At 68.8% G+C, this 57,671-nt stretch carries 47 protein-coding genes and 2 pseudogenes (2 of these 49 cut by a window edge); 21 read left to right on the top strand and 28 right to left on the bottom strand.

Going from position 1 to position 57,671, the window contains the following annotated elements; all coding sequences use genetic code 11:
• The 4 genes from VJT49_RS06700 to VJT49_RS06685 all read left to right on the top strand — a co-directional run.
• A protein-coding gene (locus VJT49_RS06700; protein WP_324163815.1) for an ABC transporter ATP-binding protein crosses the window boundary here: on the top strand, nucleotides 1-39 show its end. 1,014 nt of this gene lie to the left of the window's left edge; 39 of the gene's 1,053 nt are visible here — the last part of the coding sequence; the start codon falls outside the window, past its left edge; its stop codon occupies nucleotides 37-39.
• A complete protein-coding gene (locus VJT49_RS06695; RefSeq protein WP_324163813.1) occupies nucleotides 39-920 on the top strand; it encodes an ABC transporter permease in 882 nt (293 codons plus the stop codon). The genes VJT49_RS06700 and VJT49_RS06695 overlap by 1 nt, the downstream gene beginning before the upstream one ends.
• Nucleotides 921-1,133: 213 nt before the next feature.
• Nucleotides 1,134-4,856, top strand: coding sequence for an ABC transporter ATP-binding protein (locus tag VJT49_RS06690; RefSeq protein ID WP_324163812.1), 3,723 nt, complete (start codon nucleotides 1,134-1,136; stop codon nucleotides 4,854-4,856).
• A gap of 148 nt (nucleotides 4,857-5,004) precedes the next feature.
• Nucleotides 5,005-5,724 carry a cellulose binding domain-containing protein gene (locus VJT49_RS06685; RefSeq protein ID WP_324163811.1) on the top strand — a complete coding sequence of 240 codons (720 nt, stop codon included), beginning with the start codon at nucleotides 5,005-5,007 and terminating at the stop codon, nucleotides 5,722-5,724.
• Here VJT49_RS06685 and VJT49_RS06680 read toward each other — a convergent pair.
• The 5 genes from VJT49_RS06680 to VJT49_RS06660 all read right to left on the bottom strand — a co-directional run bounded on the left by VJT49_RS06680 (nucleotide 5,721) and on the right by VJT49_RS06660 (nucleotide 12,935).
• Complete coding sequence (locus VJT49_RS06680; protein ID WP_324163810.1) at nucleotides 5,721-7,082, bottom strand: FAD-binding oxidoreductase; 1,362 nt, start codon at nucleotides 7,080-7,082, stop codon at nucleotides 5,721-5,723. The genes VJT49_RS06685 and VJT49_RS06680 overlap by 4 nt on opposite strands.
• Before the next feature lie 86 nt (nucleotides 7,083-7,168).
• On the bottom strand, nucleotides 7,169-7,552 hold the full coding sequence (locus VJT49_RS06675) for an Imm32 family immunity protein (protein WP_324163809.1): 384 nt from the start codon (nucleotides 7,550-7,552) through the stop codon (nucleotides 7,169-7,171).
• Nucleotides 7,553-7,561: 9 nt separating this feature from the next.
• Nucleotides 7,562-12,076: a DUF6531 domain-containing protein gene (locus tag VJT49_RS06670; protein ID WP_324163808.1), complete on the bottom strand. Its 4,515-nt coding sequence runs from the start codon at nucleotides 12,074-12,076 to the stop codon at nucleotides 7,562-7,564.
• A complete protein-coding gene (locus tag VJT49_RS06665; protein ID WP_324163807.1) occupies nucleotides 12,073-12,396 on the bottom strand; it encodes an ESX-1 secretion-associated protein in 324 nt (107 codons plus the stop codon). The genes VJT49_RS06670 and VJT49_RS06665 overlap by 4 nt, the downstream gene beginning before the upstream one ends.
• Nucleotides 12,396-12,935 (bottom strand): YbaB/EbfC family nucleoid-associated protein, encoded by a 540-nt coding sequence (locus tag VJT49_RS06660; protein WP_324163806.1) that lies wholly within the window; start codon nucleotides 12,933-12,935, stop codon nucleotides 12,396-12,398. Before VJT49_RS06660 ends, VJT49_RS06665 begins: the two co-directional genes overlap by 1 nt.
• Nucleotides 12,936-13,186: 251 nt before the next feature.
• Between VJT49_RS06660 and VJT49_RS06655 the strand changes: the two genes are divergently transcribed.
• Nucleotides 13,187-16,876, top strand: coding sequence for a multifunctional oxoglutarate decarboxylase/oxoglutarate dehydrogenase thiamine pyrophosphate-binding subunit/dihydrolipoyllysine-residue succinyltransferase subunit (locus VJT49_RS06655; RefSeq protein WP_324163805.1), 3,690 nt, complete (start codon nucleotides 13,187-13,189; stop codon nucleotides 16,874-16,876).
• A gap of 317 nt (nucleotides 16,877-17,193) precedes the next feature.
• The gene (locus tag VJT49_RS06650; RefSeq protein ID WP_324163804.1) at nucleotides 17,194-17,856 is read left to right on the top strand and encodes a DUF262 domain-containing protein; all 663 of its coding nucleotides are present in this window, start codon (nucleotides 17,194-17,196) and stop codon (nucleotides 17,854-17,856) included.
• A 233-nt stretch (nucleotides 17,857-18,089) separates the two neighbouring features.
• Here the strand turns inward: VJT49_RS06650 and VJT49_RS06645 are convergent.
• The 3 genes and pseudogenes from VJT49_RS06645 to VJT49_RS06635 all read right to left on the bottom strand — a co-directional run.
• Nucleotides 18,090-19,286 (bottom strand): annotated as a pseudogene (locus VJT49_RS06645) (S8 family peptidase); the annotation flags it as partial.
• A 205-nt stretch (nucleotides 19,287-19,491) separates the two neighbouring features.
• Nucleotides 19,492-20,571, bottom strand: a complete 1,080-nt coding sequence (locus tag VJT49_RS06640; protein ID WP_324163803.1) for an ABC transporter ATP-binding protein — start codon at nucleotides 20,569-20,571, stop codon at nucleotides 19,492-19,494.
• Between the two features lie 171 nt (nucleotides 20,572-20,742).
• Entirely contained in the window at nucleotides 20,743-21,927 is a 1,185-nt protein-coding gene (locus VJT49_RS06635) for an NADP-dependent malic enzyme (protein ID WP_324163802.1), read from the bottom strand.
• A gap of 519 nt (nucleotides 21,928-22,446) precedes the next feature.
• On the opposite strand from VJT49_RS06635, the gene VJT49_RS06630 reads away from it, so the two are divergent.
• Nucleotides 22,447-23,049, top strand: a complete 603-nt coding sequence (locus VJT49_RS06630; RefSeq protein WP_324163801.1) for a dTDP-4-dehydrorhamnose 3,5-epimerase — start codon at nucleotides 22,447-22,449, stop codon at nucleotides 23,047-23,049.
• 28 nt (nucleotides 23,050-23,077) lie between these two features.
• On the opposite strand, the pseudogene VJT49_RS06625 reads toward VJT49_RS06630, so the two are convergent.
• Nucleotides 23,078-24,685: pseudogene (locus VJT49_RS06625) on the bottom strand (GMC oxidoreductase).
• A 144-nt stretch (nucleotides 24,686-24,829) separates the two neighbouring features.
• Between VJT49_RS06625 and VJT49_RS06620 the strand changes: the two are divergent.
• Together VJT49_RS06620 and VJT49_RS06615 are read left to right on the top strand one after the other, a co-directional pair.
• A complete protein-coding gene (locus VJT49_RS06620; protein ID WP_324163800.1) occupies nucleotides 24,830-25,411 on the top strand; it encodes an acid phosphatase in 582 nt (193 codons plus the stop codon).
• Between the two features lie 38 nt (nucleotides 25,412-25,449).
• Entirely contained in the window at nucleotides 25,450-25,938 is a 489-nt protein-coding gene (locus VJT49_RS06615; RefSeq protein WP_414635847.1) for a GNAT family N-acetyltransferase, read from the top strand.
• On the opposite strand, the gene VJT49_RS06610 is transcribed toward VJT49_RS06615, so the two are convergent.
• Both VJT49_RS06610 and VJT49_RS06605 read right to left on the bottom strand, forming a co-directional pair.
• Nucleotides 25,935-26,090, bottom strand: a complete 156-nt coding sequence (locus VJT49_RS06610; protein ID WP_324163798.1) for a hypothetical protein — start codon at nucleotides 26,088-26,090, stop codon at nucleotides 25,935-25,937. The genes VJT49_RS06615 and VJT49_RS06610 overlap by 4 nt on opposite strands.
• Nucleotides 26,087-26,557, bottom strand: coding sequence for a hypothetical protein (locus VJT49_RS06605; RefSeq protein WP_414635846.1), 471 nt, complete (start codon nucleotides 26,555-26,557; stop codon nucleotides 26,087-26,089). Before VJT49_RS06605 ends, VJT49_RS06610 begins: the two co-directional genes overlap by 4 nt.
• Before the next feature lie 300 nt (nucleotides 26,558-26,857).
• Between VJT49_RS06605 and VJT49_RS06600 the strand changes: the two genes are divergently transcribed.
• Together VJT49_RS06600 and VJT49_RS06595 are read left to right on the top strand one after the other, a co-directional pair.
• Nucleotides 26,858-27,769, top strand: a complete 912-nt coding sequence (locus VJT49_RS06600) for a diacylglycerol kinase family protein (RefSeq protein WP_324163797.1) — start codon at nucleotides 26,858-26,860, stop codon at nucleotides 27,767-27,769.
• Between the two features lie 291 nt (nucleotides 27,770-28,060).
• Nucleotides 28,061-28,315: a WhiB family transcriptional regulator gene (locus VJT49_RS06595; protein WP_027942935.1), complete on the top strand. Its 255-nt coding sequence runs from the start codon at nucleotides 28,061-28,063 to the stop codon at nucleotides 28,313-28,315.
• Between the two features lie 116 nt (nucleotides 28,316-28,431).
• Here VJT49_RS06595 and VJT49_RS06590 read toward each other — a convergent pair whose 3' ends face one another.
• On the bottom strand, nucleotides 28,432-29,979 hold the full coding sequence (locus VJT49_RS06590) for a sensor histidine kinase (protein ID WP_324163796.1): 1,548 nt from the start codon (nucleotides 29,977-29,979) through the stop codon (nucleotides 28,432-28,434).
• Nucleotides 29,980-30,211: 232 nt separating this feature from the next.
• Here VJT49_RS06590 and VJT49_RS35095 point away from each other — a divergent pair, with 232 nt between their 5' ends.
• On the top strand, nucleotides 30,212-30,286 hold the full coding sequence (locus VJT49_RS35095; protein WP_098515123.1) for a 50S ribosomal protein bL37: 75 nt from the start codon (nucleotides 30,212-30,214) through the stop codon (nucleotides 30,284-30,286).
• A gap of 143 nt (nucleotides 30,287-30,429) precedes the next feature.
• On the opposite strand, the gene rsrA is transcribed toward VJT49_RS35095, so the two are convergent.
• A complete protein-coding gene (gene rsrA, locus VJT49_RS06585) occupies nucleotides 30,430-30,771 on the bottom strand; it encodes a mycothiol system anti-sigma-R factor (RefSeq protein WP_324163795.1) in 342 nt (113 codons plus the stop codon).
• On the bottom strand, nucleotides 30,768-31,391 hold the full coding sequence (locus VJT49_RS06580; RefSeq protein ID WP_324163852.1) for a sigma-70 family RNA polymerase sigma factor: 624 nt from the start codon (nucleotides 31,389-31,391) through the stop codon (nucleotides 30,768-30,770). The genes rsrA and VJT49_RS06580 overlap by 4 nt, the downstream gene beginning before the upstream one ends.
• 220 nt (nucleotides 31,392-31,611) lie before the next feature.
• On the opposite strand from VJT49_RS06580, the gene ybaK reads away from it, so the two are divergent.
• Complete coding sequence (ybaK, locus tag VJT49_RS06575) at nucleotides 31,612-32,088, top strand: Cys-tRNA(Pro) deacylase (RefSeq protein ID WP_324163794.1); 477 nt, start codon at nucleotides 31,612-31,614, stop codon at nucleotides 32,086-32,088.
• A 109-nt stretch (nucleotides 32,089-32,197) separates the two neighbouring features.
• Here the strand turns inward: ybaK and VJT49_RS06570 are convergent, their stop codons facing one another.
• Nucleotides 32,198-32,806 carry an alpha/beta family hydrolase gene (locus VJT49_RS06570; protein ID WP_324163793.1) on the bottom strand — a complete coding sequence of 203 codons (609 nt, stop codon included), beginning with the start codon at nucleotides 32,804-32,806 and terminating at the stop codon, nucleotides 32,198-32,200.
• A gap of 13 nt (nucleotides 32,807-32,819) precedes the next feature.
• Nucleotides 32,820-33,587: an SOS response-associated peptidase gene (locus tag VJT49_RS06565; protein ID WP_324163792.1), complete on the bottom strand. Its 768-nt coding sequence runs from the start codon at nucleotides 33,585-33,587 to the stop codon at nucleotides 32,820-32,822.
• A 96-nt stretch (nucleotides 33,588-33,683) separates the two neighbouring features.
• Between VJT49_RS06565 and rsgA the strand changes: the two genes are divergently transcribed.
• The 3 genes from rsgA to VJT49_RS06550 are packed head-to-tail and all read left to right on the top strand — an operon-like array spanning nucleotide 33,684 to nucleotide 36,429.
• On the top strand, nucleotides 33,684-34,673 hold the full coding sequence (gene rsgA, locus VJT49_RS06560; RefSeq protein ID WP_324163791.1) for a ribosome small subunit-dependent GTPase A: 990 nt from the start codon (nucleotides 33,684-33,686) through the stop codon (nucleotides 34,671-34,673).
• Nucleotides 34,674-34,709: 36 nt separating this feature from the next.
• Nucleotides 34,710-35,552, top strand: a complete 843-nt coding sequence (locus tag VJT49_RS06555) for a hypothetical protein (protein WP_324163790.1) — start codon at nucleotides 34,710-34,712, stop codon at nucleotides 35,550-35,552.
• A 34-nt stretch (nucleotides 35,553-35,586) separates the two neighbouring features.
• A complete protein-coding gene (locus tag VJT49_RS06550) occupies nucleotides 35,587-36,429 on the top strand; it encodes a hypothetical protein (RefSeq protein WP_324163789.1) in 843 nt (280 codons plus the stop codon).
• Between the two features lie 49 nt (nucleotides 36,430-36,478).
• On the opposite strand, the gene pruA is transcribed toward VJT49_RS06550, so the two are convergent.
• Genes pruA through VJT49_RS06535 form a run of 3 tightly spaced genes read right to left on the bottom strand, consistent with a single transcriptional unit; the run spans nucleotide 36,479 to nucleotide 40,074 of the window.
• Nucleotides 36,479-38,107 (bottom strand): L-glutamate gamma-semialdehyde dehydrogenase, encoded by a 1,629-nt coding sequence (gene pruA, locus VJT49_RS06545; protein ID WP_324163788.1) that lies wholly within the window; start codon nucleotides 38,105-38,107, stop codon nucleotides 36,479-36,481.
• Between the two features lie 43 nt (nucleotides 38,108-38,150).
• Entirely contained in the window at nucleotides 38,151-38,642 is a 492-nt protein-coding gene (locus VJT49_RS06540) for a DUF6912 family protein (RefSeq protein ID WP_324163787.1), read from the bottom strand.
• Between the two features lie 25 nt (nucleotides 38,643-38,667).
• On the bottom strand, nucleotides 38,668-40,074 hold the full coding sequence (locus VJT49_RS06535) for a wax ester/triacylglycerol synthase family O-acyltransferase (RefSeq protein WP_324163786.1): 1,407 nt from the start codon (nucleotides 40,072-40,074) through the stop codon (nucleotides 38,668-38,670).
• A gap of 90 nt (nucleotides 40,075-40,164) precedes the next feature.
• On the opposite strand from VJT49_RS06535, the gene VJT49_RS06530 reads away from it, so the two are divergent.
• Nucleotides 40,165-40,965 (top strand): RNA methyltransferase, encoded by an 801-nt coding sequence (locus tag VJT49_RS06530; protein ID WP_324163785.1) that lies wholly within the window; start codon nucleotides 40,165-40,167, stop codon nucleotides 40,963-40,965.
• A 9-nt stretch (nucleotides 40,966-40,974) separates the two neighbouring features.
• On the opposite strand, the gene VJT49_RS06525 is transcribed toward VJT49_RS06530, so the two are convergent.
• On the bottom strand, nucleotides 40,975-41,355 hold the full coding sequence (locus VJT49_RS06525; protein WP_324163784.1) for an HAD-IA family hydrolase: 381 nt from the start codon (nucleotides 41,353-41,355) through the stop codon (nucleotides 40,975-40,977).
• A 116-nt stretch (nucleotides 41,356-41,471) separates the two neighbouring features.
• On the opposite strand from VJT49_RS06525, the gene VJT49_RS06520 reads away from it, so the two are divergent.
• Entirely contained in the window at nucleotides 41,472-41,936 is a 465-nt protein-coding gene (locus VJT49_RS06520) for an Rv3235 family protein (RefSeq protein WP_324163783.1), read from the top strand.
• Here the strand turns inward: VJT49_RS06520 and secA are convergent.
• From secA to VJT49_RS06480, 8 genes are all read right to left on the bottom strand, one after another.
• Nucleotides 41,933-44,737 (bottom strand): preprotein translocase subunit SecA, encoded by a 2,805-nt coding sequence (secA, locus tag VJT49_RS06515; protein ID WP_324163782.1) that lies wholly within the window; start codon nucleotides 44,735-44,737, stop codon nucleotides 41,933-41,935. The genes VJT49_RS06520 and secA overlap by 4 nt on opposite strands.
• A 258-nt stretch (nucleotides 44,738-44,995) precedes the next feature.
• On the bottom strand, nucleotides 44,996-45,682 hold the full coding sequence (gene hpf / locus VJT49_RS06510; RefSeq protein ID WP_324163781.1) for a ribosome hibernation-promoting factor, HPF/YfiA family: 687 nt from the start codon (nucleotides 45,680-45,682) through the stop codon (nucleotides 44,996-44,998).
• A 450-nt stretch (nucleotides 45,683-46,132) separates the two neighbouring features.
• A complete protein-coding gene (locus tag VJT49_RS06505; RefSeq protein ID WP_324163780.1) occupies nucleotides 46,133-46,789 on the bottom strand; it encodes a ComF family protein in 657 nt (218 codons plus the stop codon).
• A gap of 101 nt (nucleotides 46,790-46,890) precedes the next feature.
• Nucleotides 46,891-48,663, bottom strand: coding sequence for an LpqB family beta-propeller domain-containing protein (locus VJT49_RS06500; protein ID WP_324163779.1), 1,773 nt, complete (start codon nucleotides 48,661-48,663; stop codon nucleotides 46,891-46,893).
• Nucleotides 48,660-50,279, bottom strand: a complete 1,620-nt coding sequence (gene mtrB, locus VJT49_RS06495; RefSeq protein WP_324163851.1) for an MtrAB system histidine kinase MtrB — start codon at nucleotides 50,277-50,279, stop codon at nucleotides 48,660-48,662. Before mtrB ends, VJT49_RS06500 begins: the two co-directional genes overlap by 4 nt.
• A gap of 208 nt (nucleotides 50,280-50,487) precedes the next feature.
• Nucleotides 50,488-51,165 carry an MtrAB system response regulator MtrA gene (gene mtrA / locus VJT49_RS06490; RefSeq protein WP_324163778.1) on the bottom strand — a complete coding sequence of 226 codons (678 nt, stop codon included), beginning with the start codon at nucleotides 51,163-51,165 and terminating at the stop codon, nucleotides 50,488-50,490.
• Between the two features lie 94 nt (nucleotides 51,166-51,259).
• Nucleotides 51,260-51,907: a dTMP kinase gene (locus VJT49_RS06485; protein WP_324163777.1), complete on the bottom strand. Its 648-nt coding sequence runs from the start codon at nucleotides 51,905-51,907 to the stop codon at nucleotides 51,260-51,262.
• Nucleotides 51,908-52,139: 232 nt separating this feature from the next.
• Nucleotides 52,140-53,291: a hypothetical protein gene (locus VJT49_RS06480; RefSeq protein WP_324163776.1), complete on the bottom strand. Its 1,152-nt coding sequence runs from the start codon at nucleotides 53,289-53,291 to the stop codon at nucleotides 52,140-52,142.
• Nucleotides 53,292-53,476: 185 nt separating this feature from the next.
• On the opposite strand from VJT49_RS06480, the gene VJT49_RS06475 reads away from it, so the two are divergent.
• From VJT49_RS06475 to VJT49_RS06465, 3 genes are all read left to right on the top strand, one after another.
• The gene (locus VJT49_RS06475; RefSeq protein WP_324163775.1) at nucleotides 53,477-53,755 is read left to right on the top strand and encodes a hypothetical protein; all 279 of its coding nucleotides are present in this window, start codon (nucleotides 53,477-53,479) and stop codon (nucleotides 53,753-53,755) included.
• Between the two features lie 1,217 nt (nucleotides 53,756-54,972).
• Nucleotides 54,973-55,776, top strand: a complete 804-nt coding sequence (locus VJT49_RS06470) for a LysM peptidoglycan-binding domain-containing protein (protein WP_324163774.1) — start codon at nucleotides 54,973-54,975, stop codon at nucleotides 55,774-55,776.
• Nucleotides 55,777-55,806: 30 nt separating this feature from the next.
• Nucleotides 55,807-57,671, top strand: the 5' portion of a protein-coding gene (locus VJT49_RS06465) for a hypothetical protein (RefSeq protein WP_324163773.1). It continues 121 nt past the right edge of the window; only the first 1,865 of its 1,986 coding nucleotides appear in the window; it begins with the start codon at nucleotides 55,807-55,809; the stop codon falls past the right edge of the window.

Raw genomic sequence — 57,671 nt, 5'->3', positions numbered from 1 at the left:
CAGCAGGGTCCGTACGGCGGTTGGGGAGGGCAGCGCTGATGGGCCGGTTGATCAAGGCCGAGTTCCGCAAGACGCTCAGCCTGAACGCCTGGTGGGTCCTGATCATCCCGCTGGTGGTGGTCGGGTTCTGGATGTCCTACGGCTGGGGCAGCGCGCTCAACGACTTCGCCGACTTCATCGGCGAGGGCACGGCGGCGATCATCGCGGCGCAGGTCGGGCTGTCCGCGGACCAGCTTCCGGTGGGGCTGATGGCCATCGCGCACGGCGTGAACATCGCGCAGCTGATCCCGGCCATCTTCGGGGTGTTCGCGCTGGCCGGCGAGTACAACAGCAAGACCATCACCACGACGTTCCTGACCGCGCCGAACCGGGTGTCCGCGCTGAGCGCGAAGATGATCACCTACGTCGTCTGGGGCGCGCTGTACGGCCTGCTCAGCTTCGGCGTGGCGGCGGTCGCGACGTTGATCACAGTCAGCTCGGAACGGCTGCCGAGCACGGGCGAGTGGCTCGCCGCGCTCGGCGCGACGGTGCTCGGCTACGTCCTGGTGACACTGTTCGGGATCGGCTTCGGCGCGGTGCTGAACAAGATCGTGCTGGCGGTGCTCCTGCTCGTCGGCTACTTCCTGATCGTGGAGAACGTGCTGGTGTTCCTCCTGGCGGGGAAGACCGACGTGCTGGGCGCGATCCTCCCCAACGGGACCGCGAACGGGATCGTCGGTGGGGTCGCGGCGAGCGCGATGGGCGTCAACTCCCTGAACGTCCCCGCCTCGCTCGACGTGGGCGACAAGTTCGGGCTCCAACTGGCCGCGGGCGCGCCGGGCGTCATCTCGTGGTGGGTGTCGGCGCTGGTGTTCCTGGCCTGGACGCTGATCTTCTTCGTCGCCGGGTGGGCGAGCAACCAGAACCGCGACATCACCTGACGGGTCGGCACGGAACGAAACGGCTGGAACGCCCGCGAAGCTGTCGGGCGGGGAGGCAGGCCGCCGACATGCTCTCCCGGTGGCCCGGACGCCTGCCACGACCTCGCTACCTCCCCCTGTGGGCGTGTCGGGGAAAGAAAACGGCCTGTCCACCCGCCGCTGTGGGCGCGTCACGGAAAGAAAACCGTCAGTGGGCACGCTTAACCTGGCATGGTGAGCGTGTCCAAGGGGTGGATCTCCCGACTGGCCGCCGCCTCGTGGCGGCACCCGTCGGTCGTCGTGCTGACCTTCACCGCGGCGGTGTTCAGCGTCGGCCTGCAGGCCGTGAGCCCGCTGCTGGTGAGGGTCGCGGTGGATGACGCCGTCGGCGGGCGCACGGCGGGGCTCGGCTGGCTGGTGGCCGGGTTGATCGGCGTGCAGGCGCTGATGTTCGGCACCGCGTTCCTGCGGCGCTACTACGGCGGGCGGCTCGCCCTGGACGTGCAGCACGACCTGCGGCGCGCGGTGTTCGGCGCGGTGTCGCGGCTGGACGGTGGCAAGCAGGACTCGCTGCGCACCGGCCAGGTGGTCTCGCGCGCCATCACCGACCTCCAACTGGTCGTGTCGCTGCTGATGATCGTGCCGATCTCGGCGGGTTCGGTGTTCTTCGCGCTGTTCTCCCTGGGCGCCATGCTCTGGATGTCGCCGCTGCTGACGTTGATCGCGTTGATCGTCCTGCCGGCCGTGGCGGTCGTCGCCGTGGCGGCGCGCAAGCGGCTGTTCCCGGCCACCTGGGTCGCCCAGCAGCGGGCCGCCGACGTGGCCCAGCATGTCGAGGAGACGGTGACCGGAGTCCGTGTGGTGAAGGGCTTCGGGCAGGAAGCGCGCGAAGTGGCACGGTTGGAGAAGACGGCGCGGAAGCTGTTCGCCGACCGGTTGCGTGCCGCACGCCTTTCGGCCGTGCCCGCGGCCACCACCTCCGCGCTGCCCGCCTTCGGGCAGGTCGCGGTGCTCGCCCTCGGCGGCGTTCTGGCGCTGCACGGCGAGGTGAGCATCGGCACCTTCCTCGCCTTCGCCAGCTACGTCTCCGGCCTGATCGGACCGGCGCGGATGTTGTCCGCGATGGTGGTGCAGGCGCAGCTGACCCGCGCCGGCGCGGACCGCGTGTACGAGCTGATCGACGCCCAGCCGGAGGTCAAGGACGCACCGGACGCCGGGCCTTTGCCGGCAGGCCCGCTGGCGATCCGCCTCGACGACGTGCGTTTCGGCTACACGCGGTCGGACCCGGTGCTGGACGGGTTGACCCTGGAGGTCCGGCCCGGTGAGACGCTCGCGCTGGTGGGCACGGCGGGATCCGGCAAGTCCACGATCTCCCTGCTCCTGCCCAGGTTCTACGACGTGCACTCGGGGTCCGTCCGGCTGGGTGGGCGGGATGTCCGCGACGTGCGGACGGCCGACCTGCGCAAGGCGATCGGCGTGGTGTTCGAGGAAGCCTTCCTGTTCTCCACCTCGGTCCGGGACAACATCGCCTACGGCAGACCGGACGCGAGCGACGAGGAGGTCGTCGCCGCGGCGAAGGCGGCCGAGGCGCACGAGTTCATCACCCAGCTTCCGCAGGGATACGACACGCTGGTCGGCGAGCGCGGGCTGACCCTGTCCGGCGGCCAACGGCAACGTCTTGGCCTGGCACGTGCCCTCCTCACCGATCCCCTGGTGCTGATCCTCGACGACGCCACCTCCGCCGTGGACACGGTGACCGAGGCCGCGATCCACGAAACACTGCGCTCGGTGACGGCGAAACGCACGACCTTGCTCATCGCACACCGGCGGTCGAGCCTGGCGCTGGCGCACCGGATCGCGGTGCTCGACGCCGGCAAGGTGGTCGACGTGGGCACTGAGGCCGAGCTCGAGGAGCGCTGCGAACTGTTCCGTAAGCTCGTCTCCGGCCCCGGCGAGGGGGTCGAGAACGTGCACCCGCATCTCGACTGCGCGAAACCGCCCGAAAGCGGCGTCACGACGGAACTGTGGCCGGAACCCCAACAGCAGGACACCGCGGCGGAGCTGGCCGACGCGGCCCTGCAACGCACCGGCTCCGCCGCTCCGGCCGGTGGGATGGGTGGCATGCGCGGAGCCCTCGACGTTCCGCCCACGGAGGAACTCCTGGAGGGCGTACGTCGCCTGCCACCGGCTACGGAGGTGCCAGAACTCAAGGCCGAAGACGTTTCCGCGCCCGATCCCGGTTTCCGGCTGGGCCGGATGCTGCGCCCGGTGCGGGGACTGCTCGCCGCGGTGATCGTCCTGGTCGGACTGGACGCGGCGGCCTCGATCGCGGTGCCCGCGCTGTACCAGCAGGGGGTGGACCACGGCGTGCGGCCAGGGGTCGTCTCGGCGATCTGGCTCACCGCGGGGATCGGCGCCCTGGTGATCGCGGCGGACTGGCTGGTGGTCGCCGCGCAGACCCGGCTCACCGCGCGGGCCGGGGAAACCGTGCTGTACTCACTGCGCGTCCGCAGCTACGCGCACCTGCAACGGCTCGGGCTCGACTTCTACGAGCGCGAGCTGTCCGGCCGGATCATGACCAGGATGACCACCGACGTGGACGCGCTGTCCACGTTCCTGCAGACCGGGCTGGCCCAGGCGGTGATCAGCGCGCTCACCCTGGCAGGCATCTCCGCGGCCCTGCTGTTCACCGATGTTTCCCTGGCCCTGTATGCGCTTTCGGTGCTGCCGGTGCTCGCCGTCGCCACCGTGATCTTCCGCAGGCTCTCCGGCGCCGCGTACACCGAAGCGCGCGAGCGGGTGAGCGTGGTCAACGCGGACATGCAGGAAAACGTTTCCGGGCTGCGGGTCGCCCAGGCCTACGGCCGGGAGGAGCGCTCGGCCGAGGTGTTCGCCTCCCGCAGCGACGCCTACCGCCGGTCCCGGCTGCGGGCCCAATTGTATGTCGCCACCTATTTCCCCTTCGTGACCATGCTTTCCGGGGTCGCCGAGGCGGTCGTGCTGCTCGCCGGGGCCAACCGCGTGGCGCAGGGCAGCCTCCCGGTGGGGGTACTGCTGGCGTTCCTGCTGTACCTCAACCTCTTCTTCTCGCCGATCCAACAGCTTTCCAGCGTGTTCGACGGGTACCAGCAGGCGAAGGTCGGCCTGCACCGGATCGCCGACCTGCTGCGCACGCCCACCTCGGTGCCGCCGGCCACGAATCCGGTCGCCGTACCGGAACGGCTCGACGGCGAGGTGACCTTCGACGCGGTCGATTTCGCCTATCCCGAAACCAATTCCCTCGCGCTGGCAGACATCACGCTGAAGGTGACGCCCGGCGAAACCGTCGCGCTGGTCGGCGCCACCGGCGCGGGCAAGTCCACGGCCGTGAAGCTGGTCGCCCGGTTCTACGACGCGACCGGCGGGAAGGTCGGCATCGACGGCGTCGACGTGCGGAACTACGACCTGGCGGCGTTGCGCCAACGGATGGGCGTGGTCCCGCAGGAGGCTCACCTGTTCTCCGGCACGGTGGCGGACAACGTGCGCTACGGCCGGCCCTCGGCCGGGGACGCGGAAGTGGAAGCGGCCGTCCGGTCGGTGGGAGCGCTTGACGGGGTTGCCGCGCTGCCGTCGGGATTCCGGCAGCCGGTGGGCGAGCGGGGGCGATCGCTGTCGGCGGGACAGCGCCAGCTCATCGCGCTCGCCAGGGCCGAACTGGTGGACCCGGACGTGCTGCTGCTCGACGAGGCGACCGCGGCACTGGACCCGGCGACCGAATCCGTGGTGCTGCGGGCCACCGAGAACCTGGCCCGCCGGCGCACCACATTCGTGGTGGCCCACCGGCTGGCGACCGCGGCCCGTGCCGACCGGATCGTGGTGCTCGACCACGGCCGGGTGATCGAGCAGGGTACCCACGACGAACTGCTCGCCGCCGACGGCCTCTACGCCCGCCTGTGGCAAACGGGCGCGGGCGAATGATTCCCACGTTTTCTCGCGGTTTTCATCTTTGATTGATCCGATCCGCCCCGCCGGCCGTATGGTATTTCGGTGGGTGGTTGACGCACGGGCAGCTCCCATGCTTCGCTTCCGGACGATTCCCGGTTGTTACGGAGAGGACACCCCAGGTATGCCCACTGTTGGTCTGGACCAGCAGCCGTCGCAGGGGCAGAGAAGGAACGTGTTCTCTTCAGACGCCGTCAATCTCCTGGGGTTTCTCGCGGCGGGACTCGTACTGGCGGTGGTCACCGCCTTCGTGTTCGCCAAGGCGAGTGGTGGGTCATTCGGCGTCCGAGCCGCCGTCGGCCCTGCCGCGACCTCGTCCCCGGCGATGGAACAGGCCGTCACCGCGACCCCGTCCGCCGCGCCGGAGAAGATCTCGCCCGTCATGCCGGAAACGCCCGGCACGACCTCGCCCACCCCTCCCGCGATCAGTTCGGCATCGATGGCCGCGCCCCCGCCGTTGCCCGCGGGCCGTCCCGCCACCAAGGCGGCGGTGAGCCAACCACCCACGGCACCGGCGCCTGGGACGGCCGAGCAGCCACCACCGGCACCCCGTGGCGGCTGCTCGGCATCGATGTCGGTCAATCAGTGGCCGGGTGGTTTCGTCGCCACGTTACGGGTCTTCGCAGGCTCCTCGCCGGTCAACGGCTGGGCCGTCGTCATGACCTTGCCGCGGGGCGCCGGCATCACCAACGCCTGGAACGCCGGCCGTAGCGGGAACACCGGCACGGTCCGGTTCACCAACGTCAGTTACAACGGCTCCATCGCTCCTGGCCAGTCGATCGAGTTCGGCTACCAGGCCACCGGCACCGGCACGGAAAAGACCCCCGCCTGCTCGGGCGGCTAGACGAAAATCTTGCCGGGGTTGAGGATGCCCAGTGGGTCGAGGGCGTTCTTGATCGCGCGGTGCAGGTCGAGCACCGGCCCGCTCACTTCACGCCGCAACCCGCCGCGTTTGAGCAGGCCCACGCCGTGCTCCCCGGTGACCGTCCCGCCCAGTTCGAGTGCGTCGGCGATGATGTCCTCGAACGCCGCCTGCGCCCGCCGCCGGGCGTCCTCGTCACCGATCGGCGTGATCAGCAGTGGATGCAGGTTGCCGTCGCCCGCGTGCGCGATGTTGGCGATCAAGGTGTCGTGGGTGGCGGCCGTCTTCTCGATGCGCGCCAGCATTTCCGGCACCTGCGCCCTGGGCACGCACACGTCCTCGGTGAGCACCAGGCCGAGCCGCTCCAGCGCCGGATAGGCCAGGCGGCGGGCGTCGAACAGGGCTTCGGCCTCCTGTTCGTCGGCCGACAGCGCGGCCCAGGTCGCCCCCGACTCGCGGAAGCAGCGCAGGATCGTCTCCGCCTCGTCCTCGCCCGGCGTGTCAGATCGAGCGAGCAGGACCACGTTCGCTTCGGTGGACAAACCCATGTTCTTCCAGGCGTCCACGGCCTCCAGGCAATGCCGGTCCACCAGCTCCAACGCCGACGGCACGACCCCTGACCCGGAAACCGCCCGAACCGCCTCACCGGCGGCGACCATCGAGTCGAAGTAGCCCGCGATGGTACGTTCGGGCGCCCGTTTCGGCCGCAGCCGCACGGTGATCTCGGTGATCACGCCAAGGGTGCCCTCCGACCCGACCATGAGCCCGCACAGGTCGTACCCGGCGACCCCCTTCGCCGTCCGCCGCCCGAGCCGGACCACGTCGCCGCGGCCGGTGACCACCTCGAGCGCGAGCACATAGTCCCTGGTCACGCCGTACTTGACGCAGCAGAGACCGCCCGCGTTCGTGGCCACGTTCCCGCCGATGGTCGACCAGGGCGCGCTCGCCGGGTCCGGCGGGTACCACAGACCACGCGCGGCGCAGGCCGCCCGCAGATCGTCGTTGACGACCCCCGGCCGCACCACCGCGAGCCGCTCGTCGTCGTTGATCTCCAGCACCGCGTTCATCGCCTCGAGCGACAGCAGGATGCATCCGTCGACGGCGTTGGCCCCACCGGAAAGCCCGGTGCCCGCACCTCGCGGCACGATGGGCACGCGGTGTTCGGCGGCGAACGCGACGACCGCCCGAACCTCCTCGGTGGCGCGCGGCCGGACCACCGCCACGGCCTGCCCGTACTCGGCCCACTCCGCGTGATCCTGCAAGTAGCTCTCGACGACGTCGGGATCGTCCAGCACCCGATCCGCGGGAACGACCCGCTCCAGCGCCGTCACCAGGTCCATCACCCACCTCCGGCCGCACAGGGTACCGGCGCGCCCGCCCGTCCCGGCCCATCACCACAAGGTGAGACACCCGCCCCGAATCCCGTTCAGCGCTCCATGGCGTCGTGGATGACGAGAGGCACCGAGTTCTCTCCGAGGTAGTAATGCCCGGGGAAGTATTCGATGTGCGCATGACCTTCCGGATCGCCCGAAGTCGCGGACCCACGGACGTTGCCGGCCAGCACCGAAAGCAGGTGCACGGGCCCTTCGACGATCAACCGATCGTCGTCGACGGAGATGGTCACCGCGGCAGAGTCCCGCTCCCGGACGACGATCGCCGCAAGGACCGAGCCGTACGGCGCCGGATCAGCGCCGGTGTCCAGGCCCACAGTCCCGGTTCCCGCCTCCAGCATCCGAGCAAGCTCGAGATATTCATCGGGGTGCCCGGACAAAGCGGTCTCGAGTGGTTCTTTCGACAATGCGACGATCATGTTCTCATCCTATGGGACCGGTGGTATGTCGCCGGGACGTATCGTCGACGGATCAATGCCTATGTGCGGGTCCGCGTACGGACCGGACGTGACCCTGGTGCCGTTCACCTGCGTTTCCAGGTTCAGGTGTGGGCCCAGGCTCTGCACGTGCCCGGAGTTCGAATTGATGTCGAACCGCGCGATGCTGGTGACGCGCTGACCGGCCGCGTCCGTGGCATCGCTGATGAACATGTAACCACCGCTCCCGCCACGGACCACCCGGCCCGCGCCACCGACATGGCGGGATCCCAGGTCCACCGCCTCGTCCATCGAGATCGGTCCGCTGATCTGTGGCGGAGGCGGATTCGTGTGCGACCCCGTGCCCGGGCCATGTGCCCCGCCTGGCGCGGGGGTCAGTCCCAGCGGATCGACGTACCGGGTCGGATTCGGCACGTAGGTCCGCGGGTTGGGCGCGGGCAGCAGCCCGAGCGGATCATCCGAGGTGTACCGGGCGTTTTCGGGATCGTAATAGCGCTGATAGTTGTAGTGCAGCCCCGTTTCCGGGTCGAAATACTGACCGGGGAAACGCAGTGGAGTGACAAGGTCCGAGGACTCGCCCCACAGGCTGCGATCGGCTTGCCACGCGAGGTGCCCATCCGGCGTCACCAGTTCGGTCGGCGCGCCGACCACATCCGTGACGATCGAATAGAACTGCCGGTCGATCCACTCCTGTGGTGCTTCCGCGGCCGGAATACGCTCCCGCTGGACGAGGGCACGGAAACCGTCCGGTTCGTGGTCCCACGTCGTTGCCCTGCCGGTGGCGTGAATCTGCTCGGCGAGCACGGTTCCGTCCCAGACGAAATCGGTCCGTTCGGCTGTCGAACCAGCCGGCCCGAGCCGCTGTTTCGAAATGCGGCGGCCAAGCGCGTCATAGGAGTACCGCCACCGCGACCCGTCCGGCGTGGTGACCCCGGTGAGCCGGTCTTCGGCGTCCCACGTGAACTGCCATGTGTCGGGCTTCCGGGAGAGGCGCCGCCGTTGACGCGCGACGACGCGCCCCCGTGAGTCGTAGCGGTAACTGGTTCTGCCCGCCCGCGACAGCAGCGTTCCCGCATACTCGCGCTCGCCCTGCACATCGGGGTCCGCGCCAGGAACCGTGGCCGCGACGACGTTTCCGGCGAGATCATAGGAGTAACGCTCGGTCCGCCGGTCCCCGCGCACGGCGAGGGGCCGTCCCACCGGGTCGAGATCGAGCCACCGGACACCGCTCGTATCGTCCTCGACGGCAAGCACGTGGCCGTCCGGGTGGTACCGGTAGCGGCGCTGTTGAAGGCGTCTCGCCTGAGGTCCGCGTGCGACGGTGGACAAGGTCTGGGAGACGAGGCGATGGTTCTGGTCCCAACTCTGGGCCAGAATCGTCCCGGTGTCGACCAGTCGCTCGACCTCCCGGCCCGTCACGTCGTAGCCGAAACTGATGACCCGGCCACCGCTGTGCAGCGCGGTGGGACGATGGTTCCCGTCGTACTCCCAGTGCGATTCGGCCCCGGTCGGCGTGCGACGGCTTGTCCGTCTCCCGACGGCGTCGTAGCTCGACACCACGGTTCTGCCGTTCGTGGTCTCCGCGACCACCCTGCCGAGCGGGTCCCGCTCGAAAAGCGTTTCGGCCGTGGCGTTCCGCGCGGCTACGACCCGGCCGACCGGGTCGTATTCGAAGCGGCACACACCCGCGGCGGAGGTACTCTCGACCACCTGACCGAGCGCGTCCCGGGCGTGGACGATGCGCTCTCCGTTGCCGTCGATACGCTCGGCGAGTTGGCCCGCGGCATCTCGGAGGTAGGTGACGGCCCGGCCGTCGTAGTCCGTCTCGCGCACGAGGTTTCCGACGGCGTCGTACTCGTAACGCCAGACCAAGCCGCGCGGATCGGTCACGGAGACCAGGCGGAGTTCGCTGTCATAGGCGAACAGCACCTGGGCGCCGTCCGGAGTTGTCCGCCGCGCCGGCAGGTCGAAATGTGTCGTTTCGGTGCGAGTGACGCGACCGGTCGCGTCGATGTGTTCGAGTTCGTTTCCCTCGCCGTCGTACCGCCATCGTTCGACAGACCCGTCAGGGTGCTTCCGAAAAAGCGGTTTTCCTTCGACGGTCCAGGTCAGGACAGTCACCCCACCGGCCGGATCCATGATCTGGTGGATCCGGCCGAACTGGTCGCGGGAATAGCGGGTCGTCGCGTCGCCCGGCGAAGTCGCCGAGATGATCAGACCGGTGGCGTCGACGGTCAATCGTTGAACGTTGCCCACCGCGTCGGTGACGGACGCGAGCCCGCCGTTCTCGTAATAGGAGTACCGGGTGACCGCGTTGGTGGGATCGGTGACGGAGATCAGATTTCCGCGCGCGTCATATTCCCTGGCCCACACCGCTCCGTCCGGGTCGATCTGCCGGACGGGAAGTCCAATCGCGTTGTAGTCGGCGAGCAACCGGCTACCGTCGGGCCGGTTCACGGCGATGACGTGGCCGTCCTCGTCGCGCTCGAACGTCGTGGTCCGCCCGAGGGGATCCGTCGTCGCGAGCAGCCGGTCGTAACGATCCCACCGGAAACGGGTTTCGTTACCGAGCGCGTCGACCCGGCGGACCAGCTGCCGGGATTCGTTGAAACAATGCAACGTGACGTTGCCCAGGGAGTCGGTTTCCCGGGTCACCCGTTCGTCGAAGTCGTACTCGATGGTGCCGGCGAAAACGTTTCCGGAGCCATCGGTGCGGACGCACCGTCCCGCGGAGTCGTAGCTGTAGCCGTACCACTCACCGTTGCGGTCCGTCCATTTCGTGATACGGCCCGCCGGATCGTAGTCGAACCGCATCGCCAGCCCCGAAGAGTTGATCACTTCGGTGAACCCGCGAGTGGTGTCGTAGCCGTAGCGGGTGAGCGCGATCGCCGCCCCGTCCCGGTCTCGCAACCGCAACTCGGTGACCAAACCGCGGTCGGTCTCCACATCGATCCGGTAACCGCTGGTGTGCCGGATTTCGCTGAGAGATCCGTCGCTACCGTAGTCGAAATCGATACGATTTCCGTGCCGGTCCACGATCGCCGAGATAGGCGCGGTCCCCGCACGCCGGCGCGCGAAATGCAGCACCCGTCCGAGCAGCGGCTGGGTGATGGTGTAGCCGCCGTCCTCGGCCAGCGCCAACGGCCACCGCGCACCTTCCTCGGGCAGCACCTCGGTACCCGGCCGCGGCGGCGGGTACACCAGAATCACCCCGTCCGGATCCGCGAAGCAGACACCCTGCTCGTCCACCTCGAGCCGCTGATCCAAAGTGGACGCCCACGAGGGGCCGAACAGGCGCCCCGAACGGTAGGACGACACGTGCACCCGGCCGATCACCAGGGGCAGCACACCGGGCAGTTCGACGTCGACCTGCGTCAGGTACATCTCACCCGAGGCGAGGTCCACCGGCTCGCGCCCTTCGCACCTGCCCTCGGGGGTTTGCGCCCGATCGCGCGGATTCTTCGCGTCGCCTCGTAGTGACCCGTCGGACCCGCCTGAACCACGCCCCGTCCGGCCGGTGCTCCCGCCGCTCGCCGCGTCGATGCCACCGTCCCCGGTATCCGGTACCCGGGTACCGCTCGTCCCGTCAGGAGCTTTGGCCTCGGGCGATGAGTGCGCCGCGGACGGTGCCGTGCCGTCCGGTGTGTGCGCGTGCGACGGCGTGGTCGGCGCGTCCCCCTTCAGGTGCGGACCGTCCACATGCGACCCCGCATGGGCGGGCGTGGTGGCGCCGTCGGCGCGGCGGCCGATCTTGCGGCCCAGGTTGCGCAGCTTCTCCAGGATTTCGCCGAGCTTGTCGATGATCTTGCGGATCTTCGGCGACACGTTCCCGATGGTCTTGACCAGCTTACGAATCGTGTCGGAAACCTTGCTGATCGTGTTCGTGATCGCCGTGGTGGCCTGCGCCGCGACCAGCGGAGTGGCGAACCCCAGGGTGCACGCCTCCTCCAGCACCCACGAAACCAGCTTTCCCACCAGTTCGGCGACCAGGTCGCGCACGGTCTCCCGCACCATCGCCACGACCTGACCCATGATCATCACACCGGTCGAGATCCCGTCCGCCAGCCCTGCCGCGCCCGCGATCGCGTCCGCCTGCTCCGCCACATGCCCCCGGTAGGCGTCCGCACCCTCGCCCGTCCAGCCCGCCGTGCCGTTCTTGGCCTCGTTCGACAAATCCCCCGCGATGGTGCCGACCTCTTTGGCCACATTCCCCCAGGTATCGGCGAACGACTGGATCACCGGCGGATTTCCCGCCAGCCAATCCAGCGCGTCCTTGAGCGGCTTGACGTGCTCGATCAACCAGGAAGCGCCGTACTGAGCCAAAGTGCCGATCGGATCGATCACCATCGACAGGACTTCCATGCCCACACCCAGGGCACCCATCCCGAACTCGACCCACGACCCGTCCTTGACCCCGTTGGCCAGGTCCACCGCCGACTCGGCAATCCCGATCCCCGTCACCGCGGTCGTCTGCGACTGCGCCGGCGCCACCAAGGGATTGCTCACGTCAAGGGCTCCCCGAGCGTCTTGAAGTCCTGCCCGGCCTGCTCGTCCTGGCCCTCATAGGTTCTGACCGCTTCCCGCACCTTGCCCGCGGTGTCGGTGACCGAGTCCTGTGCCTGCCGCAACGCCTGGACCCCCAGGCGCTCGAACGGTTCCAGCATCAGCGCGAACGGCTGGCAGATCACGCCATACGCGCTGTTGTCCATGGTCACCTGCCGCGCCGCGTCGACGGCGGTCTTCAGCCGGTCGGCCAGCGTGTCCACCTTGCCCGCGTGGGTCCCCAGTTCGCCGGTGAGTACTTCGTAACCCTGGCCGCCGGCCATCAGTCCCTCCTCAGGAAGGTCCGGTCTCCGAAGTCCTCGTCGTCCCTGGGGTCGGGGCGGCGCGGTGGCGCTGGCCTGCGCACCGGCTCCGGCGGGCGCGGCGGTTCTTCCTCTTCCGCGGTCCCGATCCGCATTTCCCGAACGGCCTCGGCCGGCGGCTCGGGCTCGTCCTCTTCCGGTGGCGGCGGAAAACTCCGTGCCGCGGTGTCCACGATGTGCCGGCTCGTTTCGTCGTCGCCCACCGTCTCGGCGACGATCTCCTGGAGCCGCGCGGGGAACTTCGACTGCGCCTTCTGCATCGCCTTGAGCACGTTCGCCGCGATCTGGTCGGGGCTCATCTTGCGCACGGCGTCGGTCATCGAGATCCCCGTCGGAATGCCGTTGCTACCGACCGTCACACTCACCGCACCCCCCGCCACCGACTCAGTGATCGAGATCTGCGCCACCTGCTCCTGCATCTGCTGGTAGCGCTGCGCTTTCTGGGCCGCGTTGCGCTCCCAGTCGCCGATCATGCGCTCGACGTCGGACAAGTCCGCCACGGTGAACCCCTTCCCCGGTCCTGGTTGAGACGACGCGTGGAACATGCCGGTTCCGCCAGACGCCCGGCTGGCCTTCCCGGTTGCCCCGGTCAGGGTTCTACCAGATCCTTGACCGATCCAGTGAAAAATCCCAAAGCCGCTTTGGGCGGACAAGCACCACTTCGATCACACTCGTCGGAGGCAGGGGGTTAGCCTGGTAGACGCACCAAGCGGACAAGTTGGATCGAGATGGATAGAGGCGAGTCCCTGCCGTGTCCAGCAGCAGCCCTGCGTCACAGTTCGGCCCCAACGAGTGGCTCGTCGAGGAGATGTACGACCAGTTCCTCGCCGACCCCTCCTCAGTAGATGCCGCCTGGCATGACTTCTTCTCGGACTTCAAGCCGACGCAGACTCCCCGCACCAAGCCGGACGCCGCACCCAAGACGCCCCAGCGGGACGAGCCCGTGAAGTCGAACGGCCAGGTCGCCACGGTCGCCCCGAAGCCGGCCACGCCGCCGCGGCCCGCGCCGGCCAAGCCTGCCGCCAAAGCCACGACCAAGCCCGCGGAAGCCAGGTCGCAGGCCGCCGTCACCAAGCCCGCCTCGAAGGCCGACGTCGAAGCCAAGCAGTTGCGCGGCGCCGCCGCCGCGATCGCGAAGAACATGGACGCGTCGCTGAGCGTGCCGACGGCCACCAGCGTGCGCGCGGTGCCGGCCAAGCTGATGGCCGACAACCGGATCGTCATCAACAACCACCTCAAGCGCACCAGAGGCGGGAAGATCTCGTTCACCCACCTCATCGGCTACGCGATGGTGCGTGCGCTGCAGGACTTCCCCAACATGAACCGGCACTACGAGCTGATCGACGGCAAGCCGTTCGCCGTGACGCCGGAACACATCAACCTCGGCCTCGCCATCGACATGAAGGGCAAGGACGGCAGCCGCAGCCTTGTCGTCGCCTCCATCAAGAACACGGAGAACATGACGTTCCTCCAGTTCTGGCAGGCGTACGAGGAGATCGTCAAGAAGGCCCGCAACAACAAGCTGACCGCCGACGACTTCGCCGGCACCACCATCTCGCTGACCAACCCCGGTGGCATCGGCACCAACCACTCGGTGCCGCGGCTGCAGGCCGGCCAGGGCACGATCATCGGGGTCGGCGCGATGCAGTATCCGGCGGCTTTCGAGGGCAGCAGCGAGAAGACCCTCACCGACCTGGGCATCAGCAAGATCATGACGCTGACGTCCACCTACGACCACCGGATCATCCAGGGCGCCGAGTCGGGCGAGTTCCTCAAGCTCATTCACCAGTTGCTGCTCGGTGGCGACGGCTTCTACGACGACATCTTCACCTCACTGCGCCTGCCGTACGAGCCGGTGCGCTGGGTCGAGGACATCCCCGAAGGCGCGGTCGACAAGACGGCCCGGGTGATCGAACTGATCGACGCCTACCGGATGCGCGGCCACCTGATGGCCGACACCGACCCGCTGAACTACCGCCAGCGCCGCCACGACGACCTGGACATCCTGTCGCACGGGCTCACCCTGTGGGACCTCGACCGCGAGTTCGCGGTCGGCGGGTTCGCCGGCAAGGAGCGGATGAAGCTGCGCGACGTGCTCGGCGTGCTGCGCGACTCCTACTGCCGCACGGTGGGCGTCGAGTACACGCACATCCTGGACCCGGACGAGCGCCGGTGGATCCAGGAACGCGTCGAGATCCCGCACGCCAAGCCCGACCAGGCCGTGCAGAAGTACGTGCTGTCCAAGCTGAACGCGGCCGAAGCGTTCGAGACCTTCCTGCAGACCAAGTACGTCGGCCAGAAGCGGTTCTCCCTCGAGGGCGGCGAGACGGTGATTCCGCTGCTGGACACCGTGCTGGACAAGGCCGCCGAGCACGAGCTCGACGAGGTCGTCATCGGCATGCCGCACCGGGGCAGGCTGAACGTGCTGGCCAACATCGTGGGCAAGCCGATCTCGCAGATCTTCCAGGAGTTCGAGGGCAACCTCGACCCCGGCCAGGCGCACGGCTCCGGTGACGTGAAGTACCACCTGGGCGCGGAAGGCAAGTACTTCCGGATGTTCGGCGACGGCGAGACCAAGGTGTCACTGACCGCCAACCCGTCGCACCTGGAGACCGTGGACCCGGTGCTCGAGGGCATCGTCCGGGCGAAGCAGGACATCCTCGACAAGGGTGACCAGCACGGCGAGGGCTTCACCGTGCTCCCCGTGCTGCTGCACGGCGACGCCGCGTTCGCCGGGCAGGGCGTGGTCGCCGAGACGCTGAACCTGGCGCTTCTGCGCGGTTACCGCACCGGCGGCACCGTGCACATCATCATCAACAACCAGGTCGGCTTCACCACCGCGCCGGAGCACGCGCGGTCGTCCCAGTACGCCACCGACGTGGCGAAGATGATCGGCGCGCCGATCTTCCACGTCAACGGCGACGACCCGGAGGCCGCGCACTGGGTGGCCAAGCTGGCGGTGGACTACCGGCAGGCGTTCAACAAGGACGTCGTGATCGACATGATCTGCTACCGGCGCCGTGGCCACAACGAGGGCGACGACCCGTCGATGACGCAGCCGGCCATGTACGACATCATCGACACGAAGCGCTCGGTGCGGAAGACCTACACCGAGTCGCTGATCGGCCGCGGCGACATCTCGGTGGACGAGGCCGAGGCCGCCCTGCGCGACTTCTCCAGCCAGCTGGAGCACGTGTTCAACGAGGTCCGCGAGCTGGAGAAGCACCCCGCCGCGCCAAGCCCGTCGGTCGAGGAGGAGCAGCAGCTGCCGGCCAAGGTGCCCACAGCGGTGGCACGCGAGGTCATCGAGCGGATCGGCGACGCGTTCGTCAACGTCCCCGGGGGTTTCACCCCGCACCCGCGGGTCAAGCCGGTGATGGAGCGCCGCGCCAAGATGTCCCGCGAGGGCGGCATCGACTGGGCGTTCGGCGAACTGCTCGCGTTCGGGTCGCTGGCCATGGAGGGCCGCCTCGTGCGGCTGTCCGGGCAGGACTCGCGGCGCGGCACCTTCACCCAGCGCCACTCGGTGCTGATCGACCGCAAGAGCGGCCGTGAATACGCGCCGCTGCAGAACCTGGCGGACAACCAGGGCCGCGTGATGGTCTACGACTCGGCGCTGTCGGAGTACGCGGCGGTCGGCTTCGAGTACGGCTACTCGGTGGCCAACCCGGACGCGCTGGTGCTGTGGGAGGCGCAGTTCGGCGACTTCGTCAACGGCGCGCAGACCGTGATCGACGAGTACATCTCCTCGAGTGAGGCCAAGTGGGGCCAGCTCTCCGACGTGGTGCTGCTGCTGCCACACGGTCACGAGGGCCAGGGCCCGGACCACACCTCCGGCAGGATCGAGCGCTTCCTGCAACTGTGCGCCGAAGGCTCGATGACGGTCGCGGTGCCCTCCAGCCCGGCGAACTACTTCCACCTGCTGCGCAGGCACGCCCTGGACGGCATCCGCCGGCCGCTGATCGTGTTCACCCCGAAGTCGATGCTGCGGAACAAGGCGGCGACCTCGGCGGTGGAGGACGTCATCGGCGAGTCGAAGTTCATGTCCGTGATCGACGACGTCGAGGTCGACCCGGCCAAGGCCCGCAAGGTGCTGCTGACCTCCGGAAAGCTGTACTGGGAACTGGTCGCCGAGCGTGCCAGGCGCGAGGCGGACGACGTGGCGATCGTGCGGATCGAGCAGTACTACCCGATGCCGCTGAAGAAACTGAAGGCCGCGCTCGACCGCTACACCGCGTCACCGGAAGTCGTCTGGGTGCAGGAGGAACCGGAGAACCAGGGCGCCTGGCCGTTCTTCGGCCTGCACCTGCCGCGCAAGTTCCCCGAACTGCTCTCCGGCCTCCAGGTGGTGGCCCGCAGGCCGATGGCCGCGCCTTCCGCGGGCTCGTCCAAGGTCCACGACGTCGAGCAGAAGGCCCTCATCGCCAAAGCTTTCAGCTGACACCTGTCGTCTCGGAAAACCGCCGCGCGATCCTCGGGTCGCGCGGCGGTTCTATTTCTGCGGCCTGCGCTGTCAACAACTCGTCCACTCGCTGATTCGGTTCGCGCGCTGGGGAGGGCCTGGTGCTTGTCACCGGCCGCCCGCGACCGCCCCAGTGACTCGAATACTCGGTCTGCTCGAACCAGTAGTTGCAGGAGAGCTCGACCAACAGAGCGAGTCGCGATCCGCTGTCACGACCAGAAAACGGGGTGCGGCCCTCCGCTCCGTGGCGCGCCCGGGACCATCCTCGACAGGAGCGGCGGACTAGCGTTGCCGGCATGTCCTTGGCAGTGACGACACATGACGAAATTCAGGCCAAATACGAGAAGACGCGGCTGGAAGTCCTGCTCGACGAAATCGCTCGCGGTCAGCTGCGCCTTCCCTGGTTCCAGCGACCGTTCGCCTGGCAACCCGAGCAGATCATCGAACTTTTCGGTAGTCTCGAAAAAGGTTATCCCATCGGCAGTTTCATGATCTGGGACTCGCCGCGGGTAATACCGAGTCTCGATCGGATCGCCGACCTGCCCGCTCCAACGCCTTCCGCCGGCCGGTCCCAGTCCTATTTGGTGGATGGTCATCAGCGGCTCGCCGCACTCTACGGTTGCCTCATGTCCCGGCCCGCGCGATCGGGAAAGGGAGAATGGGTTTGGAACGTCCACCGCGTGCTCGGTGATCCAGACGGCTGGTTCCGGCAGTGGCGAAGTTCGGCCCAGGCTCCCCCGACCTGGCTCCCCATGCGATCCGTGCTTCGCACTCCGGACTTCCACACGTGGACCCGCCGGCTCAACGAGTCGGTGAATCATCAAGGCCTGATTGACGAGGCCGAATTCGTCGCCCAGCGGATCAAGTCGTGTGAGGTACCCGTGTTGCGCCTGACGGGTGGGCCGGCCGAAGGCGCGGCCGAGGTTTTCGCCCGGCTCAGGACCACGGACTGGCGCTGACCCGGCGCGCGAGTACCCCAGCGACGCCAATGCGGACCTCACACGCCGCGAATGGAGGACTCGCACGACCCGAATGCGGGACTCGCGTGTCGGGAAAGTGGAACTCACACGCCGCGAATGCGGGACTCGCGCGGCCGGAAAGTGGGACTCGCGGGTTTGCGGGTGGGAAGGGTTGCGCCGGACCGTGCGACATGCCGGTCCGGCGCAACCCGTTCTACTCGCGACCCGCGTTAGCTACCGGTGTAGAGGAGGACGTTCGGGGAACCCTGGCCCGCGCTGGTGACCTTGCCGGTGGTACCGGCGGCGACCAGCGCGTTGCGCACGGTCGCCGGCGTGGCCGACGTGTGGGTCGCCAGGTAGAGCGCGGCGGCGCCGGCCACGTGCGGGGCCGCCATCGACGTGCCACTGATCGTGTTGGTCGCCGTGCCGCTGCCGATCCAGTCCGAGGTGATGTTGGTGCCCGGCGCGAAGATGTCGAGGCAGTTGCCGTAGTTCGAGTAGCTGGCCCTCGCGTCGGTGTTCGTGGTCGCCCCGACCGTGATCGCCGTGGAGGTGCGGGCAGGCGAGTAGTTGCACGCGTTCGCACCGCTGTTGCCCGCCGCGATCGCGTAGGTGACACCCGACGAGATCGAGCTCGCGACCGCGTTGTCGACCGCGCTGGAAGCGCTGCCGCCGAGGCTCACGTTGGCCACCGCGGGCTTGATCGCGTGCGATGTCACCCACTCGATTCCGCTGATCACCCCGTCGTAGGTGCCCGAGCCGTTGCAGTCCAGCACGCGCACCGCGACCAGCCGCACGCCCTTGGCCAGGCCGTAGGCGCTGCCGCCGACGGTTCCGGCCACGTGCGTCCCGTGTCCGTTGCAGTCGGTGGCGTTGCTGTCGTTGTCGACGAAGTCGTAGCCGGAGGTGGCACGCCCACCGAAATCGCTGTGTCTGAGGTTGATTCCGGTGTCGATGATGTAGGCGTGCACATTGGACGCCGTCGTCGAGTAGGTGTAGCTCTTGTCCAGCGGCAGGGTGCGCTGGTCCACCCGGTCCAGACCCCACGACGGCGGGTTGCTCTGGGTGGCTTCCATGTGGAAGGTCCGGTTCTGCTCGACGAACGCCACGGCCGGGTCGGTGGCCAGCCGCTTGGCCTGCGCCTCACTCAGCCTGGCCGAATAACCGTGCAGAGCGGCCGAGTACGTCCGGTTCACCACGCCGCCGAGGCGCGCGGTGAGCTGGCCGGCCAGTTGGTTCACCGGGGACGGGCTCTGCTTCAGCACCACGATGTAGCTGTTCGGGATCGCACCCTCGGCACCGGCGCCGACGATCGAGCCCTCCCGGGCCGACGCGGGGGCGCTCAGGCCGAGCGTGGTGAGGGTCGCGACGGCGGCGCCCACGCCGAACGCGGCCAGTGATCGGCGCCTGGTCCTCCTGGGTTGGTGCACGGCGTCTCATTCCTCCTTGGCAGGAAAGGTCAGGGCGGACGGAAAAATGCCCACCTCGACCACAAGGGGTTGAACGTTCGCGTAACGAACGCTGCACTGAGCGTAAGCGCCGCCGGTAAACGAAGGAAGCACCAAAAGTGGGAATGCTCAAAGCGTGTCATCCGGGACCGCGAACGGGGCCCGCGCAGAAGCGGCCCGCCCCGGCTCAGGCTGGACCCTGGATCACGTCGAGTATCTGGCGGGCGGTGACCACGCCCAGCACCTCACCGCCCGAGTCGACCACGACCCCGAGCCCGGCCGGCGAGGACAGCGCCGCGTCGAGCGCCCCCCGGATGGGCGTGCCCCGGTGGTACAGCGAGCCGCCCGCGACCAGATCCCGCTCCGCGAGCTTTTCGTCCACAGTGGAACCAGGAGCGAGCCAGCCGCGTGGCCGCCCGGCCTGGTTCACCGCCAGCAGCCACTCGGCCGTGGGACCCTCGACCGGCTGGCCCAACGCGATCGTCGGTACCGCGCGCACTTCCACCCCATCGGCATCCACAAAGGACAATCCACGGTAGCCGCGGTCCCGGCCGACGAACGAGGCAACGAAGTCGTCGACCGGATGGCGGAGCACCTCCGCGGGAGTGCCGTACTGCGCGAGCCTCCCCCCGACGCGCAGCACGGCCACCTTGTCCCCCAACCGGACGGCCTCGTCGATGTCGTGCGTGACGAACACGATCGTCTTGCCCAGCCGCGACTGCAGGCGCAACAGCTCGTCCTGGAGCCCCTCGCGAACGACCGGATCCACCGCGGAGAACGGCTCGTCCATCAACAGCACCGGCGAGTCGGCGGCCAGCGCGCGGGCCACCCCGACCCGCTGCTGCTGCCCGCCCGACAGCTGCGCCGGGTACCGGCTGCCCAGCTCGGGCGGCAGGCCAACGGTCTCCAGCAGCTCGGCCGCCCGCTCACGCGCCTTGCGCTTGCCCCAGCCGGACAGCAGCGGCACGGTGGCGATGTTGTCCACCACCGTCCGGTGTGGGAACAGGCCGGCGTGCTGGATGACGTAGCCGATGCCACGGCGCAGCACCGGCGGATCGGATTCGCGGACGTCACGGCCGTCGAGCAGGACCTTGCCCGCGGTGGGCTCGACCATCCGGTTGATCATCCGGAGCGTGGTCGTCTTCCCGCAGCCCGACGGCCCGACGAGCACCGTGATGGTGCCGTCCTCAATGGTCAGGCTGAGGTCGTCGACCGCGACCGTGCCATCCGGGTAGCGTTTGGTCACGCCCGCGAATTCAATCGTCACCCGATCACCCTAGTTTCAGGCGACCCGCGCGCCCACCCGATCCCGTCGACAGGACGCACCTTTCGACCAACCGCCGGCCTTGGCGTAGGGCGCCCTGCCGCCGCGATCGGGTACCTTCGGCGCGCTCAGTGGTCGCCCAGCCTGCCGCCAGTCCACTTCGCAGCGGCTCGGCTAATGTGTCACACCGTCCTCCACCGCAGCCTTCGCCACCGCCGCCGCGACCTCCGGTGCGACCCGCGGGTCGAGCGGGCTCGGCACGATTCGGTCGGGACCAATGTCCTCCTGCGCCACCGCGAAGATCGCCTCGGCCGCGGCCAGCTTCATCCGCTCGGTGATCGCACGCGCGCCCGCGTCCAGCGCACCCCGGAACACGCCGGGGAAGGCCAGCACGTTGTTGATCTGGTTCGGGAAGTCACTCCGGCCGGTCGCCACGATCGCCGCGTACCGGGCCGCCACCTCCGGGTGCACCTCCGGATCCGGGTTGGACAGCGCGAACACGATCGAGTCGTCCGCCATCCCGGCCAGCACGGCTTCGTCGATGGTGGCGCCGGACAGGCCGAGGAACACGTCGGCGCCGCGCAGCGCGTCGGCCAGCCCGCCCCGCAAGCCGGCCGAATTCGTCGCCTCGGCGAGCTTGGCCTTCACCGGGTTCAGATCGTCGCGGCCGGTGTGGACGATGCCCTTGGAGTCGAGCACCGTGACATCGGCGACCCCGGCCTCCTGCAGGATCTTCGCGCACGCCACCCCGGCCGAGCCGGCCCCGGAGATGACCACCCGCTCGGTTGTGATGTCCCGGCCGAGCACCAGGTTGGCACCCCGCAGCGCCGCCAGCGTGACGATCGCGGTGCCGTGCTGATCATCGTGCATCACCGGGCAGTCCAGCGCCTCCTTGAGCTTGTCCTCCAGCTCGAAGCAGCGCGGCGCGGCGATGTCCTCCAGGTTGACCGCGCCGAACGACGGCCGCAGCCGCACCAGCGTCTCGACGATCTCGTCCACGTCCGTGGTGTCCAGCACCAGCGGGATCGCGTCGAGCCCGCCGAAGGTCTTGAACAGCACGGACTTGCCTTCCATCACCGGCAGCGAGGCGCTCGCGCCGATGTCGCCGAGGCCGAGCACCGCGGTGCCGTCGCTGACCACGACGACCAGCCGGTCCGCCCACGTGTAGTGCCGGGCCATTTCCGCGTTCTCCGCGATCGCCCGGCTCACCTTCGCCACCCCGGGCGTGTAGGCGATGGACAGGTCTCGCGCCTGGGCGATGGGCTTGGTCGCCGCCACCGACAGCTTGCCGCCCCGGTGCCCTTCGAAGATCTCGGCGTCGGTCACCGGCAAAGCATCGGTGGCCTGAACGTTGGTCATTTGGTGAATCCCTCCCGGGACGAAAAACTCCCCAGTGAACACTTGACTCATTCGGCTCGATGCGGTGGCACCGGATGCCGTCGAGGTGTCCTGCGGGCAAGGGCCGCGGACGAGGCGGTCTCCCCAGTCTTGCAGGCCCGGTCCCCACGGTGCCGACGAGGTGCGGTTGAGATCACAAAAATGGCTGGTCAAGGCTGGTTTAACAAGACGACCATCCGGCTTGGTTCAAGCAAACCCCGCGAGTCGGGCCTTCGCGACCCGCGAGTCGGGCTTCCGCGACCCACGAGTCCGGCCCCCGCAACCCGCGAGTCGGGCTCACACGACCCGCGAGTCCGGCCCTCGCGACCCGCGAGTCCGGCTTCCGCAACCCGCGAGTCCGGCTCACACGAACCGCGAGTCCGGCTCACGCGAACCGCGAGTTCCCTGCGGCACGGCCCGTTCGCCCAGGCCCCAGGGCCGGCCCCTCGCCCACCACCGCCCTCAACGGAGGCACTTCTCGCCACAGCTAGATTCAGGGGTATGCAGGTTCGTGAGCTGGCGGTGCGTGACGCGTACGAGTTCGTGCCGAAGACCTTTCCCGATCATCGCGGCCTGTTCGTCGCCCCGTTCCAGGAAGAGGCGTTCGTCAAGGCGCTCGGGCACCCGCTCCGGCTCGCGCAGACCAACCACAGCGTGTCCCGGCGGGGCACGCTGCGTGGCGTGCACTTCTCCGACACGCCGCCAGGACAGGCCAAGTACGTGTACTGCCCGCGGGGGGCGCTGCTGGATGTGGTCGTCGACCTGCGAGTCGGATCACCCACCTTCGGCCGATGGGATGCGGTGCGCCTCGATTCGACCGGCTTCCGCGCGGTCTACCTCGCCGAAGGCCTCGGGCACGCGTTCATGGCCCTGGAGGACGACACGGCCATGACCTACCTGTGCTCGACCGGCTACAACCCGGCGGGCGAGCACGGCATCAGCCCACTGGACCCCGAACTCGGCCTGCCCTGGCCCGCCGATCTCGCGTCGATCATGTCCGAAAAGGACACCTCGGCACCGACGCTCGCGGAAGCGGTCGCCGATGGCGTTCTCCCACGTTACGACGCCTGCGTGGCCTTCTACGAAAGGCTCCGCGCCTACTGAGGCCACCTTGCGGCCATGGCCGGCGCGGTCAGAGGATGTCTTCGGCCAGAACGCGTTCGACGTTGCGTGCCGCCACTGCCGTGATGGTGACGAACGGGTGCACCCCGGTCATGCCGGGATTGAGCGAGCCGTCGGTGACGTACAGGTTCGAGCAGCACTTGACCCGGCCGTAGAGGTCGATGGCCTTGCCGAGCACCAAACCGCTTAGTTGGCGGGTGGTAGGTGAACCGGTTCCCGAACTCGCGGGTGCCGCCGAACGGGTCGGACCGGTAAATCGTGCCGTTAGCCGAGTTGACCTTGTCGAACAGGTTGTCCGCCGAGTCGATCGACCGCTGTCCCTGCGCGATGTCCCAGTGCGGCGAAGCCGAATCCGTTGCCGCGTCGTAGGCGAAGTACCCGCGTTCGGGGTTTCTTGGTGATCGCCAGGTACAGGCTCGCCCAGGTCTCGATCCCCGCCAACACCGGCACGATCTCGGTGAAGACCGGGTAGTTCGGGTCGTTCCAGGCGTCGATGCCCAGCACGGGTATGCCCGACCGCGGCGAGCCGGTCGGATCCCAGATGTGGTGAGCCCGGCCCAGCATGACGTTGCCGTTGATGCCCCAGCCCTTGACCTCGGCGTCGAGCGCGGGCAGTTTCCCGGTGTCGCGCACCCCGCACGAGCAGGCTCGTCGACCCGACGCTGCCCGCGCCGAGGAACAGGTACTTCGCGCTGATCTGCTCGGTGGCGAGCACGTTGCCCGAGGTGTCGATCTGCCTGACGGTCAGACAGGTGCCGTCGGACTGCCGCGCGATGTCACGCACCTCGTGCAGGGTCCGGATGGTGACCTTGCCTGTGCCGAGCGCCGCGGCGATGTAGGTCCTGTCGAGCGACCGCTTTGCCGTAGTTGTTGCCGTAGATGACTTCCGAGCCCAGCGCCGACCGCGGCACCGTGCCGGCTTCTTCCCGCATCACGTAGTTGAAGTCGTAGACGCCCGGCACGAACGTGGTGGTCAGCCTCGCGTTCTGCGCGGCTTTCCGCGACACCCTGGCGTACTGGTATGAACCGCAGGTCTCGAACCAGGCCGGATCGATGTCGTTCTTGCCGAGGTTCGCGTTGGCCCGCGGGAAGTACTTGTCGTACATCTCGTCGGCGTCGACCGCGGGCAGGATCTCCTGGAAGTACGACCGCTCGGGTGTGACCGCCATGGCCCGTTGACCGGCGAGCCACCGCCGACGCCCCGGCCGACGAGGACCGACATGTCACCGAAATGCATGCGGTCGAGGACGCCTGCGTAGGAATCGATGTCCTTGTTGATCACGTCCAGCCGGCGGAAGGTGGCCAGCGGCGCCTCGGTCCGGGTCTTGAACCACATGGACCGTTTGTCCGGATTCAGCAGGTCCGGAAAGATCTTGTCGTCACTGCCGGGCGTGTTCCACAGCTGGCCCATTTCGAGCATCAGAGTGGGACTGCCCGCCGTGCCAAGGCGCAACGCCGTCATCGCGGCGCCGTAGCCGGTGCCGATCACCACCGCTTCCGAACAGTCTGCGGCCGCGGAGGTGGTCGTCGGCCCCAGCGACGCGGCTGAGCTGAGCGCGGCCATACCAAGAAAACGTCTGCGCGACAGGCGCGACAGGCGCGACAGAAAGGTCGGCATGTCTTGAACAAGATTCAAGAGAGCTGGTGAACCAGCGTTAAGTTCACCCGTGCGGACCAACGCCCGAGGGTGACGAGACCCGGGAACTATAAGACCGGCCACTAAACCGAGCGATCGTGGCACCGTCGTGGCATATTCGCAGCCGTGAGCCACGAGCTGTTCCTGATCCGGCACGGGCAGACGGAGTGGTCGGTCAACGGCCGCCACACCGGGCGCACCGACATCCCGCTCACCGCCGCGGGCGAGAACCAGGCCCGCGGCGCCGGACTCACCCTGGGCACCCTGCGGATGGGCCCGGCACTGGTGCTGAGCAGTCCGCGCCGGCGCGCCGTGCGGACCGCCGAACTCGCCGGCCTGGTCGTGGACGAGGTGACCGAGGAACTCGCCGAATGGGACTACGGCGACTACGAGGGCATCACCACCCCGGAGATCCGCGAGGCCGTGCCGGGGTGGACGATCTGGACCCATCCGGTACCCGACGGGGAGAGCGCCGATCAGGTGACCACCCGCGCCGACAAGCTGCTCGAGCGAGTCCGTGCCGCGCTGGCCGACCGCGAGGTGATCCTGATCGGTCACGGGCATTTCAGCCGCGTGCTGCTGGCCCGGTGGATCGGCCTGCCCGCCACCTCGGGCGTACACTTCGGACTCGACCCGGCCGGGGTTTCGGTGCTCGGCCACGAGCGCGGCGAACCGCAGATCCAGCACCTGAACATCCCGCCGTCCTGAACACGCTCGGTTCACCCAACACAGAAAGGGCTTTGGCCTTGGCCGAAATCCGCCGCGTCCGGGAGTCCGATGTGGACACCCTGGTGCAGCTGGTGCACGACCTCGCCGCCTACGAGAAGGCGCCGAAGGAATGTCACCTGACCCCGGAAAAGCTGCACGCCGCGCTGTTCGCCGACTCGCCCGCGGTGTTCGGGCACGTCGCCGAGGTCGACGGCGAGATCGTCGGGTTCATGTTGTGGTTCCTGAACTTCTCCACCTGGCGCGGGGTGCACGGAATCTATCTGGAAGACCTCTACGTGCGGCCCGAACTCCGCGGGTCGGGCCTGGGTAAGTCCCTGCTGGCCACGCTGGCGCGCGAATGCGTCGACAAGGGCTACGCGCGGCTCGAATGGTCGGTGCTCGACTGGAACCCGGCCACCGGGTTCTACCGGTCGCTCGGTGCGATCCCCATGGACGAGTGGACGGTGTACCGTCTCACCGACACGGCACTCGAATCCCTTGCCGACCACGCGAAGCAAAAGGTCTAGACAACAGGTCCGCCCGCCGCCTGCGGGGTGAGCACGGCGTTCGACGAAACTTCCTCGGGGACGAACCAGAGGATCACCACGTCGGGATCCTCGCTCCAGGTGCCGATGCCCGCCTTCGGCCAACGGCTGATCCCGGCTGGCGGGAGGTTCACGAATCCTGGTCTCGCCCGCGCCGACGGCCTTCGAGACCACCACGTTCGGCGGCCTCCTGCTCGGTCTCGCCCTCCTGTTGCCCGAGCGCCCACGCCCGGGAGGGCCGGCGGAACAGCAGCACCAGCAGGAGCAGCCCGACGCCGATGATCGGCACGCCCGGGCCCGGCTGTTCGGAGGGCACCGCGAGGTACCAGCCGACCCCGGCCGTCATCAGCGCCACGACCACGGCCGGTGAGCGCGCCCAGGTATGGCCGAGCGCGAGGCCGACCCCGCACACCAGCACGGCGACCGCGAACGCCGCGTAGAACCCGGCCTCGGCGAAAACGTTGTTCCCGGGCAGGCCCGGCTGGCACACGAGCACGATGCCGAACGCCAGCAACGCGGCGCCGAGCAGCCCGGCGAGCAGCCCCGCCAGCCGGACCTCGCGGGGCGCCGGAGCGATCTTGTCCGCCAGCGACACATCCATCCTTCGCGATCTTGCGCGCTCACTCGATCAGTTGCCGCGCGGTTTCACATTCGGCCCTCGACCTGGGCCGACGACCGACCGTGAACGCTACCGATGGTAAGCCACCCGGTCGGCCGTTTTCGAATCGCGGTCGCAGGGTTCAAGATCTAGGTGTCGTCGGCGAGCGAGCGGTCGGCTCGGGTGCACTTGTCACGACACCTGGCTCGGGCGATGGGAGGTTCACCGGCAAGTCATCGCGGTAAGCAGTGGCAATCTTCCGGGCGCCGACGGGTGGGTCACCGGGTGACCTACTCTGCGGGAGTGCGCGCGATTCTCGTCGTCAATCCTCAGGCCACGTCCACCACGGCCGGCGGCCGCGATGTGCTGGCGCACGCGCTGGCCAGCCAGGTGAAGCTGGAGGTCGTCGAGACCGACTACGCAGGCCACGCGCTCGCGGTGGCCCGCGGAGCGGCGCGTGAGGGAATCGACCTGGTGGTCGCGCACGGCGGCGACGGGACGGTCAACGAAGTGGTCAACGGCCTGCTCGCGAACGGGCCGGGTGACGCGCCCGCGCTGGGGGTCGTCCCCGGCGGGTCGGCGAACGTGTTCGCGCGTGCTCTCGGCATCGCACGTGACCCGGTGGAAGCCACGCACCAGCTCCTGCGCGCCATCGAAGGCGGGCACAGCAGAATGGTCGGGCTGGGCCGCGCCGACGACAGGTGGTTCACCTTCAACGCCGGGATGGGCTGGGACGCCGACGTCGTCACCGCCGTCGCCGACCGTCGCGGCAAGCAGACCAACGCGCTGCTCTATCTGCGTGCCGCGGTCACCTGCTACTTCCGTCCCCCGCTGGGCAGGCAGCCGCTGACCGTGCACCTTCCCGGCGAGGAACCCGTCCAGGTCCGCATGGCCTTCGTCTCCAACACCGACCCGTGGAGCTATCTGGGCGAGCGCCCGGTGCATCTGAACGCCACCACCTCCTTCGACGGCGGCCTCGGCTTGTTCGCCCTGCGCGGCTTGGGCCTGCCGACGGTGTTCCGGCATGCCCGCCAAGCGCTGCGCGAAGAGGCCCGTAAGCACCGTGGCCGGCGCCTGACCGCCCATGACGATCTCGCGGAATTGAGCGTCGAAGCTGAACAGCCGGTAAACTTCCAGGTGGACGGAGATCCGGTGGGTCAGCGAACCCGGGTGAAGTTCGTCAGCGTGCCGAAGGCGTTGACCGTACTGGTGTGACGGTGGCGTGCGATGATGATCTCCCAGGTGATCGTACGGGGCAAAGTTCCAGTTGCCGTTCATCGACGCCAGGGCCCCGCTTACCGAACTCCCTGTCGGGTTTCAAGGGTCGTTTCGGAACGAAATCGCAGGTCAGCCCGGGTCGCTCGACCAGGTGAGCTGACTCACCGATCTTGCCGAAGCTCTTGTCGAAAGCGGTGCTTCGTGAAAGCATTCACAAGCACCCCAAAAAACGACCGCCATGACGACCTGTGGCGCAGTGTTCTGCGCCCCTAGAAGGAGCTCACAGAAATGGACTGGCGCCACGACGCGGCCTGCCGAGACGAGGACCCCGAGCTGTTCTTCCCGGTGGGAAGCAGCGGTCCCGCTCTGTTGCAGATCGCCGAGGCGAAAGCCGTATGCCACCGCTGCACCGTGGCTTCCGACTGCCTGGCCTGGGCTCTGGCCAGCGGTCAGGACGCCGGCGTGTGGGGCGGTATGAGCGAGGACGAGCGGCGTGCCCTCAAGCGGCGCCGTGCTCACATCGGCATGCGCAGCAACGCCTGAACCTACGATACGTTGCCGCCTGACGCGCCCCGCCGCGGGGTCCGCGACAGTTCCGCGCATCAGTAGACGTACCGGGCCGGTACCCAACCTTGGCGGGGTACCGGCCCTAGTGCGCTTCACAGACGCCGGCTGAGCGGGATACGCAGGGCGGCTTCGGTGCCACGGGTGGCGACACCGGTTCGCCGCGCACCGGCATCCCCGGCGGTGTCCGTGAGGTCCTTGACCCGGCGCAGCGACAGCGAGCCCCGCAGCTCCGACTCGACCAGGGTGCGGACGATCTGCAGGCCCAGGCCGTCCGCCCGCTCCAGCGAGAATCCCGACGGCAGCCCACGGCCGTTGTCCCGGATCAGGACGTCCAGCCAGCGCGCCGAGCGCGACACCGCGATTTCCACCCGGCCGGGCCTGCCGTCCGGGAACGCGTGCTCGACCGCGTTCTGCACCAGCTCGGCCAGCACCATCACCAGCGGGGTGGCGATCTCGGCCACCACCACCCCGAACGATCCGGTGCGGTCGATGTCGACCCGCGACTCCGCGGTGGCCACCTCGCTGACCATCGGCAGCACGTTGTCCAGCAGCTTGTCGAGGTCCACCCGCTCGTCGACGGACACCGACAGCGCCTCGTGCACCATCGCGATCGAGGCGACCCGGCGCACCGACTCGGTGAGCGCCTGCCGCGCCTCGGGACTGGAGGTCCGTCGTGACTGCAGGCGCAGCAGCGCCGCCACGGTCTGGAGGTTGTTCTTGACGCGGTGGTGAATCTCACGGATGGTGGCGTCCTTGGACAGCAGGGCGCGGTCCCGCCGCTTGACCTCGGTGACGTCGCGCACCAGCACCAGCGCCCCGGCGGGCTGCCCGTGCGGCCGCAGCGGCAACGCGCGGAACAGCACGACGGCGCCCCGCCGCGAGTCGGCCTCCGTGCGGCTCCCCGGCTTGCCGTCCAGCGCGTCCAGGATCCGGTGCGCCACCTCGGTCGCATCGAACGGATCGCGGATCAGCGAGCGGGTCAGCGGCGCCAGCCGGGTGCCGACCAGGTCCGACTCGTGGCCCATCCGGTGGTAGGCGGACAGCCCGTTGGGGCTGACGAAGACCACGTTGCCACCGGCGTCCAGGCGGATCAGGCCGTCTCCCACCCGCGGGCTGGTGTGCACGTCCGACTGGGTGTCGGGGAACGGGAACGTGCCGTCGGCGATCATCTGGCAGAGGTCGCCCGCGCTGCCCAGATAGGCCACCTCCAGCGGGCTGGACGCTCGTGGCGCCGCCAGGTTGGTCTCCCGGCTCAGCACCGCGATGACCTCGCCGTCGAAGGTGACCGGGACGGCCTCCCGCCGCATCGGCAGGTCGCGGTACCAGTGCGGCTCCTCCTCGCGGCAGATCCGCACCTCACGCATCGTCCGGGCCAGCTGCGGATGCTCGTCCACGGTGAAGCGGGTGCCCACGACGTCCTCGGGATGCGCGGTCGGCGCCGTGGTCGGCCGGGCCTGGGCGACGCAGACGAAGTCACCGCCCTGCGCGTTCGCCTCCGGCGATACCGGTACCCAGAGCAGGAAGTCCGCGAAGGACAGGTCGGCGAGGAGCTGCCACTCGGCCACCACCGCCTGCAGATGGTCGGCGGCCTCGCCGGGCAGCCCGGTGTTTTCGGCGAGCAGATCGGAAAGCGTGGACAAACCTTTACGCACCCTCCTGGCCCCGCTCCGGGCCACGAGCACAGCATGACACACTTATGGTCACAGCCAGGAGCGTCAGGCAGACGTGAGGTCGCTGTCGTGGTGAGAAGGACGCGCCCGCGCAGCAACGGGGGCCGCTAGCGTCATCCGGCAGCCGTCGTCGGGAGTCACGGCCTGGCTACCCGTCCATGTGGGCGTGTGTCGAACAACAGAGTCAGATCGAGGAGTTGCGATGTCGAAGCGAGCCAGGAAGCGCCGCGACCGGAAGAAGAACGGCGCCAACCACGGCAAGAAGCCCAACGCCTGAGCGGGCGGTCTGGGGGGCTTGCCCTCAGGAAGACAGCGCCCAACGCCTGCGCGAGGGCCCGGGGCTTGTCCCAGGAAGACGCCCGAGCCTGGGTATGAGGAAGGCCCCGGGGTTCCCGGGGCCTTCCTCATGACTTGGAGGTTTCAGTCGCGCCGTTCGACGCTGACCTCCGTGCGCTCCACGGTCACCCCGCCGCACTGCTCCATGGTCCGCCGGATCGACGCATGCAGCTTGCGCTTGAGTTCGTCAGGCGCGTGATCACCGCCGCACTTGCGGGCCAGCAGGCTCTTCAGGAACTCGTCGATACCGTATTCCTCGAGGCACGGCGGGCACTCCTCGATATGCCTGCGGAGTTCGGCGTCACGCTCCGGGCTGCACTCGCGATCCAGCAGCAGAAATATCTCCGCCAGCGCGTCCTGGCAGTTGACCCTGTCCCGCGCTTTCCGCTGGGCGGATTCCGTCCACTCGGCGGACTCGGAACTCATCGCGCCACCTCCTGCCGGGCACCCCGGATGAAGCCGCGCTCACGGGCGACATCGGCGAGCAGGTTGCGTAGCTGAGCACGCCCGCGGTGCAGGCGGGACATCACCGTGCCGATCGGGGTGTCCATGATCTCGGCTATTTCCTTGTAGGCGAAACCTTCGACGTCGGCAAGGTAGACCGCCAGCCGGAACTCTTCGGGCAGCTGCTGTAGCGCCGACTTGACATCGGAGTCGGGCAGGCGGTCCAGCGCCTCGACCTCGGCCGAGCGCAGGCCGCTGGAGGTGTGGCTCTCCGCCTGGGCGATCTGCCAGTCGGTGATCTCTTCGGTCGGCTGCTGCACGGGCTGGCGCTGCCGCTTCCGGTAGCCGTTGATGTAGGTGTTGGTCAGGATGCGGTACAGCCAGGCCTTGAGGTTCGTGCCTTCCTTGAACGAGGCGAAGGCACCGTAAGCCTTGAGGTAGGTCTCCTGCACCAGGTCCTCGGCGTCGGCCGGATTCCGCGTCATCCGCATCGCGGCCGAGTACAGCTGGTCCAGCAGTGGCATCGCATCCCGCTCGAAGCGCTCCGCGCGCTCGTCGTTCGAGCCGGAATCTGACACCGCTGAGTTCTGCGTGCTCGGCAAGCCGCTCCCTTCCCCGTCCGCGTCCAGGCGAGTGACGTCCACCGTCTGGCGCGTGTGCGTTGCCTTAGAGGATACGCGGACGGGCTTGCCGGGTCGGGCCGCGGCGCGGCGCAGCACGGGGCGTGGGGGTTGCGCAAGCTTGATAGCCACGCCCTCGACAACAACCGGCCGGCCATTGGCATTCCCCGGCCCGGCTTTCGGGGCCGCTAGTCTGCCGCGCATGGCGGGAAAGGGAACCCCGGCGACCGCGTTGCTCGCCAAGCAGAAGGTCACGCACAAGCTGCACGCCTACGACCACGACCCGAAACACGAGTCGTACGGCCAGGAGGCGGCGGAGGCACTGGGCGTAGCGCCGGAACGCGTGTTCAAGACGCTGGTCGCCGAGGTCGACGGCGCGCTGACGGTGGGCGTGGTCCCGGTCACCGGTCAGCTGGACCTCAAAGCGCTCGCCGCGGCGGCCGGGGGCAAGCGGGCCCGCCTGGCCGAAGCGGCCGCCGCCCAGCGCGCCACGGGTTACGTGCTCGGGGGCATTTCCCCGCTCGGTCAGCGGAGCAGGCTGCCCGTGGTCGTCGACGAGTCCGCCAATGCGTTCGAGACGGTGTTCTGCTCGGCCGGCCGCCGTGGCCTGGAGATGGAACTCGCGCCCGACGACCTCATCCGCCTCACGAGGGCCACCGTCGCCCCGATCGCCGGCTAGCCACCTGGCTCGCGACTGGCAATGCTGCTGGGCGGCGCGTCCGGCACCGGCAACAGCCAGGTCAGCGCCTGTTACGGCGACCGGCCGCTGAAGGAGGTGCCGGCGGGACCTAGGAAAGCGGGCGGAGGACCCGCGACAGCCATTCCGAGGTGCTCCGGGACAGGGCGTCGAGGTCCGAGTCGAGCGCATGCGTGCCGGGGATGACGACGACCTCGTGGTGCGGGCCGGGTTCCGGACGGCCGAACGGGTCAATTTCGCCCTGCACGACCAGGGTGGGCACCTCGACGGCGTCCAGTTCGGGTTGCCGGGTCCGGTCCGGCTTTCCCGGCGGATGTTCCGGGAACGCCAGGCACAACACGGCGACGGCCTGCCCCGCGGACGCCGTCCGGCAGGCGACTCGGGCCCCGGAGGATCGTCCGCCGAACACCAGCGGCAGGCCGTCGAACCGGTCGGTCAGTTCGTCGGCGACGGCGAGCCAGGCCGCGTCCAGCTGCCTGGCCGGTGCCGGGGCCCGCCGGCCCGCCACCCGGTAGGGCTGCTCGACCAGCGCGACGTGCACCCCGGCGGCCTGGGCCGCCCTGGTGACCGCGACCAGGTCCTTGGCCGCGATCCCGCCCCCGGCCCCGTGCCCGAGCAGCAGCACCGCGACGCCTTCCTCGGCACAGTGCAGTTCGGCGCGCGCCGGTCCGTGCGGGGTGTCGATGGTGAGCGAAGTCATCGTCCCGCCGCCGTCAGAACAGGGCCTGGTCGAGTTCGGTGGCGGGGTCGATCCGCTCGACGAGTTCGGGCCCGTTGTTGCGGACGTTGTTGACCCGGTCCGAAACCGGGCGCAACTCCAGCGCGTCGACCAGGTCCGGTGAAGGCACCAGCAACTCGCCGACCTCGTCGCGATCCGGGTCGAGCCAGGACGCCCAGTCGCGCTCCGGAACCAGCAGCGGCATGCGGTCGTGGATGTCGGTCAGCCGTCCGGTAGCCGCCGTGGTGATGACCGAGAACGTGATCAGCGGTTCGGCCTCGGGGTCGCTCCTGTCCCGCCAGCTCTCCCAGATCCCCGCGAAGGCCAGCGACTTGGCGTCCGGGCCGGTCATGAAGAACGGCTCCTTGACCGGTTTTCCCCCGTCCGGGGCCGGGCCGCGCCGCCACTCGTACCAGCCGTCGGCGGGCACCAGGCAACGACGCTTGGCCAGCGCCTTGCGGAACGCGGGTTTCTCGGTCGCCGTCTCGGCCCGGGTGTTGATCATCCGGTTGCCCACCGACGGGTCCTTGGCCCAGAACGGCACCAGGCCCCACCGCATCAGCCGCAGGGTGCGCTCGGTGGGCTCGTCGGGCAGCATGGTGCCTTCGGCATCCCGGGGATGCCGCTGCACCACGGTGACCACGTTCTTGGTCGGGGCCACGTTGTAGTCGGCCTCACGTGCCTTGCCGGCGGTTTCGTCCGCCGCGCCGAACTCCTCGACCAGCTTCGCCGGACTCTTCGACGCCGAATAGCGGCCGCACATCTCGTCCAACTCCTTCGCACCAGGTCGTGTCAGGCCCCATCGTGACATCATCTGACGAAAAGCAGTTCATGGGAAACGCGAGATTGGTGACGGGACTTGGCGGCACGGGACTGGCGTCGGCTGGACGAGAGCGACGTCCGGGTGCGCCCGGGGCGCGGTTCCCGGCCCCGCAGCAAGCGCAGGCCCGAGCACGCCGACGCCGCCGCCGCGATGGTGGTCGCGGTCGACCGCGGCCGCTGGACGTGCGCCGTCGACGGCGATCCCGGCCATCTCGTGACCGCCATGCGGGCCCGCGAGCTCGGCCGAACACCAGTGGTCGTCGGTGACCAGGTGGGCTTGGTCGGAGACGTGAGCGGCAAGCCCGACACACTCGCCCGGATCATCCGGGTGGACGACCGAATTAGTGTGCTCCGCCGCACCGCCGACGACACCGACCCGTATGAACGGGTGGTGGTGGCAAACGCCGAACAACTGATCATCGTCAGCGCGCTGGCCGCCCCGCCGCCGCGTCCCGGTTTCATCGACCGCTGCCTGGTCGCCTGCTATGCGGGCGGGCTGCAGCCGGTGCTCTGCCTCACCAAGGCCGACCTCGCCGAGCCCCGCGAGTTCCAGGCCCGCTACGCGGAACTGGCCGTGCCGACCCTGGTCACCCGCTACGACGAGGACTCGCTTCCGCTGGCGGACACCGTGCGCGGCCGGGTTTCCGCACTCGTCGGACACTCCGGCGTCGGCAAGTCGACACTGGTCAACCGGCTGGTGCCGGACGCCGAACTGGCTACCGGCGTGGTCAGCGCGGTCGGCAAGGGCAGGCACACGTCGGTCGCGGCGGTGGCGCTGCCCCTGCCCGAGAGCGGCTGGGTGATCGACACCCCCGGCATCCGGTCGTTCGGGTTGGCGCACATCACCGCCGATGACATCGTCGCCGCCTTCGAGGAGTTCGCCGAGGCCGCCGAGGAGTGCCCGCCGGGCTGCGGTCACCTCGGCCCGCCCGAAAATCCCGACTGCATGTTGGACGAGGTCGCGGACACCAGAAGGCTCACATCTCTCAGGCGCCTCTTAGCTTCCCGCGCGGGTCTGGAACTATGACACCCGTTGGGGGGCCGGAGTCGCACTGGAGGGAACATGAAGAAGTCGGCGCTGTTGGCCGGCGGGCTCGCACTCGTCGTCGTCGTGAGCGGGTGTGCCACGAAAACCGAAAGCGGGCAGGCCAGTGGCCAGACCGGCAACACCGGCTCGGACTCGTTGTTCGGCAACGCCCAGGAACTGGTGCTCGCGGCATCCGCGAAGACCCAGCAAGTGAAGTCGTCCAAGTTCAGCCTCGTCGAAACGGTCGCCGGGCAGCAGATCACGGGTGAGGGCCAGGGCCGTTACGACGGCGCCAACAGCGTCATGCAGATGACCATGACCGTGCTGGGCCAGACCGAGGAGATCCGGCTGGTTGGCAAGACCATGTACATCCAGCTCCCCCAGGCCGCGCGCGGCGCGATGACCGGCGGCAAGCCCTGGGGCAGGATCAGCACGGACGGCGACGTCGGCAAGGCGCTCAGCGACACGCTCGACAAGGCCCAGCAGAACGACCCGAGCAAGACTCTCGAGCAGATCCAGCAGGCGGGCACGATCACCAAGAGCGAGAAGACCACGCTCGACGGGCAGCCCGTCAGCCACTACTGGATCGACCTCGACTTCGCCAAGGCGGCCAAGAGCTTCAGCTCCGCCGGTGTGCCCGAGGAGCAACTGCAACAGATGGCCGGCCAGGTCAAGAGCATCCCCGTCGAGCTGTGGCTGAACGCCGACCAGCTGCCGGTGCAGGTCAGCGAGGATCTCGGCCCGATCATGAAGGCAGCCGGCGCCCCGTCCAACGCCCAGAACGCGAAGATGACCCTGAAGTACTCGGACTGGGGCACCCCGGTCGACGTTCTGGCCCCGCCCGCCGACCAGGTCGGCGAACTGAAGCTCGGCAACTGACCCTCTCGAGGGACCAATCGGCTCTGGAGGGAACATGAAGAAGTCGGCGCTGCTCGCGGGTGGGCTCGCGCTGGTCATCACGGTCGGCGGATGCGGCGCGAGAACCGAGAACGGGCAGGCCACCGGCCCGAACGGCCAGACCAGTTCGGCTTCGCTGTTCGGGGACGCGCAGGAACTGGTGCGCGCCGCCACCTCGAAGACCGAACAGGCCAGGTCGTCCAAGATCTCGATGGTCGAAACGGTCGGCGGGCAACGGATCACGGCCGAAGGTCAGGGCCGTTACGACGGTGCCAACACCGCCATGGACATAACCATGAACGCCCTGGGCCAGACCGAGGAGATCCGGCTGGTCGACAGGACGATGTACATCAAGCTGCCGGAGTCGGTTCGCGCTCAGGTCACCGGCGGCAAGCCCTGGGGCAAGATCAGCACGGACGGCGCGCTCGGCAAGCAGTTCAGCGACCTGCTGGACAGAGCCCAGCAGAACGACCCGAGCAAGACCCTCGAGCGGATCCAGCAGGCGGGCACGATCACCAAGAGCGAGAAGACCACGCTCGACGGACAGCCCGTCAGCCACTACTGGATCGACCTCGACTTCGCCAAGGCGGCCAAGAACCTCGGCGCCAGCGGCCTGTCCGACGCGCAGCTGCGGCAGATCACCAGCAAGGTCAAGAGCGTTCCGCTGGAGCTGTGGCTGAACGCCGACCAACTACCCGTCCAGCTCACCGAGGACCTCGGTGCGGTCATGAAGGCGGTCGGCGCGCCGGCCAACGCCCAGGACGTGCAGATGACCATCAAGTACTCGGACTGGGGTACTCCCGTCGAGGTGCAGGCCCCGCCGGCGGACCAGGTCAAGGAGATCAAACTGCCCAAGTGAGCTTTTCCCGGAACCCCGGCGTGGCGTCACGCCGGGGTTCCGGGAAAGCTCAGCCCATGTGCGGGTAGCGGATGCCGGTGGGGGCGTCGAAGGTCTCCTTGACCGAACGCGGGCTCGCCCAGCGAAGCAGGTTGAACATCGAGCCCGCCTTGTCGTTGGTGCCCGACGCCCGTGAGCCGCCGAACGGCTGCTGCCCGACGATCGACCCGGTCGGCTTGTCGTTGACGTAGAAGTTCCCCGCGGCGAACCGCAGCGCGTGCTGCGCTTGCTGGACGGCGGCCCGGTCGTCGGCGAAAACGGCACCGGTGAGCGCGTACGGCGAAGTGCTGTCCACCAGTTGGAGAACGCTTTCGTACTCGGCGTCCGGATACACGTGCACGGCCAGGATCGGGCCGAAGTATTCGGTGGCGAACACCTTGTGCCCGGGATCGTCCGAAACCAGCACCGTGGGTTCGACGAAATACCCGACGGAATCGTCGCAATGACCACCGGCAAGCGCGTCCAGCTCGGCGTCACCGTCCACACCGGACAGCAGGGCCTGGTGCCTGGCGAACGCGCGAGCGTCGATCACGGCGCCGCCGAACAGCGAGAAGTCCGTGATATCACCGAATTTCACGGTCCTCGTCAGATCGGCCACCGCGTCCCGGAGCCCGCCTTGCCACAGCGACCGCGGCAGGTACGCGCGCGAGGCGGCCGAGCATTTCTGGCCCTGGTATTCGAAGGCGCCCCGCACCAGCGCCGTCGCCAGCTTGTCCGGGCGCGCGGAAGAATGCGCGACGACAAAATCCTTGCCACCCGTCTCGCCCACGATGCGGGGATAACCCCCGTAGCTGTCCAGATTCTCCGCGATGCGCCGCCAGAGCAGCTTGAACGTCGCGGTGGACCCGGTGAAATGCAGCCCGGCGAAACCGGGATCGGCCAGCGCGACCTCGCTCACCGCCCGCCCGTCACCGGTCACCAGGTTGATCACGCCAGGCGGTAGTCCGGCTTCCTCGAAGACCCGCATCGTGTAATGCGCGGCCAGCTGCTGGGTCGGCGTCGGCTTCCACACCACCGTGTTGCCCATCAACGCCGGTGAGCTGGGCAGGTTCCCGGCGATCGCGGTGAAGTTGAACGGGGTGATCGCCACGACGAACCCGTCCAGCGGCCGGTACTCCATCCGGTTCCACACGCCGGCCACCGAGTTGGGCTGCTCGGCGAGGATCCGCCGGGCATAGTGCACGTTGAATCGCAGGAAGTCGATCAGCTCACAGGCCGCGTCGATCTCGGCCTGCTGCACCGACTTCGACTGGCCGAGCATGGTCGCGGCGTTGAGCGTGTCCCGGTAGGGACCGGCGATCAGGTCCGCGGCACGCAGGAAGATCGCGGCCCGCTCGTCGAACGGCAACTCGCGCCATCCGGGCGCGGCCCGTTTCGCGGCGGCCACCGCGTCGGCCACGTCCTGTGTGGTCGCCTGCGCGGACACCCCGAGCACATGGCCGTGGTCGTGCGGCTGGACGACGTCGAACATTTCGCCACCGGCCATGCGGCGCTGCCCGCCGATGGTCTGCGGCAACTCGTGTTTCTCCGATTCCAGCTCCGCGATCCGCCGCCGCAGCGACTCCCGCTCCGCGGAGCCGGGGGCGTAACCGCGGACCGGTTCGTTCATCGGGGTGGGCACGGTCGTGACGGCGTCCATGGTGTCTCCTCACAACTCCTTGGCTTGTGGCCTCCAGTCCAAACTAAAGGAGTTCCAGGAGGAACGGCAGCTCCTGCGGGGCGTACCAGGCCAGCTCGTGGTCCTCGGCGTCGCCGAGCGCGAACTCGGCGTCCGGGTCGCCCAGGTCCGCGGCGTCGATGAGCCCCGCCGCGATGCGGACCGCCTCTTCCGCGTCTTCGGTGTCCACGTGCACCGCCGCCACGTCGTCCAGCGTGACCGGCCCGCCCAGCCGGACCACCGCGGCGTCCAGGTCGGGACGTGCCGTGGCATCCTCGACGTCGGCCGAGATCACGACGCGGCGCGGGATCTCCTTCTCGTCGTCGGCGAGCAGCCGCAGCGAGGCACGGGCAGCGTCCAGCAGCGCCGCGTACTCGAGTTCCTCGGTGGACCCGCTGACGTAGGACTCACGCAGGGCCGGGGTGAGCGCGAACCCGGTGGCACTGACCGGTTGCAGTTTCCGCTCGGCGACCAGCTTCCGCAGCATGCCGATCGTCGCGGGGAGATAGACCCTCACCAGTCGCACCCTTCTCTGTCGTTCACTACCACCCGGCGCCGTTCAGCTCCGCCAGTGACTGCTCGATCATCGCCGCCAGGTATCCCACGTCGGACACCGCCTTGCGGTCGCCGTTGAGTCCGAAGTAGACGCCTCCGTGATACGAGGTGACCCCGATGGCCAGCGCCTGGTTGCGGGCCAGCGGAATCACCGGGTACATCTCGGTCATCCTCGCCTGCCCGGCGTACAGCGGCAGCTGCGGCCCGGGCGAGTTGGTGATCACCAGGTTGAAGATCCGCCCGGAGAACGACCCTGCGGCCCGTGCGGCCAGCGAACGTATCGTGGCAGGCGCGAAACCGCTCACCATAAGCATCGCACGAGCGGCGACCGAACGGCGAGAATCGGTGTAGACCCGCATCGCGTGGGTGATGTGCTGCAGGCGGAGCACCGGGTTCGGCTCGCCGACCGGCAGGTCCACCAGACGCGCCTCGACCTGGTTGTTCACCAGGCCGGTCCTGGAGAACTCGATGGTCTCCGGGTCGAGCACGGCCATCGGCACGAGCGCGCGCAGCGTAGTGGTCGAGGCGACGCTTTCTCCGCGGGACAGCAGCCATTCCCGCAGCGCACCGGTGACCGCCGCGAGCACGATGTCGTTGACCGTCCCGCCGTGCTCGCTCCGCACCTTGCGGTAGTCGTCCAGCCGCGTGTTCACCACGGCGAAGACGCGACCGCCGGACACGTGCTTGTTGAGCGGCCCGGCCGGTGCGGGGCGGATCACCGTGCCCAGGGTGGCGGCCAGGCCGCCTATGGTGTCCGTCAGCTTGGTCGCGGTCGCGGCGGCGTCGCCCACCACCGTGCGGACGTTCTCCACCAGTTCACCGGGCCGCTGGACGGTTTCACTGACGGCGTCCAGTACGAGCTGCGTGGTCGAGGGCGGGCAGCGGGCCACCCAAGTGTCCTCGTGCGGCTCACACCGCTGCGGCGAGGCGTTCAGGATGAGCTGGCCCAGCTCCACCGTGCCCACCCCGTCCACCATGGCCTGATGGGTCTTGGTTACCAGCGCGACGCGGTTGTCGCTCAGGCCCTCGACGAAGTAGACCTCCCACAGGGGCCGCTCGTGGTCCAACGGCCGGGCCATCAGCCTCGCGACCAGCTCGAACAACTGCTCGTCGGTGCCCGGGGCGGGGAGCGCGGAGCGCCGCACGTGGTAGTTCAGGTCGAAGTCGACATCGTCCACCCAGACCGGCCGGGCCAGATGCCCCGGCACCGCCAGCACGCGCTCGCGGTATCTGGGCAGGTAGCCGAGCCGCTGTCCGACCAGGTCGAGCACCTGCCCGTAGCCGAAGCCGCCCCGGGGACGCTCGAAGATCGCCACGCCACCGACGTGCATCGGGGTCGCCGCGCCCTCCAGATACAGGAACGACGCGTCCAGCGCGGAAAGACGGTCCGGCATGAGCCGATCCTGACACACCCTGCCGTCCCCGCGCCGTCGCCCACCGCCACCCTCAACGCCAGACGCTTCGCGTCGCTAGTCTTTCTTGATGTGCCCGGAGCGAACACACCCACGTCCCCGAAGGACCGCTTCCTGACCGTCTACGGCCGGAAGCCCGTCCTGGAAGCACTGGACGACCCGGCGCTGCGGGTGGACAAGGTGGTTCTCGCCGACACCGCCCGTGGTCAGGCCGCGGCCGAGATCCAGCGTGCCGCGCGGGCCGCCGGGGTGCCGGTGCGGCGGGCGAGCGCGCACCGGGTGAAGGTGCTGGCCGGCAACGGGAAGCAGGACCAGGGGGTGCTCGCCGACGTCGTCGCGCCCCGCATGCGCCCGCTGAACGCCGCACTGTCGTCGGCGCCGCTGCCCGCGAACGTGCTGGTGCTCGACGGGATCACCACGCCGGCGAACGTCGGCATGATCCTCAGGACCGCGACGGCCGCCGGGCTCGGCGGGATCGTCGTGCCCCGGCGTGGCGTGGCGGCGCTGGACCCACTGGTGGTCAAGGCTTCGGCCGGAGTGGCCTTCCGTGCGCCGGTCCTGCGCTGCGGCACGGCCGTGGAGGCCGCCGGCATGCTCGCCGAAGCCGGATACCGCATCTACGGCTTGGGCGCGGTGAACGGCGAGCCGCTTTTCGACGCCGAACTGTCCTCGCCCGCCGCCTTCGTCCTGGGCGGCGAGACGGCCGGGGTCTCCGACGAGGTCGCGGAGTTGGTGACCGGCTGGCTGTCCATCCCGATGCCGGGCGACGTCGAATCGCTCAACGTGTCCGCCGCGGCCGCCGTGCTCTGCTTCGACCTCGTGAGGCGAGGCCAAGGGACAGGCCCGGCTACCCAAATCCGATCGCGCGCCTGAAAACACGACCTAAACGAAGAGGGCGTTCAGTTCGGCGAGGGTTGCGGCGACTGAGACGTGGTGCACGCCGACCATGCCGACGGCCACCGCGCCGGCCACATTGGCGTGCACGTCGTCAACGAAAACGCAGTCCACGGTGGACACACCGAGTCGCTCGGCGGTGAGCCGGTAGACCTCGGTGGACGGCTTGGCGAAACCTACCTCGCCGGAGAACACGAAGGCGTCGAAGTAGGCCGCCAGTCCGCGTTTGACCCCTTCACCGCTGCCGGCGTTGGACAGCAGCGCCGTACGGATGCCGCGTTTCCGCAACGCACTCACCACCGCGAGCAGGTCCGCGGCGTCCGGATCGGTGAGCACTCCGGCGTAGTCGAGTACCAGGGCTTCGCACACGGACCCCGACGATAGCCCGACCCGCCGCCTCACCTTTTCGTGCGACGTTTGTCCGAGTCTGCCCGGTTGCGCGCTCTATCGGACAGAGGATCACGAAAGACGGGGGAGAACGACCGATGCCGCACACCGCCGGCGCACTGCACCGCCTGCGACCCTACGAGCCCGATCGCGACCGGTCGGCGCTGCTGGATCCCGGCACGCCGCTCGCGCTGGACCTGCCGCCCGGGCCGCAGGCTTCGGCAAACCGGCCCGGCCCGCCGCCCGACGTGCGACAGTTGCGGGCCGTGCTCAACCTGATCCTGGAAGTCCGCGCCGGGCACCGGCCGGCGCACCAGTTGCGCACGGCGGTCCACCCGCGGCTGTATCGCCTGCTGAGCGAGGAGACCCCGACCGCGAAGGTGCGGTACACGCTGAAAACCGTGCACGGCTGCCGCGTCGCGCCGCACGCCGTCGAAGCGTGCGGCACGGCACACAGCCAGGGCCGCGCCTACGCCCTGGTCGCCCGCTTCGAGCAGACGTCACAGGGCTGGCGCTGCACTTTCTTCCACCTCATCCGCCCCCGCGCGAAACCGCGCGCCTAGCGACGCTTGCCTTTCTTCGCCTGGGCACGAGCCGCGGCGCGGCGCTCACGACGAGTGCTGCTTTGCGAGCCACCACCGTTGCCGCTCACGCCGGTCTTGCGGGACTGCACACCGCCCTGTTCGGCCGGACCCGAGTAGGTGAGCCCCTGCGGAGTCTCGCCGTCGAGGCCCTTGCCACGCAACGCGCTCGGCACCGCGTCCCGCTGCTGCGGCGGCTCGGCCGCTTGCTGGGGTGGCGTGGGCTGGGCGTGCCGGCCCGCCGCGAGCACGGCCTCCGCCGGGTCCGGCTGGGGCTGCGGCTGTGGCTGCTCGAACTGCGCGTGGAAGAGCAGCGAAACGGCCTCCTCCTTCAGCGAATCGAGCATCGCGTTGAACATGTCGAAGCCCTCGCGCTGATATTCGATCAGCGGGTCACGCTGGGCCATCGCGCGCAGCCCGATGCCCTCCTTGAGGTAGTCCATCTCGTAGAGGTGCTCGCGCCACTTGCGGTCGAGCACGAACAGCAGCACCTGCCGCTCGACCTGGCGCATGGCGCCTTCGCCGCCCGCGACGTCGACCTCGGCCTCACGCCGCTCATAGGCCTTCAGCGCGTCCTCGACCAGGGTTTCGGCCAGGAACTCCGCGCTGAGATCGTCGTCCTCCTCGATCAGGGAATCCCAGGTGACCGAGACCGGGTAGAGCTGCTTCAACGCGATCCACAGCTGCTCGTGGTCCCAGTCCTCGGCGTAGCCCTCGGAGGTGGCGCCCCGCGCGTAGGCGGTGACGACGTCGACGATCATCGACTTCATCTGCTCGCTCAGGTCCTCGCCCTCGAGCACGCGGCGGCGCTCGGCGTAGATCACCTTGCGCTGCTCGTTCATCACCTCGTCGTACTTGAGGACGTTCTTGCGCTGCTCCATGTTCTGCTGCTCGACCTGCGTCTGAGCGCTCTTGATGGCCCGGGATACCATCTTGTGCTCGATCGGCATGTCGTCGGGCAGCCGCATGGTGGTCATCACGCGCTCGACCATCACGGCGTTGAACCGCCGCATCAGCTCGTCGCCCAGGGACAGGTAGAACCGCGACTCGCCGGGGTCGCCCTGACGGCCCGAGCGGCCACGCAGCTGGTTGTCGATACGCCGGGACTCGTGCCGTTCCGTGCCCAGCACGTACAGCCCACCCGCGTCGCGGACCTCGTCGCCCTCCGCCTTCGCCTCGGCCTTGACCTCCTCGAGCACCTTCGGCCACAGGGCCTCGTACTCCTCGGAGTGCTCGACGGGGTCCAGACCACGTTCACGCAGGCGCTCGTCGGCGATGATGTCCGGGTTGCCGCCCAGCACGATGTCGGTACCGCGGCCGGCCATGTTGGTGGCCACGGTGACCGCGCCCTTCCGCCCGGCGCGGGCGACGATCAGCGCCTCCCGCTCGTGGTACTTCGCGTTCAGCACCTCGTGCGGCACGCTCAGCTTGAGCAACAGCTTCGACAGGTACTCGGACTTCTCCACGCTGGTGGTGCCGACCAGCACCGGCTGGCCCTTCTCGTGCCGTTCGGCGATGTCCTCGGCGACGGCCTCGAACTTGGCCTGCTCGGTCTTGTAGATCAGGTCCGCCTGGTCGTTGCGGACCATCGGCCGGTTGGTCGGGATCGGCACCACACCCAGCTTGTAGGTCTGGTGGAACTCGGCCGCCTCGGTCTCGGCGGTACCGGTCATGCCGGCGAGCTTGTCGTAGAGCCGGAAGTAGTTCTGCAGCGTGATCGTGGCCAGCGTCTGGTTCTCGGCCTTGATCTCGACGCCTTCCTTGGCCTCGATGGCCTGGTGCATGCCCTCGTTGTAGCGGCGGCCGTGCAGGATGCGGCCGGTGAACTCGTCGACGATGAGCACTTCGCTGTTGCGGACGATGTAGTCCTTGTCGCGCTTGAACAGCTCCTTGGCCTTGAGCGCGTTGTTGAGGTAGCCGACCAGCGGGGTGTTCGCGGCTTCGTAGAGGTTCTCGATGCCGAGCTGGTCCTCGACGAAGGACACGCCCTTCTCGGTCACGCCGACGGTCCGCTTACGCTCGTCCACCTCGTAGTGGACGTCCCGCTTCATCAGCGGCGACATCCGGGCGAACTCGACATACCAGCGCGCGGACTGCTCGGCCGGGCCAGAAATGATCAGCGGGGTTCTGGCCTCGTCGATCAGGATCGAGTCGACCTCGTCGACGATGGCGAAGTTGTGCCCGCGCTGGACACAGTCCTCCAGGGTCCACGCCATGTTGTCGCGCAGGTAGTCGAAGCCGAACTCGTTGTTCGTGCCGTAGGTGATGTCGGCCTGGTAGGCCTCACGGCGCTGGTCCGGCGGCATCTCGGAGAGGATCACGCCGACCCGCAGCCCGAGGAACCGGTGGATGCGGCCCATCCACTCGGAGTCGCGGCGAGCGAGGTAGTCGTTGGTGGTGACGACGTGGACGCCCTTGCCGGAGATACCGTTGAGGTAGGCGGCCAGCACCGAGGTCAGCGTCTTTCCTTCACCGGTCTTCATCTCGGCGACCTGGCCGAGGTGCAGCGCGGCACCACCCATCAGCTGGACGTCGAACGGGCGCTGGCCGAGCACGCGGTGCGCGGCCTCTCTCGCCACGGCGAACGCCTCCGGCAGCAGTTCGTCCAGCGACTCACCCTCGCCGTCGTCGTAGCGCCCGCGGAACTCGTCCGTTTTCGCGCGAAGCTCGGCGTCGGAAAGGTCCTTCACGTCGTCTTCGAGGGTGTTGATGTGGTCGGCTATCGTGCGTAGCCGCTTGAGGATCTTGCCCTCGCCCGCGCGCAGCAGGCGGTTGAGAACCATCCGGTCGACCTCACTAGCTGTCTGTATTCTTTGCCCACTCGTCGCCCACCGCCCCCGGCGACGGAGGCGCTACGCGTCACGGTTTCGACCCGGCGGGTTGGCCAGGCGTGAGTTGTCCGATCCCATCGTAGGGAAGGAACACCCGGACCCGCACGCACCGTGGCCAGTTGGTCTTGATCCGTCGGGAATCACCGCCTTCGTGAAACAGCGGGACGGCCCGCACGCGGAGCGCGTACGGGCCGTCCCAGGCGGAGAAACCTAGCCGAGCCTGATCACGCCGTAGTCGAAGCCCTTGCGCCGGTAGACGACGCTGGGCCGGCCGCAGTCGGCGTCGTTGAACAGGTAGAAGTCGTGTCCGACCAGCTCCATCTGGTAGAGAGCCTGGTCGACGGTGATCGGCTCGGCGGAATGGTGCTTCTCGCGCACGATCCGACCGGGGGTGTGGTCGGCGGCGTCGGAGTCCCAGCGCGGTTGCGGGAGATCGAGGTCCGCACCATTGACATCGGCGATGCTGCCGGGCTGCTCGACTTCGGGCGCCTCCAGCAACACCGTGCTCACTGTTGCCCGGCCCTCGGTGGCCGAGCCGGCGGCGACGGCCACCGAGGTCGCTTCCGCGACGGATTCCGGAACCCGGCGCCCGTAGTGCACACGCCGGCGGTCGTGCATCCTGCGCAGCCGGTTCTCCAGCTTGCTCACCGCGGCGTCGAGTGCGGCGTAGAAGTCGCCCGCGCAGGCCTCCGCACGGACCGCCGGCCCCTTGCCCTTGCCGGTGATCTCGACCCGCTGGCAGTTCTTCGCCTGACGGCGGTTGGGTTCGTGGAAGAGCTCCACGTCGTAACGGAAGACCTTCTTGTCGTAGCGCTCCAGACGGGCCAGTTTTCCGCCCACATGGGTCCGGTAGTGGTCGGGCACCTCCACGTTCCGGCCCTTGACGACGATGTCCATACACGACCTCCCTCACATTGAAGATGAGTTCGAGCTCTTCGGAAACGGCGCCGGGTGCCGGCGCCAGGTCATCGCTTGCGCACCTCCCTGCCGGCGGGAATCGCTATAGCGGTGCACGTTAGCCGGGTAACGAGCATCACAACACCCCCCGAGCCGGGGGATGTAACGAACCGGGAAACGTGACACCGTGCGTCCGGAACCCTCTTCCGACCGGACTTGCTGGGCCATTCGGGGGACGAACAAAACGTGAATTTCACCTTGACAACACCTAACGTTCCGGCGTCCAGCCGTGGCCGTGACGCTGCGGTGACGACACGCCCGCTCGAGATCAACACTCCGGTGGCCGCTTGCGCACCCCACCGGTGTCGCCCCGTCGTGTCGCGCCAGCGTCATACCCGGACAACGGGCCGGTTTTCCGTGACGTTCCCGAATCGTGACAGAGATTCGGACTCAACCCGCCGCGGTCAGCGCGAGCACGGCGGTGACCTGGCAGTTTCGGGTGGCGAGCGCGCCGGAACACGCGGCCGCCGTCGCCCCGGTGGTGACCACGTCGTCGAGCAACACGACCGGCGTGCCGGGCGGCGGCAGGCCACGGGCATCCACCGCGAGCCGGCCCGCGAGGTTCGCCGCGCGCTGCGCACGATCGAGGCCGACGGCGTCCCGCACGCCGGACCCCAACCGCAGCGCGGGCGCGACCGCGGCGGCATGTCCCGCCGCGGCGAGTTCGGCCGCGCAGACGCGGGCCAGCCGCAACAGGTGTGGACCACCACGGACCCGGGAGGCGGCCCGCCGCGACGGCACCGGCACCAGCCACCACAAGCCCGCCGGATCGGGGCGGGCCTCCGGCAGGTACGGGAGCGCGCCGGCCAGCGCCGCACCGAGACTCGCGGCGAGGTCACGGCGGCCGCGCTCCTTGTACGCGAGCACCAGCCTCCGCGCCGCCCCGCCATAGCGGGCCAGCGCGTACACCGGCGTGGTGCCCGCCGTGGGGCCGCGGGCCACCGGCGCGGGCCGCGTCAACCCCGCGAAACATTCCGGGCAGCACGCCGACCCTGCCGTGCCACACCCCGCGCAGCTCACCGGCAACACCAGATCGAGAAGGCTCACCCGGCCAGTCTGCGCGGCACCACCGACATTTCCGGCCCTGCCGCACCCAGCTGGGGTTCCCGCCCGCACCGCGACGCGAACCACTCCGAACGCTGCTCAGATCAGCCGGGGTAGAACGCGGATGCCTTGGCGGAGGTGTGTGCCTGGGGCCGCCAGACCTCGCCGACGTCGGATGCCGTCCACAGACCGTCCGCATCCGCGACCACGATCGGCCGGCCGGGCGCCGCCGTGACGGCGTGCACCGGCGGGGTCAGGTTCGAGCTGTTGAACGAGTCCATCCTCAGCCCGTCGATCGGCACCCTGACCACCGGCTGCCCGGGCATCGTGGTGGCCGCGACCAGGCTGTCCTGGCTCAGCCAGTCCACGTCCACCACCCCGGACAGCGAACCGGTCTGCAGGTTTCGCAGCCCTCGCAGCTGAACCGAGTCCTGCGCGCGGACCACGGACGCGACCAGCAGCTGCCTGTTGACCACCATCGCCGCCCTGGTGCCGTCCCTGGACAGCCGGAGCACGCTGACCGGCCCGACCGCCAGCACGTCCTCGGCGTTGACGACCTGCGTCGCCCAGCTGCCGTCGGACGAGCGCAGCACCCGGACCACCGTGTATCCGTCCTCCACCGTCCAGACCTCACCAGCGGTGCCGTCCGCGGTCGCCGTGGGACGCCAGGTCGGCCTGGACAGGTTGCTGCCGCTGAGCGGGGTGCCCCCGGGGAGCAGCACCAGCTGGGCGTCCCGGCCGAACGCGCCGATCCGCAGCCGCTGCCGGTCCCCGTCGCGGTCCACGATCGCGAGTTGCTTGCCGTCGAGCGACTGAGCCGCGCTGACCACGTCATAGGCACCACCCTGGCCGGCCTGGCCAGGGATCAGCGTGCCGTCGGCGAGCGACCGGATCCGGCCGCCGACCACCATCAGACCGAGCTGATCCGCGCTGGGCGAGGCGAGCGTCGTGTAGGACGGCAGCTCCGAGGGCACCCATTCGGCCTGCCCATCCACCAGCGGGTTCCCGTCGGAGAGCAGCCGCACGCGATTCGGGGTCACCGTCTGCAGGGACAGCACGATCTGGGCGGCGATCATCCGCCTGACCTCCGGGGCCTGGTCGGCGACCCCGGTCAGCGCCACGACCAGCGCGCCGTCCCCGGTCGCCAACACGGACCCGTCCGTGCGGGCGCCCTCGGGCAGTGCGGTCCGTACCGCACCGCTGAGCTGGTCCGATGGCCCGGAGAACAGCACCTGCAGCACGCGGTCGGCCAGCCCCGACTGCGGCACGCCCGCGACATACCGAAGGTCGGGCACGATGGTGTTCGAATCCTGCGCGAAGAAGTACACCGGCACCCGCACGTAGTTGGCGGTGAAGTCGCTGTAGGCGACCACGAGGTCGTCGGGCATGCTGGAGATCCGCCACTGGCCGTCGGACTGCTTCTGCACCGCCATCCGCCACTCGACCGGGCTCTTCCCGGCGATGAACGCGTTGTCCTTGCCGAGTGTCCCGACCCGGGACCCGCGCACGACGACCACCATCTGGTTGGGATCGTCGGTCGGCTCGTTGGCGGCGTAGACGGTGTTGAACTGGTCGTCGATGATGGTCATCGTCGTGCTGGGGTGCCAGTCCTTGGCGGTCGCCTCGGTGAGGTAGAGCCGGGCGGCGGCGTTGTTGTGCAGCGGTTCGGCGCTGGCGTGCACGAAGTCGCGGACCACCGTCAGCGCGTCGATGTCCTTTTCCGGCTGCTGGAGGTCCGGGTTGGCCGCCTGGCCCAGCTCGCCCTGGGGAACGGCCACCGGCTGGGACTCCTCCGGCACGGTGGCGCACCCGGCCACGAGCGCGAAGACGACGAGTAGGGCGGCCAGCACGCGCCCCCGGGCGGCAGACGCCCTCACCGTGCGTCCTCCTTGCGCAGTTCGAATGCCCCGATCTGGTAAGTGGTGGCCGTCCCGGTATGCGGCATGCCGTTGAGCACGACATCGGGCGGCACGAGCGGGAGCGGGCTCTCCTCGAACGGTTCGCCCTGGTGGCGCGGCAGCGTGAGCCGGAAACAGGCGCCCTGGCCCGGCGCGCCCCACGCCTCCAGCTGTCCACCGTGCAGCCGCGCGTCCTCGTGGCTGATGGCCAGCCCGAGACCGGTACCCCCGGTCCGCCGGTTACGGGAGGGGTCCGCCCGCCAGAACCGGTTGAACACCAGGTCGGCTTCGCCGGGACGGAGGCCGATGCCGTAGTCCCGCACGCTCAGCGCCACCGCGTGCTCGTCGGCGGCCAGGGTGAGCCGGACCGGCTTACCCTCGCTGTGATCGACCGCGTTGGCCAGCAGGTTGCGCAGGATGCGCTCGACGCGCCTGGCGTCGATCTCCGCGGGCGTCTCGCCCTCCGGAAGGTCCGGCTCGATCGCGATGCCGACGTTGCCCGCGATCACCCGGACCTGCTCGACCGCCCGGAGCGCGACCGGCGCCACGTCGATGTATTCGGCCGCCAGTTCCTCGACACCCGCGTCCAGCCTGCTGATCTCCAGCAGGTCGCCGAGCAGGGCCTCGAACCGGTCGAGTTCGTCGACGAGCAGTTCGGTGGAGCGGGCCAGCCCGGCCGGGAACTGCTCGCGCGAAGCGTGCAGCACGTCCGCCGCCATCCGGACGGTGGTCAGCGGCGTGCGCAGCTCGTGGGAAACGTCCGAGGTGAACCGGCGTTGCAGGGTGCCGAACTCCTCGAGCTGGCGGATCTGCCGCTGGATACTCGCCGCCATTTCGTTGTAGGACATCGCGAGCTTGGACAGGTCGTCCTCGCCCACCACCGGCAGCCGCTGGTCGAGCTCACCACCGGCGAACTTCGCGGCGGCCGCGGCGGCCTGCCGGACCGGGCGGACCACCTGGCGGGTGACCAGGTTGCTGATCCCGGCCAGCAAAACGAGCAGCACCAGGCCGCCGACCAGCAGCGTGTTCTGCACGGTCGACACCGTGCTCTGCTCGGCGGTCATCGGGAACAGCAGGTAGAGCTGGATGGGCCGGCCGGTGGTGGTCACCGGCGCGCCGACCACCAGGTAGGTCGTGCGGGCCTCCCCGCCGGCGTCCTCGACCGTGTGGAACTGCCAGGCCACGGTGTTCGCCTCGGCGAACCGCTGCAACGAGTCGGGCACCTTGAAGATCGGGCCGGCCGAGTCGGTCGTGCTGTCGCCACCCGCGGTCAGCACCGGCTCGAAGGCGCCCGCCGCCGAGGCCGCGGACCCCTTGTCCTCGGTCGAGCTGCTGGTGATCTTCTTGAGCACGCTCGCCAGGCGGTCGGGCAGCGCGTCCTGGTCGCTGATGCCCACCAGCTCGCTCTCCGCCGTGCCGACCACCTGCTGGGTCTGCGCCACGGCCGCCTGCCGCTTGGTGTCGGTGAGCCGGGTGGTGATCTGGTTCTGCAGGACCATGCCCAGCACGAACACCACCGCGGACGACAGCGCGAGCGTCGAGATGGTGACCCGGAACTGCAGCGAATGTCGCCACAGCTCACCGAAAGCGACCATCCGGCCCCGCGCGAACGCGAACACCCGGCGAGCGAGCCGTACCGGAGCCGAGGCGAACAGCTTGTCGCCGCCCGGCTTTCGCCCACTCGTGCGCGCATCGGTCGCGGGACTGTGACGTTCCGTGGACGCACCGTCCCCGGCGACCGCGCGCTCAGTGGTCATCTCGGTTGCCACCTCGCGACCTTACGACTCATTGTTCCCTGCCCGGTTACGGCGGGCCAGCCTTGTACCCGACGCCGCGCACGGTCAGCACGACCTCGGGGTGCTCCGGGTCCCGCTCGACCTTCGAGCGCAGCCGCTGCACGTGCACGTTGACCAGGCGCGTGTCGGCCGCGTGCCGGTAACCCCAGACCTGCTCCAGCAGCACCTCGCGGGTGAACACCTGACGGGGCTTGCGCGCCAGTGCGACCAGCAGGTCGAACTCCAGCGGGGTGAGCGGGATGGCCTTGCCCTCCCTGGTGACCTCGTGCCCCGGCACGTCGATGGCGAGGTCGCCGATCGTGAGCGTCTCGGCGGGCTCGGCCTCCGTCCGGCGCAGCCTGGCCCGGACCCTGGCCACCAGTTCCTTCGGCTTGAACGGCTTGACGACGTAGTCGTCCGCGCCGGACTCCAGGCCGAGCACGATGTCCACGGTGTCACTCTTGGCGGTGAGCATCACGATGGGAACGCCGGACTCCGCTCTGATCGCCTTGCAGACGTCGATACCGTTCATCCCGGGGAGCATCAGATCGAGCAGCACGAGGTCGGGTTTGAGCTCACGGAGCGCGGGCAGCGCCCGGGAGCCGTCGGGAATCACGGCGGTATCGAAGCCCTCCCCGCGCAGCACGATGGTGAGCATCTCCGCCAGCGCAGGGTCATCATCGACCACCAAGACACGTGCCTTCATGTCCACATATTCGCACTACGTGCACCATTCACGACCTCCGACCCGGCTTCGGCGCGCAGCTTAGCTCGGATGGACCAGCGACCGGAGGTATCCGCTACCCGGGCGAGGAGACCACGCCCGCCAGTTCGGCGGGATCGAAGGCCCCCGTGCCGTCGACCACCCGCCATGGACAGAGCCAAGCCTCGCCGGCCAGCTGGTCGTAGACCCGCGCGCAACGGGTCTGCAGATCGTCGTCCGATTCGAAGGCGTCCTTGACCCGGCCGGCCTCGGACCGCGCCCGGCGCTCGGCCCGTGCCGCGGCGACCTCCGGCGCCACCCGGAGAAGAAGCTGCACGTCGGGCACAGGAAGGCCGAAGCGGTCGATCTCCAGCTCCCGCACCCATCGCACGAACTCGCCGCCGGCGTCCTGGTGCAGGCGGGCCGCGCCGTAGGCCGCGTTGGACGCGACATAGCGGTCGAGCAGCACGATGTCGTGCAGTTCCAGGTCGCGGCGGATCTCCTCGACGGCCTCGCGCCGGTCGAGCGCGTAGAGCAGGGCCATGCCGTAGACGGAGTCGGCCAGGTCGCCGTGACCGCGATGCAGGGCCTCACGCACCAGGTCGGCGTGCACGCTCTTGCCGTAGCGGGGGAACGCCAGGGTCGTCACGGTGGCGCCCGCGTCGTGCAGCGCCTTGGTCAGCCCGTCCGCCAGAGTGCGCTTGCCCGCGCCGTCCAGCCCCTCGATCACCAGCAGTCGACCCACACGCCAAAGGCTATCGGTCCGGCAGCCGCGTCATCCCAGGCTGGGCGCCGTTACCGGACTTCGAGGCCGTGTGCCCTGGCCGCCTCGGCCTGACGCTGGGTTCGGGTCACCATCGTGACCTGCTTGTCGACGGCGACCCGCAGCGTCTCGGTGACGAAATCGTTCACGCTGCGCCCCTCCGCCTCGGCTCTCCCTGATGCGAGCGTGCAGCTCGTCGTCGAGTCACGTGATGCTAGGACTGGGGGGCTGACCACGGGGAGGACTGAGACAAGTTCCTCAGATCGTCAGCGTGGCGAAGCGCGGTCAGTTCGGCCAGCATGCGTGCCCGCGCGGTTGCATCGTGCGCCACACCGGACGTGCGCAGGGCGCGTTGAAGGCGGGACCGCCGGAACGGCGTGAAGCCACTCGCCAGCGCGAGCCTGGCCGCGCGGCAAGCGGCGCGGTCGCGAGTCCGGGCGATCGCGTCTCGCTCGTCGTCGCCGAGGCCCAGACGGGAAAGCACTCGCTCGCGAAGCTCCCGCCCGACGCGCGCCCAGGTGGTCACCCGCTGATGCTGCGACCGGATCTCGATCCCGAGCGCGAGGTGGAGCATGACCAGACCGAGCGCCGGACCCAGCAGCACGCGGGCCAGACCGGCCAGTGGTCCGGACAGGACCAGCGCCATGTACGCGGACAGCCCGCACAGCCCCCAGGCGACGAACCTCGGCGCACCCGGCCTGCCGTCCCGGCGGACCCCGGCGGCCATGCCGTACCCGCACGCGATCAGCGCCAGCTCCACCACGCTGAACATGACCCCGCGCTCGAGCGGGTTCGTGATGCCGAGCACCGTTCCGAAGAACTCCCAGGAGGTGTTCGCGGACACCGCCATGGTCAGGACGGACACGAGGTAAAAGCCGAGCGCGCCGTGGGTCTTGTTCGGACGCGCGTTCTCGCTGTCCTGAACAGGTTCGTCGGACACCGGCACTTGTTCCGTCGGCACACCCTCATCGGACACCGGCACGTGTTCGGTGGGTACCTGTTCGGTTTGCCGAAGGACAGCGCTTTCGCCATCGCCGTTCGAGTGCACAACCTGAGCCGCCGCGTCGCCGGTGAACTTGTCCAGTTCGGCCAGCAGTTCTCCGGCCAGGGTGGGAAAGTCGCCGGACAGGCCCCGCTCCCGCTTCCACTTGGTGACTTCCGTGGACACGCCCGGCCGCTCTTTCTTCGGGTTCTTGACCACGCCGTAGCGCGTGAGCCAGGCCAGCACGTCGGCTGTCTTCGGGTTCTCCGGCAGGTGATCGCAGGCGTACCGGATCTTGTCCTTCTTCGTCCTCAGTCGGCTCAAGCCGGCTACGTGCGCCGGCTCGAGTTCTTCGTCGACTCGCTCACCCGCGGTTCGCGTCACCCCTTGCCCCTTCCTGGTGCTCGGCCAACGACGGCACCCGTGCAGCATGGCAGCGCCTCGCCCACCTCAGGCGTGATGTTGGTCGAGGATAGGCGGGTGTCGCGGCTCCGGCCTCGGTGATGCCGGTCACCCAAAATCTCTCACCCCAGGTGCGGCCTGCTGGCCAGCAATTGTCCGGGGATTGTTTGAACGCCTGGCTGGACAACCACGGCCGTGGCTTGATCGACGGCGCCGGTGTCCGGAACTCGTCCGGTGAGCTGTCCGGCCGCAAGTCAGCCCTCGAAAGGAAGTCGATGAGAGCGATCGCGGACCTCAAACCGGGCCGGCTCGGTAAGGAAACCGGTCACCACCGCCGGGTCACCAAGCCGGCCATGCCGGCCAAGCCCCAGCCGTGTCCACCGCCGCTCACCGCCAAGCGGCAGATGTGCCCGTTGAACCTCACGTACCGCGGAGGAATCGCGTGAACACATGAAATCGAGGCGATCCGCGGCTGGCTCTGGGCTTGCCGGCCACGGCGGCCTCGGTGGGCCTGCTGTGGATCTGTCCGAACGTGATCAGCGCCGCATCGGCCTCTGCCGCGGTCACCCACGGCCCGATTCCGGCGCCGAAACCCGGCGTGCGGACAGCGGCGAGCGTCGGCTCGCCCAAGACGAAACCTCCTGTGACAACGAAGTAGCCCACCGTGACGCACCTGGTCGCGACGCAACCAGATTGTCCGCCCAAGAAGAAAAAGCCGAAGAAACCGGCTCAATCCGCACCGCCGAAGCAGGTTCGTCCGGAGCGGACCCCGGTACCGGTAGGCCGGTCCAGCCGGGCCATCCTTCGGTACCGGCCGAGCCGGCGAAGCCCGCGCCGGCTCCAAAACCGGCTCCGGTCAAACCGACCAAGCCCGCACCGACCCCAAAACCGGCACCGGTCAAACCGGCTCCCGTCAAAACCGGTCAAGAACACCGGAAACGACGTCGAGTACAGCGGGTCAGCGGGTCCCTCCATCGAGAAGTCGGCGGCGGTGGGGAGATCGGCGGCTACACCAAGAACGGCCAGAAACACCTCGTCGTTTCCGGAGAGGCCGGGGTGACTACGGCGAAAGCTTCGACATCACCCACAACAAGCCCTCGACCGGGCTCTACGTGCGGGGACAGGCCAAAGCCTCGTTGGGTGGCGGCGGGCTGGAGTTCAAGGTGACGGGCGGCCCGGGTGACTGGGCCACCAAGGCCGGCGTCTCCGGCAAGATACTGGGCCTCAATATTGTCAACGACTCCATGACCTTGGCTGACAAGAACGGTTTCCTGCACGACGGCAAGTGGGACTGGGCCTGTCGAAGGTCTCCGCGAAGGACTGGACCAAGGCCCTGCAAGGTGGCTTCAAACCCAAGTTTCCGAAAGGCGTGGGCCAAGGAATCGAAGTCAAGACCGGACTGACCGGCCTGACCAGCACTGTGGACCTTTCCGTACCGTCCTGGGTCTCCGTGCCCTCCTGCTGATCGAGGGCGAACGCCGCCCGCGTCCGGCCCCTCTGGCCTGCTTTGTCCGGGAGTTGTCCGGGGATTGTCCGGACACCTGGCCGGACAACGCCGGCAGTGGCTTGATCAGGGGGCGGCCGGGCGGCAGGCGAGTGGGGTGCCTGGCGCCGGGCCGCGGTCAACGAGTCCGATCACCCGACCTCTGGGGGAGCCGCTGCGATGAACACCCTGGTGTCGCCACGTCCGAACCTGGGCACCACGCGTGGACTGTGGCGCGCGGTCCGGCGCCTGCTGACCGGCCGCGCCCGGCTGGCGGTGCTCGGCGTGCTGCTGGTGTGCGCAGCCGCCGGGGTCCTGGCCACCGCCCTGACCAGCTCGGACACCCAGGCCGTCCCCGCCACCCCAGCCGTGCCGGCACCCGCACCGGTTGTCACCGCCCCCGCACCGACCACGCCACCAGCCCCGGCCACCGCCGCATCCACCATCACCCTGCACCGCGGCGACACACTGTGGGCGCTGGCCCGCCACCACCACACCACGGTCGCCGACCTGCAGTCACTCAACAAGCTCGGCAACTCCACCCTCATCCGCGCCGGCGCCACACTGCAGGTCCCCACCACTACACCGGCCACCCAGCCGACCCCGGCCCGCGGCCACCAGACCACCCCCGCCGGCCACCAGATCACCCCCACCGCGACACCGGCCCATCCCGGCAAACAGGTCACGCCCAAACCGGGCGAACCGGCCGTGCGGCAAATCGTGGCCACGATCTTCGGCTCCGAATACGGCTGCGCCGCCAACGTCATCGCCCGCGAATCCGGCTGGAACATCCACGCCACCAACCCCCACAGCGGCGCCTACGGCCTCGCCCAGGCACTGCCCGGATCGAAAATGGCCCGCTCCGGCCCGAACTGGCGCACCGACGCCACCACTCAACTGGCGTGGATGCGCGATTACGTCACTTCCCGCTACGGCGGAGCCTGCAAAGCGTGGACCTACTGGCAAGCCCACCACTGGTACTGACCCGCATGTCTCGCTGACGGAAGGAACACGATGCATCCCGATCACCCGCTGCTGATCGTTCTCGCAGCAGCGCTCACCCTCGCCGGCGGATGGTGTTTACAAGGCGCGGCCCGGAACGCGGAGCCAGCCGTCTCCCCGGCAGGTGATCCACGACTTGGCCCGAAACGTCGAACCGCGGCGGGACTGGCCACGGCCGTCCTGATCGCGGCACTCGCACTGACGGTGTCTCCCCTGGCCACCCCCAGCGCGTCGGCGAGCGTCTGCCTCGGCAACACCGCGAGCACCGGCGGGACAGGCGTCAAGCTGCTCGGAAACTGCAACCCCTCCGTGCCCAAGTCACTGAACCTCAGCCCGACCCCGGCTCTCAAGCCCGCTCCCAAGACCTTCGACGACACCAAGCTGAACCTGCACGGCGTCACAGGCTCCGGCAAGCTGGCCCCGCTGCCCCAGAAAGCCGGCGCGGTGAAACGAGATCAAACGTCGAACGCCAAGTGCAGTGACCTTGCGAGCTGCTTCAAGCCACAGATCACGGTCAAACCGAAAGACACCACGGTCACCAAAGACCTCAAACCCTACGTCCCCCCAGCCAAACCCAAAGACACCACGGTCACCAAAGACCTCAAACCGTACATCCCCCCAGCCAAACCCAAAGACACCACGGTCACCAACACCAACAAGTGCTTGAGCAACCCGGCCGGCTGCGACAAGCCGCAGATCACGGTCAAGCCGAAAGACGCCAGGACCGACAAGTGCGAAAGCGGCCTGATGGTGTCCGGATGTCCGGCAGCGCCTCAGGACTGCCAGCTCACGGCCGAGCAGCAGCAGGAGCAGGCACGGCAGGCAGCCAACGACCTGCAGGCCACCGAGGAGCTCTTCCAGCAACTATTGCTGAAAAATTTGCTCGACCAGGCCGGCCAGAAGGCAGCGGGAGCGCTTTCGCTGGACAAGCAGCACCTCACCGCCCAGGGCATCGCCGACTTCATCAAGAACGCGGCGATCGACCCCGGCGACGCGGCCATGGCCGCCGCCCAGGCCGCGCAGCAACTCGACGAACACCACGGTGGCCAGGGAACCTGGTCGACCTGCGCCGAGGGCCAGGACCCTGGCTTCCAGGGCTCGAAGGGCTACCACGCGTCACGGTCGTCGTCGGATCCGAAAAGCGCCGGCGCCAGTGACAACGCCAAGCCGAAGGACGAGTACGACCGTATCGGTGCCCAGTACGGTCTGAGCGCGGACGAGATCGACCAGCTGCGCGAAAGCAACATCGACCCCAAGGTGCTTCGGAACCTACTGCGCACCGACGCGAAGACGATCACCGTACTGATCGAAAAAGTCGGCGCCGAGAACCTGGCCGACAAGGTCACCGTTTACACCTCGCTCACCAGGGCCGGTGTGTCCCAGGCGGATGCGGTGGCCTCGATCAAGATGGCGAACGAAAACGGATTTCTTTCCGATCTGGCCGAACTGACCGGTGGCGGAAAGCTCGAGAATCCCGAAGAGCTGAGGAGCTTCCTGAACAAGATCGTTCGTGAGCTGAACCAGGCGAAGCCGGACTATGGCCTGCTCCGGCAACTCCAGGTGGCCGCCGATCTGGCCGGGAAAGGACACGAGGTCGCGCTGGAGAACGGGCAGGGCGACGTGGTCGACCGCACCGCCAAGAAGGTATACCAGGTCAAGGTGGTGACCGGTAAAACGCCCGACAGCGGTGGCCTTGACCCGGTGCGGGGACACATCAAAAGCGCTGCCGACCAACTCGGCGGCAGCGGCGGCGAAAAAGTACCCGTCGACGAGAACGGCAATCCCTACACCAGAGTGGCCTCGATCTACATCGAGGGCTCGGACAACCAGATGACGGACATGACCAAAACCCAACTGGCAAGAGCACTGCGCGCGAA

Origin of the sequence: Amycolatopsis sp. (assembly GCF_035276945.1) — a bacterium.
Taxonomy (GTDB): domain Bacteria; phylum Actinomycetota; class Actinomycetes; order Mycobacteriales; family Pseudonocardiaceae; genus Amycolatopsis_E.
Note: the sequence above shows the minus strand (reverse complement) of the source record. Positions and strands in the feature narration are given on the sequence as shown.

Coding starts and splice junctions, on each gene's coding strand:
- VJT49_RS06520 (WP_324163783.1), top strand. CDS start 41,472: ATGCCGCACACCGCCGGCGCACTGCACCGCCTGCGACCCTACGAGCCC.
- VJT49_RS06595 (WP_027942935.1), top strand. CDS start 28,061: ATGGACTGGCGCCACGACGCGGCCTGCCGAGACGAGGACCCCGAGCTG.
- VJT49_RS06695 (WP_324163813.1), top strand. CDS start 39: ATGGGCCGGTTGATCAAGGCCGAGTTCCGCAAGACGCTCAGCCTGAAC.
- VJT49_RS06680 (WP_324163810.1), bottom strand. CDS start 7,082: ATGGACCTGGTGACGGCGCTGGAGCGGGTCGTTCCCGCGGATCGGGTG.
- ybaK (WP_324163794.1), top strand. CDS start 31,612: ATGGCGGGAAAGGGAACCCCGGCGACCGCGTTGCTCGCCAAGCAGAAG.
- VJT49_RS06685 (WP_324163811.1), top strand. CDS start 5,005: ATGCCCACTGTTGGTCTGGACCAGCAGCCGTCGCAGGGGCAGAGAAGG.
- hpf (WP_324163781.1), bottom strand. CDS start 45,682: ATGGACATCGTCGTCAAGGGCCGGAACGTGGAGGTGCCCGACCACTAC.
- VJT49_RS06565 (WP_324163792.1), bottom strand. CDS start 33,587: ATGTGCGGCCGCTATTCGGCGTCGAAGAGTCCGGCGAAGCTGGTCGAG.
- VJT49_RS06570 (WP_324163793.1), bottom strand. CDS start 32,806: ATGACTTCGCTCACCATCGACACCCCGCACGGACCGGCGCGCGCCGAA.
- VJT49_RS06665 (WP_324163807.1), bottom strand. CDS start 12,396: ATGGCCGGCGGCCAGGGTTACGAAGTACTCACCGGCGAACTGGGGACC.
- VJT49_RS06630 (WP_324163801.1), top strand. CDS start 22,447: ATGCAGGTTCGTGAGCTGGCGGTGCGTGACGCGTACGAGTTCGTGCCG.
- VJT49_RS06675 (WP_324163809.1), bottom strand. CDS start 7,552: ATGATCGTCGCATTGTCGAAAGAACCACTCGAGACCGCTTTGTCCGGG.
- mtrA (WP_324163778.1), bottom strand. CDS start 51,165: ATGAAGGCACGTGTCTTGGTGGTCGATGATGACCCTGCGCTGGCGGAG.
- VJT49_RS06555 (WP_324163790.1), top strand. CDS start 34,710: ATGAAGAAGTCGGCGCTGTTGGCCGGCGGGCTCGCACTCGTCGTCGTC.
- VJT49_RS06650 (WP_324163804.1), top strand. CDS start 17,194: ATGTCCTTGGCAGTGACGACACATGACGAAATTCAGGCCAAATACGAG.
- VJT49_RS06550 (WP_324163789.1), top strand. CDS start 35,587: ATGAAGAAGTCGGCGCTGCTCGCGGGTGGGCTCGCGCTGGTCATCACG.
- pruA (WP_324163788.1), bottom strand. CDS start 38,107: ATGGACGCCGTCACGACCGTGCCCACCCCGATGAACGAACCGGTCCGC.
- VJT49_RS06535 (WP_324163786.1), bottom strand. CDS start 40,074: ATGCCGGACCGTCTTTCCGCGCTGGACGCGTCGTTCCTGTATCTGGAG.
- secA (WP_324163782.1), bottom strand. CDS start 44,737: ATGGTTCTCAACCGCCTGCTGCGCGCGGGCGAGGGCAAGATCCTCAAG.
- mtrB (WP_324163851.1), bottom strand. CDS start 50,279: ATGGTCGCTTTCGGTGAGCTGTGGCGACATTCGCTGCAGTTCCGGGTC.
- VJT49_RS06605 (WP_414635846.1), bottom strand. CDS start 26,557: ATGGATGTGTCGCTGGCGGACAAGATCGCTCCGGCGCCCCGCGAGGTC.
- VJT49_RS06470 (WP_324163774.1), top strand. CDS start 54,973: ATGAACACCCTGGTGTCGCCACGTCCGAACCTGGGCACCACGCGTGGA.
- rsrA (WP_324163795.1), bottom strand. CDS start 30,771: ATGAGTTCCGAGTCCGCCGAGTGGACGGAATCCGCCCAGCGGAAAGCG.
- VJT49_RS06635 (WP_324163802.1), bottom strand. CDS start 21,927: ATGACCAACGTTCAGGCCACCGATGCTTTGCCGGTGACCGACGCCGAG.